Annotated in this window: 53 protein-coding genes and 1 pseudogene (1 of these 54 only partly in view); 25 read left to right on the forward strand and 29 right to left on the reverse strand. The window is 70.5% G+C overall.

The window, feature by feature from the left end:
* The 9 genes from CDN99_RS26215 to CDN99_RS26255 all read right to left on the reverse strand — a co-directional run.
* A partial coding sequence (locus CDN99_RS26215) for an FAD-dependent oxidoreductase (protein ID WP_158218974.1) occupies positions 1-389 on the reverse strand: 389 nt, incomplete at its 3' end.
* Positions 390-400: 11 nt separating this feature from the next.
* Positions 401-2,314: a protein-disulfide reductase DsbD gene (gene dsbD, locus CDN99_RS26220; protein ID WP_088388394.1), complete on the reverse strand. Its 1,914-nt coding sequence runs from the start codon at positions 2,312-2,314 to the stop codon at positions 401-403.
* Entirely contained in the window at positions 2,311-3,237 is a 927-nt protein-coding gene (locus CDN99_RS26225; protein ID WP_088388396.1) for an FAD:protein FMN transferase, read from the reverse strand. The genes dsbD and CDN99_RS26225 overlap by 4 nt, the downstream gene beginning before the upstream one ends.
* A gap of 13 nt (positions 3,238-3,250) precedes the next feature.
* Positions 3,251-4,384, reverse strand: a complete 1,134-nt coding sequence (locus CDN99_RS26230; protein ID WP_088388398.1) for a DUF3570 domain-containing protein — start codon at positions 4,382-4,384, stop codon at positions 3,251-3,253.
* A gap of 10 nt (positions 4,385-4,394) precedes the next feature.
* Positions 4,395-4,655 carry a DUF4266 domain-containing protein gene (locus CDN99_RS26235; RefSeq protein WP_238139714.1) on the reverse strand — a complete coding sequence of 87 codons (261 nt, stop codon included), beginning with the start codon at positions 4,653-4,655 and terminating at the stop codon, positions 4,395-4,397.
* A gap of 33 nt (positions 4,656-4,688) precedes the next feature.
* Positions 4,689-7,250 carry a choice-of-anchor D domain-containing protein gene (locus CDN99_RS26240; protein WP_141101006.1) on the reverse strand — a complete coding sequence of 854 codons (2,562 nt, stop codon included), beginning with the start codon at positions 7,248-7,250 and terminating at the stop codon, positions 4,689-4,691.
* A gap of 13 nt (positions 7,251-7,263) precedes the next feature.
* Positions 7,264-7,662 carry a CPBP family glutamic-type intramembrane protease gene (locus CDN99_RS26245; protein ID WP_158218975.1) on the reverse strand — a complete coding sequence of 133 codons (399 nt, stop codon included), beginning with the start codon at positions 7,660-7,662 and terminating at the stop codon, positions 7,264-7,266.
* Positions 7,663-8,160: 498 nt separating this feature from the next.
* The gene (locus CDN99_RS26250) at positions 8,161-9,651 is read right to left on the reverse strand and encodes an ATP-binding protein (protein ID WP_088388404.1); all 1,491 of its coding nucleotides are present in this window, start codon (positions 9,649-9,651) and stop codon (positions 8,161-8,163) included.
* Entirely contained in the window at positions 9,648-10,256 is a 609-nt protein-coding gene (locus CDN99_RS26255) for a 2-hydroxychromene-2-carboxylate isomerase (protein WP_088388406.1), read from the reverse strand. Before CDN99_RS26255 ends, CDN99_RS26250 begins: the two co-directional genes overlap by 4 nt.
* Before the next feature lie 248 nt (positions 10,257-10,504).
* Between CDN99_RS26255 and CDN99_RS26260 the strand changes: the two genes are divergently transcribed.
* Entirely contained in the window at positions 10,505-11,293 is a 789-nt protein-coding gene (locus CDN99_RS26260; RefSeq protein ID WP_088388408.1) for a response regulator, read from the forward strand.
* 101 nt (positions 11,294-11,394) lie between these two features.
* On the opposite strand, the gene CDN99_RS26265 is transcribed toward CDN99_RS26260, so the two are convergent.
* Both CDN99_RS26265 and CDN99_RS26270 read right to left on the reverse strand, forming a co-directional pair.
* The gene (locus tag CDN99_RS26265; protein WP_088388410.1) at positions 11,395-11,961 is read right to left on the reverse strand and encodes a thioredoxin family protein; all 567 of its coding nucleotides are present in this window, start codon (positions 11,959-11,961) and stop codon (positions 11,395-11,397) included.
* A gap of 142 nt (positions 11,962-12,103) precedes the next feature.
* Positions 12,104-12,754: a TetR/AcrR family transcriptional regulator gene (locus CDN99_RS26270; RefSeq protein WP_088388412.1), complete on the reverse strand. Its 651-nt coding sequence runs from the start codon at positions 12,752-12,754 to the stop codon at positions 12,104-12,106.
* A gap of 88 nt (positions 12,755-12,842) precedes the next feature.
* On the opposite strand from CDN99_RS26270, the gene CDN99_RS26275 reads away from it, so the two are divergent.
* Positions 12,843-13,238: a DUF3331 domain-containing protein gene (locus tag CDN99_RS26275; RefSeq protein ID WP_088388414.1), complete on the forward strand. Its 396-nt coding sequence runs from the start codon at positions 12,843-12,845 to the stop codon at positions 13,236-13,238.
* A gap of 437 nt (positions 13,239-13,675) precedes the next feature.
* Here CDN99_RS26275 and CDN99_RS26280 read toward each other — a convergent pair whose 3' ends face one another.
* The 4 genes and pseudogenes from CDN99_RS26280 to CDN99_RS26295 all read right to left on the reverse strand — a co-directional run.
* A complete protein-coding gene (locus tag CDN99_RS26280; protein ID WP_088388416.1) occupies positions 13,676-14,503 on the reverse strand; it encodes a HEAT repeat domain-containing protein in 828 nt (275 codons plus the stop codon).
* Positions 14,504-14,629: 126 nt separating this feature from the next.
* Positions 14,630-15,952 carry an ABC transporter ATP-binding protein gene (locus tag CDN99_RS26285; RefSeq protein ID WP_088388418.1) on the reverse strand — a complete coding sequence of 441 codons (1,323 nt, stop codon included), beginning with the start codon at positions 15,950-15,952 and terminating at the stop codon, positions 14,630-14,632.
* 82 nt (positions 15,953-16,034) lie between these two features.
* Positions 16,035-17,762, reverse strand: a complete 1,728-nt coding sequence (locus CDN99_RS26290; protein WP_375134490.1) for an ABC transporter permease — start codon at positions 17,760-17,762, stop codon at positions 16,035-16,037.
* A 455-nt stretch (positions 17,763-18,217) separates the two neighbouring features.
* Positions 18,218-19,066 (reverse strand): annotated as a pseudogene (locus tag CDN99_RS26295) (LysR substrate-binding domain-containing protein); the annotation flags it as partial.
* Positions 19,067-19,191: 125 nt separating this feature from the next.
* Between CDN99_RS26295 and CDN99_RS29565 the strand changes: the two are divergent.
* From CDN99_RS29565 to CDN99_RS26325, 7 genes are all read left to right on the forward strand, one after another.
* Positions 19,192-19,314: a hypothetical protein gene (locus CDN99_RS29565; protein WP_259374733.1), complete on the forward strand. Its 123-nt coding sequence runs from the start codon at positions 19,192-19,194 to the stop codon at positions 19,312-19,314.
* 128 nt (positions 19,315-19,442) lie between these two features.
* The gene (gene phnD / locus CDN99_RS26300) at positions 19,443-20,339 is read left to right on the forward strand and encodes a phosphonate ABC transporter substrate-binding protein (protein WP_088388424.1); all 897 of its coding nucleotides are present in this window, start codon (positions 19,443-19,445) and stop codon (positions 20,337-20,339) included.
* Complete coding sequence (gene phnC, locus CDN99_RS26305) at positions 20,336-21,205, forward strand: phosphonate ABC transporter ATP-binding protein (protein WP_088388426.1); 870 nt, start codon at positions 20,336-20,338, stop codon at positions 21,203-21,205. The genes phnD and phnC overlap by 4 nt, the downstream gene beginning before the upstream one ends.
* Before the next feature lie 10 nt (positions 21,206-21,215).
* On the forward strand, positions 21,216-22,061 hold the full coding sequence (phnE, locus tag CDN99_RS26310) for a phosphonate ABC transporter, permease protein PhnE (protein ID WP_375134493.1): 846 nt from the start codon (positions 21,216-21,218) through the stop codon (positions 22,059-22,061).
* A gap of 21 nt (positions 22,062-22,082) precedes the next feature.
* Positions 22,083-23,225 (forward strand): iron-containing alcohol dehydrogenase PsrA, encoded by a 1,143-nt coding sequence (psrA, locus tag CDN99_RS26315; protein ID WP_088388428.1) that lies wholly within the window; start codon positions 22,083-22,085, stop codon positions 23,223-23,225.
* Positions 23,222-24,058: a phosphonoacetaldehyde hydrolase gene (phnX, locus tag CDN99_RS26320; protein WP_088388430.1), complete on the forward strand. Its 837-nt coding sequence runs from the start codon at positions 23,222-23,224 to the stop codon at positions 24,056-24,058. The genes psrA and phnX overlap by 4 nt, the downstream gene beginning before the upstream one ends.
* Positions 24,059-24,290: 232 nt before the next feature.
* On the forward strand, positions 24,291-25,202 hold the full coding sequence (locus CDN99_RS26325; protein WP_088388432.1) for an NAD(P)-dependent oxidoreductase: 912 nt from the start codon (positions 24,291-24,293) through the stop codon (positions 25,200-25,202).
* 501 nt (positions 25,203-25,703) lie between these two features.
* Here the strand turns inward: CDN99_RS26325 and fur are convergent.
* The 5 genes from fur to CDN99_RS26350 form a co-directional block, all read right to left on the reverse strand.
* Positions 25,704-26,150, reverse strand: a complete 447-nt coding sequence (fur, locus tag CDN99_RS26330) for a ferric iron uptake transcriptional regulator (protein WP_088388434.1) — start codon at positions 26,148-26,150, stop codon at positions 25,704-25,706.
* Positions 26,151-26,208: 58 nt separating this feature from the next.
* A complete protein-coding gene (locus CDN99_RS26335; protein WP_088388436.1) occupies positions 26,209-27,405 on the reverse strand; it encodes a PepSY-associated TM helix domain-containing protein in 1,197 nt (398 codons plus the stop codon).
* A 43-nt stretch (positions 27,406-27,448) separates the two neighbouring features.
* Positions 27,449-29,665 (reverse strand): TonB-dependent receptor, encoded by a 2,217-nt coding sequence (locus tag CDN99_RS26340; RefSeq protein ID WP_088388438.1) that lies wholly within the window; start codon positions 29,663-29,665, stop codon positions 27,449-27,451.
* A 102-nt stretch (positions 29,666-29,767) separates the two neighbouring features.
* A complete protein-coding gene (locus tag CDN99_RS26345) occupies positions 29,768-29,950 on the reverse strand; it encodes a hypothetical protein (protein ID WP_238139715.1) in 183 nt (60 codons plus the stop codon).
* A gap of 239 nt (positions 29,951-30,189) precedes the next feature.
* Positions 30,190-31,917, reverse strand: coding sequence for an FAD-dependent oxidoreductase (locus CDN99_RS26350; RefSeq protein WP_088388440.1), 1,728 nt, complete (start codon positions 31,915-31,917; stop codon positions 30,190-30,192).
* A gap of 183 nt (positions 31,918-32,100) precedes the next feature.
* Between CDN99_RS26350 and CDN99_RS26355 the strand changes: the two genes are divergently transcribed.
* Positions 32,101-32,592, forward strand: a complete 492-nt coding sequence (locus CDN99_RS26355; RefSeq protein WP_088388442.1) for an acyl-CoA thioesterase — start codon at positions 32,101-32,103, stop codon at positions 32,590-32,592.
* 28 nt (positions 32,593-32,620) lie between these two features.
* On the opposite strand, the gene gshA is transcribed toward CDN99_RS26355, so the two are convergent.
* From gshA to CDN99_RS26385, 6 genes are all read right to left on the reverse strand, one after another.
* Positions 32,621-34,141: a glutamate--cysteine ligase gene (gene gshA, locus CDN99_RS26360; protein WP_088388444.1), complete on the reverse strand. Its 1,521-nt coding sequence runs from the start codon at positions 34,139-34,141 to the stop codon at positions 32,621-32,623.
* Positions 34,142-34,295: 154 nt separating this feature from the next.
* Positions 34,296-35,351 carry a GlxA family transcriptional regulator gene (locus CDN99_RS26365; RefSeq protein WP_238139716.1) on the reverse strand — a complete coding sequence of 352 codons (1,056 nt, stop codon included), beginning with the start codon at positions 35,349-35,351 and terminating at the stop codon, positions 34,296-34,298.
* Positions 35,352-35,366: 15 nt separating this feature from the next.
* A complete protein-coding gene (locus CDN99_RS26370; RefSeq protein ID WP_088388446.1) occupies positions 35,367-35,993 on the reverse strand; it encodes a cysteine hydrolase family protein in 627 nt (208 codons plus the stop codon).
* A 137-nt stretch (positions 35,994-36,130) separates the two neighbouring features.
* Positions 36,131-36,730: a DUF1415 domain-containing protein gene (locus CDN99_RS26375; protein ID WP_088388448.1), complete on the reverse strand. Its 600-nt coding sequence runs from the start codon at positions 36,728-36,730 to the stop codon at positions 36,131-36,133.
* A gap of 64 nt (positions 36,731-36,794) precedes the next feature.
* Complete coding sequence (locus CDN99_RS26380) at positions 36,795-38,000, reverse strand: M20 aminoacylase family protein (protein WP_088388450.1); 1,206 nt, start codon at positions 37,998-38,000, stop codon at positions 36,795-36,797.
* A 203-nt stretch (positions 38,001-38,203) separates the two neighbouring features.
* Complete coding sequence (locus tag CDN99_RS26385; protein WP_088388452.1) at positions 38,204-39,334, reverse strand: ABC transporter substrate-binding protein; 1,131 nt, start codon at positions 39,332-39,334, stop codon at positions 38,204-38,206.
* 182 nt (positions 39,335-39,516) lie between these two features.
* On the opposite strand from CDN99_RS26385, the gene CDN99_RS26390 reads away from it, so the two are divergent.
* A complete protein-coding gene (locus tag CDN99_RS26390; protein ID WP_088388454.1) occupies positions 39,517-41,619 on the forward strand; it encodes a molybdopterin-containing oxidoreductase family protein in 2,103 nt (700 codons plus the stop codon).
* Positions 41,620-41,627: 8 nt separating this feature from the next.
* Positions 41,628-42,683: an aminopeptidase gene (locus CDN99_RS26395; RefSeq protein WP_088388456.1), complete on the forward strand. Its 1,056-nt coding sequence runs from the start codon at positions 41,628-41,630 to the stop codon at positions 42,681-42,683.
* Positions 42,684-42,889: 206 nt separating this feature from the next.
* On the opposite strand, the gene CDN99_RS26400 is transcribed toward CDN99_RS26395, so the two are convergent.
* The gene (locus CDN99_RS26400; RefSeq protein ID WP_088388458.1) at positions 42,890-43,141 is read right to left on the reverse strand and encodes an acyl-CoA-binding protein; all 252 of its coding nucleotides are present in this window, start codon (positions 43,139-43,141) and stop codon (positions 42,890-42,892) included.
* 116 nt (positions 43,142-43,257) lie between these two features.
* Here CDN99_RS26400 and CDN99_RS26405 point away from each other — a divergent pair, with 116 nt between their 5' ends.
* Positions 43,258-45,054 carry a wax ester/triacylglycerol synthase family O-acyltransferase gene (locus tag CDN99_RS26405; protein ID WP_238139718.1) on the forward strand — a complete coding sequence of 599 codons (1,797 nt, stop codon included), beginning with the start codon at positions 43,258-43,260 and terminating at the stop codon, positions 45,052-45,054.
* Positions 45,055-45,236: 182 nt separating this feature from the next.
* Here the strand turns inward: CDN99_RS26405 and CDN99_RS26410 are convergent, their stop codons facing one another.
* Together CDN99_RS26410 and CDN99_RS26415 are read right to left on the reverse strand one after the other, a co-directional pair.
* Positions 45,237-45,569 (reverse strand): hypothetical protein, encoded by a 333-nt coding sequence (locus CDN99_RS26410; protein WP_088388460.1) that lies wholly within the window; start codon positions 45,567-45,569, stop codon positions 45,237-45,239.
* Positions 45,570-45,748: 179 nt separating this feature from the next.
* Complete coding sequence (locus CDN99_RS26415; protein ID WP_088388462.1) at positions 45,749-46,423, reverse strand: TetR/AcrR family transcriptional regulator; 675 nt, start codon at positions 46,421-46,423, stop codon at positions 45,749-45,751.
* Between the two features lie 81 nt (positions 46,424-46,504).
* Here CDN99_RS26415 and CDN99_RS26420 point away from each other — a divergent pair, with 81 nt between their 5' ends.
* From CDN99_RS26420 to hisA, 12 genes are all read left to right on the forward strand, one after another.
* Entirely contained in the window at positions 46,505-47,485 is a 981-nt protein-coding gene (locus tag CDN99_RS26420) for an ABC transporter ATP-binding protein (protein WP_088388464.1), read from the forward strand.
* Positions 47,482-48,264, forward strand: coding sequence for an ABC transporter permease (locus CDN99_RS26425; RefSeq protein WP_193531751.1), 783 nt, complete (start codon positions 47,482-47,484; stop codon positions 48,262-48,264). Before CDN99_RS26420 ends, CDN99_RS26425 begins: the two co-directional genes overlap by 4 nt.
* Before the next feature lie 99 nt (positions 48,265-48,363).
* On the forward strand, positions 48,364-48,630 hold the full coding sequence (locus CDN99_RS26430) for a BolA family protein (protein WP_088388466.1): 267 nt from the start codon (positions 48,364-48,366) through the stop codon (positions 48,628-48,630).
* A 116-nt stretch (positions 48,631-48,746) separates the two neighbouring features.
* Positions 48,747-49,406, forward strand: coding sequence for an ATP phosphoribosyltransferase (gene hisG, locus CDN99_RS26435; RefSeq protein WP_088388468.1), 660 nt, complete (start codon positions 48,747-48,749; stop codon positions 49,404-49,406).
* 13 nt (positions 49,407-49,419) lie between these two features.
* Positions 49,420-50,781 carry a histidinol dehydrogenase gene (gene hisD / locus CDN99_RS26440; protein WP_088388470.1) on the forward strand — a complete coding sequence of 454 codons (1,362 nt, stop codon included), beginning with the start codon at positions 49,420-49,422 and terminating at the stop codon, positions 50,779-50,781.
* Between the two features lie 165 nt (positions 50,782-50,946).
* A complete protein-coding gene (locus CDN99_RS29695) occupies positions 50,947-52,497 on the forward strand; it encodes a methyl-accepting chemotaxis protein (protein ID WP_088388472.1) in 1,551 nt (516 codons plus the stop codon).
* A gap of 81 nt (positions 52,498-52,578) precedes the next feature.
* On the forward strand, positions 52,579-52,797 hold the full coding sequence (locus CDN99_RS26450) for a CopG family transcriptional regulator (protein ID WP_088388474.1): 219 nt from the start codon (positions 52,579-52,581) through the stop codon (positions 52,795-52,797).
* On the forward strand, positions 52,794-53,345 hold the full coding sequence (locus CDN99_RS26455) for a PIN domain-containing protein (protein WP_238139719.1): 552 nt from the start codon (positions 52,794-52,796) through the stop codon (positions 53,343-53,345). The genes CDN99_RS26450 and CDN99_RS26455 overlap by 4 nt, the downstream gene beginning before the upstream one ends.
* Positions 53,342-54,442 carry a histidinol-phosphate transaminase gene (gene hisC / locus CDN99_RS26460; protein ID WP_088388476.1) on the forward strand — a complete coding sequence of 367 codons (1,101 nt, stop codon included), beginning with the start codon at positions 53,342-53,344 and terminating at the stop codon, positions 54,440-54,442. Before CDN99_RS26455 ends, hisC begins: the two co-directional genes overlap by 4 nt.
* 9 nt (positions 54,443-54,451) lie before the next feature.
* On the forward strand, positions 54,452-55,087 hold the full coding sequence (hisB, locus tag CDN99_RS26465; protein ID WP_375134505.1) for an imidazoleglycerol-phosphate dehydratase HisB: 636 nt from the start codon (positions 54,452-54,454) through the stop codon (positions 55,085-55,087).
* The gene (gene hisH, locus CDN99_RS26470; protein WP_088388480.1) at positions 55,084-55,752 is read left to right on the forward strand and encodes an imidazole glycerol phosphate synthase subunit HisH; all 669 of its coding nucleotides are present in this window, start codon (positions 55,084-55,086) and stop codon (positions 55,750-55,752) included. The genes hisB and hisH overlap by 4 nt, the downstream gene beginning before the upstream one ends.
* A gap of 69 nt (positions 55,753-55,821) precedes the next feature.
* Positions 55,822-55,959 carry the 5' portion of a 1-(5-phosphoribosyl)-5-[(5-phosphoribosylamino)methylideneamino]imidazole-4-carboxamide isomerase gene (gene hisA / locus CDN99_RS26475; RefSeq protein ID WP_088388482.1) on the forward strand. It continues 615 nt past the right edge of the window, so the window shows 138 of its 753 coding nt (coding positions 1-138); the start codon lies at positions 55,822-55,824; its stop codon lies off the right edge, out of view.

Consider the following 55,959-nt stretch of genomic DNA (forward strand, 5'->3'; position numbering starts at 1 on the left):
ATGAAGGCCTCTTCCGACGGCAGGCCCAGGTACTGGGCCGAGGCGCCGGTGGCCAGGACCACCGCGTCGGCGGTGTAGACGGCGCTGTCGCCGGTCAGCGTGAACGGACGCCTGGAGAAGTCGACCGAGTTGATGTGGTCGAAGACGATCTCGGTCTGGAAGCGCTCGGCATGTTCCTGGAAGCGCTGCATCAGCTCCGGGCCCTGCACGCCCATCACGTCGGCCGGCCAGTTGTCGACTTCGGTGGTGGTCATCAACTGACCCCCTTGCGCCATGCCGGTGACCAGCAGCGGCTTGAGGTTGGCGCGGGCCGCGTAAATCGCGGCGGTGTAGCCGGCGGGGCCGGAGCCCAGGATCAGCAGTGTGGTGTGTCGGGTGGGGCGGGTCATGTCGGTTCAGGTCAGAGCGTCGCGTGGCCCAGGCGCTGGGCGAATTCATCGGCCGGCAGGAAGCCGATCGTCCGGGCCGCGGGCAGCTCGCGCCCCTGGACGTCGAAGAAGAGGATGCCGGGGGGGCCGAACAACTGGAAGCGCTTGAGCAGCGCCTTGGCCTCGGCGCTGTTGGCGGTCACGTCGGCCTGCAGCAGGCGCGCCTTGCGCAGCCGCGTGGCGATCGGGGGATCGGCGAAGGTGAGGTGTTCCATCTCCTTGCAGGCGACGCACCAGTCCGCGTAGAAGTCCAGCACCACCGGCCGATCGGTAGAGGCGAGCACCGCGTCGAGTTGCGCGACGGTCGTGATGCGCTCGAAGGCTGGCGAAGCCGCGGAGCGGGAGGCGGCCTCGGCGCTGGCCACCGGCAACGCGCCGCCCGCCGCGCGCGCCAGGTGGCGCAGCGGCATCAGCACGCTGTCGCCGCCCGACAGCGCGCCGCCGATCATCGCGGCGGACCACAACGCCACCAGCGCGCCGCCCGCCTTGAGGGCGCGGGGCCGGCCGGCCTCGAAGGCGCCCAGGCAGATCGCGGTGACCAGCGCGACCGCGCCGATCAGGAACATCAGCGCGCCGGTGGGCAGGACCGGCGACACCAGCCACAGCGCCACCGCGATGAGGATCAGGCCGAAGAAGGTCTTGACGTGCTCCATCCAGCGGCCCGCGCGCGGCAGCAGGGTGCCGGCGGACAGGCCGAGCAGCAGCAGCGGCGCGCTCATGCCGCAGGCCAGCGCGAACAGCGCCGAGCCGCCCAGCACCACGTCGCGCGTCTGGCTGATGTAGACCAGCGCGCCGGCCAGCGGCGCCGCCACGCAGGGCCCCACCAGCAGCGCGGACAGCCCGCCCATCAGGAACACGCCGGCATGGCGGCCGCCCTTGATCCGGTTGGAGGCGTTGTTGACCCGGTCCTGGATGAAGCCCGGCATCTGGAACTCCCAGACGCCGAACATCGAGAGCGCCAGCACCGACAGCAACAGCGCGAAGGCGCCCAGCACCCAGGGGTTCTGCAGCGCCGCCGCGAAGCCCGAGCCCAGCAACCCGGCGACGATGCCGGCGGCCGTGTAGACCATGGCCATGCCCATCGAGTACGCGAGCGCCAGGGTGAAGCCCCGGGTCCGCGACACCGGCGCGCCCTGGCCCACGATGATCGAGGACAGGATGGGCAGCATGGGCAGGACGCAGGGCGTGAACGACAGCAGCAACCCGCCCAGCAGGAACATGCCCAGGACGCGCGGCAGGCTGCCCGATTGCAGGGCGGCGGCGCTGCTGTCGACGGGGGCCGGGGCGGCCGTGCCGGCGACGGCGGCCAAGGGCGCCTCGGCCGCCGGGGCCCGCGCCGGCGACGTGGACGCCGATGGCGCCGCGGCCGTCTCGATGGGCGCCGAGAGCGCATCCGGCCGAGCCTCCCAGCGCGCCGTCAACAGGCCGTCGCCGCCGCGCTCCAGGTGCACCAGCGCCTGCTGCGGCGGGTAGCAGAGGCCGCGGTCGGCGCAGCCCTGGTAGCGCACCGTCAGCAGCGCGGGGATGGCGCCGTCCGGCAGCGGCTGCACGACGCGCACGGCACCGGCCCACAGCGTCATCGTGCGGTTGAAGTTGGGATCGAACTCCGCCTTGCCGGCGGGCAGCGCGGGCGCCGGCAGGGGCGTGCCGTCCGCCTCGATCGCGAAGCGCTCGCGGTAGAGGTGATAGCCGGCGGCGACGTCGAAGGCGACGACCAGCGCGCCGGGCCCCGAGGCCGCGGGCTCGATGCGGGCCTGGCCCGGAAAGGCCTGCGCGGGATCGAGGAAGGCGGCCTCGGTGCCCGCGGCGCGGGCCGCGGGTGGCGCGGCGACGGCCAGCGCGAGCGCGACCGCCGCGCCGGCGAAGAAGGTGGCGAGAGTTCTCATGGCGTGGTGGGAGGTTGGATCAATCGTTCGGGATCGTGGGTGTGGCGGCGACCGTCGGCATCGATCAGCAGGAAGCCGACCCCCGGCGTGCTCAGCCGCGAGGCGGCCTGCGCGCCGATCAACATCGCCATCGTGGCCAGCGCGCCGGCGGCGACGCACAGCGGCGCCACGACGCTGACCGCCTGCCAGTGGCGGACCGGCTGGCCGGTGCGCGGATCGAGGATGTGGCAGCAGCGCCTGCCGTCCGCGGCGATGAAGAAGCGCTCGTAGTCGCCGCTGGTGGCCAGCGCGCCGTCGTCCAGCGCGATGCGCGCGCAGATCTCGTCCTCTCGGCGCGGGTGGCGGACGGCGAAGACCCAGGGCCGGCCGTCCGGACGCGGCCCCAGCACGCGCAGGTCGCCGCCCAGGTTGACGAAGCCGTGCCGCAGCCCGAGCGCGCGCAGTGTCGCGACGGCCCGGTCGACGGCGTACTCCTTGCCGATGCCGCCGAAATCGAGCTCCATGCCGTGGCGCGGCAGCGCGATCGCGCGGCCGTCCCACTGGACGCGGTCCCAGCCGATCAGGTCGAGCTGCAACGCCAGCGCATCGGGCGCGGGCTCACGCCCGGCCTTGAAGTCCCAGACGCGGCGCAGGCCGCCGCTGGTGATGTCGAACAGGCCGTCGCTCTGGCGATGCAGCTCGGCGGCGAAGTCCAGCAACTGCGCCGTCTCCGCGTCGACGACCAGGCCGCCGTGCCCCGCCTGGGCGTTGATCGCGGAGATCACGCTGTCCCCGAGGTAGCGCGAGTACTTGCGCTCGATGCGGCGCACCTCCGCCTCGGCGGCCGCGCAGGCCTGCGCGGCGAGCGCGGGCGAGACGCCCTCCAGGACGATCTCGCTCGGTGAAGCCATCGCGGTGAAGGCCTGGCGGTGCGGATGCCACATCGGGACCGTCGCGTCAGAAGCGGTGCGACAGGCCGATCTGCAGCCAGTCCGCCTGGAAGCGCGCGAGCCCCGGCGAGCCGCCGCCGCCCAGGCGCCAGGCGGCGCGCTGCTCGTAATGCTCGAGGCTGAGGTCGGCGGTCCAGCGGGGCGCAAAGTCATAGGCGGCCTTCAGCCCGACGGTGACCGCGCCCAAGGCGGACAGGCGCTGGTCGGGGGACAGGTATTGCGGCGACGTCGCCGTGTAGCCGGGCGGGAACGGCGCGCCCAGCGCCGCGTCGTAGACCGGGTCGTAGTAGAAGCGCGCGGCGCGCTGCGTCGTGTAGCGCAGCAGCGGCGTCAGCGTCCAGCCGCCCGCGAGCGGCTGCACCCAGGCCGTCTCGATCGTGTTCGCGCGCACGCCGAAGCTGTCCGCGTAGTACCGCCAGCTGCTACGCAGCGTCGCCTTCCAGTCGGTGAAGTGGTGGTTCCACCGGGCCATCAGGGTGTACTGCTCGCGCCGGTCGGGCCGTCGATCCGGGAACTTGTAGGGGTCGGAGTACATGCCGTGGCCCCAGCTCGCGCCGACGTTCAGCTGCACCAGGTCGACCGCGGTCCACGCCTGCGTCACGCCGGCGATCAGTTGCGTCGTGTCGCGACCGCGGCTGAGCGTGGGATCGTTGGAAGACCCGATCCAGTCGTCGCTGAAGGAGGCGCCGATGTTCCAGGTCGTGTTGTTGTCCTCGCTGGAGCGGCGGTAGTCGGCGGAGACGCTGCGTGATCGATAGTCGTGCTCGGTCGAGTAGGCCGCGCCGATGGACCAGGCGTCACGGTCGTCGTAGCGGGTCACGCGGACGTCGCCGGCCTTGCGCTCCTCCTTCAGCCGGGAGGCGCCGGAGACCGCGCTGTGATACCGCGGGGACGCGCCGGACACGCTGTCGGTCACCAGCGAGCCCTCGACCGACCAGCGTCCGGCCACCGGCACCATCAGGTAGAGCGAGGGCGCGGTGACCTTGATGCGGTCCAGGCCGGGCTGGCTGTCGCGGTAGGACAGCAGCTTGAAGGCCATTTCGGCCTGCTCGGGCACGGTCTCCGCGTGCGCGGGCGCTTGCAGGCCGGGCAGCAGCAAGGCGGCGGCGAGCACGCCGCCCCAGGCGCCGGTGCCTGCCATGGTGTCGCGTTCAGTTGCAGCCACAACCACCGCCTCCCACGCCGTTGCCGCCGGAGGCGTTTTCCTTGCTGGTGTAGATGTGCTGGGCGAAGCGGTCGCCCAGGACGTCGCCGCCCATGGTCATTTCGGGACGGGCGAGCGCGCCTTTCTCCCAGGCTTGCGGCGGCTTGATCGCGCAACCGGAGGTCGCGAGCGCGAGCAGCGCGGTGCCCGCGGTGATCGCGGCGGAGGCGGCCGTCGCGCGGCGACGGGGCATCGGTGGCAGGGACATCGGGGACTCCTGGAGAAGGAAGCGGACGGGGGATCAGGGCGTCTTGAGCGCCGCGACGATGCGGGCCTCGAGGGCGGCTTCGTCCTCGGCACGGAAGCCGGCGTGCTGCATCAGCACACGGCCGTCCGGTCCCAGCAGCACCGAGCTGGGCATGGCACGCACGCCGACGCGGCGCGCCGTGTCGCCCTTCGGATCGAAGGCGAGCGCGACGCTGGCCGGCACCTGTTGCAGGAAGGACTGGGCGTCCTCGCGGCTCGCGTCGAGGTTGACCGCGACGATGCGCAGACCCTGCGCGCCGTACCGGGCCTGCATGCGATTCATCCATGGGAAGGACTGGCGGCAGGGGCCGCACCACGAGGCCCAGAAGTCGACGTAGGTCAGCCGCGCCTTGCCGTCGTGCAGCGGCACCGGCGCGCCATCGGCGCCGGGCACGCTGGCCACGCCCAGCGGCTGGCCGACGTCGGCGGCCCTGGCCGCGGGCAGCGCCGCGCAGGTCAGGGCCGCGGCGATCGCCAGCGCCTGGCGGCCCCGGCGGACATCGCGGCCGCGACGGCGCCCCCAGAGGACGATCGCGGAGAGGCCCGCCATCAGCAGCAGCAGCGGGTCCGCCGCGCCGGTGCCGGCGCCGATCGTGCAGCCCCCGCCGCCGCTGTTGGACATCGCGGCGTTGCCCGCGGTGCCGCTCAGCGCGACGGTGGCCGTGGCGGGCGTCATGTCGCCGCGCAGCGTCAGCGTGTCGGTATCGGTGCCGGCCGGCGCGGAGGCCGCCGCGGCGCCGGCGCCCAGCCAGCGCAGCGTGATCTGGCAGCTCGCCGCGGGGGCGACGGTGAACGGAGCGGCGCCGCAGCCGTTCGTGCCGCCCGTGTCCACCGAGAAGCGCGTGCCGCCGAGCGCCAGCGACGCGATGTGGAGCGGGCCGTTGCCGCTGTTGGTCAGCGTCAGCGGGCGGCCGGCGCTGTCGGCGGGACCGAAGTCCAGCGCGGCGGCGGACAGCTGCAACTGCGGTTGTGGCGCGCCCTGGCCGGTGCCGCTCAGCGTCAGCGGCGTGGGCAGCGTGGCGTTGTCCGAGGCGACGTTGACCGTGGCCGGGCGCGGCCCCACGACGCGCGGGCTGAAGCCGACCGCGAGATCGCAGCTCGCGCCAACCGCCAGCGTGGCGCCGGCGGCGCAGGTGGAGGTGGCGTCGACGCGGTAGTCGGCGGCGGCGTCGCCCGCGAGCCGGAAGCTGCCCAGCGTCGCGGCGGCATTGCCGGTGTTGCTCAGCGTGAAGTGCTTGAGGCCGCCGTCGGCGCCGACGATGACGGTGCCGAAGTCCGCGCCGCCGCTCGGCGACCAGGCCAGCACCGCGGTGTTGGCGAGCGCGCCGCTGCCGGCGAGCGCCACCGTCTGCGGCGAGCCGGCGGCGTTGCTGGTCAGGCTCAGCGTGCCGGTGGCCGCGCCGGCGGCGGTCGGGGTGAAGGTGACGGCGACCGTGCAGGTGCCGGCCGCGGGGACGCCCGCGCCGCAGGTGTGGGTGGCGGAGAACGGGCCGGTGGCGGCGATCGCGCTGAAGCTCAGCGCGGCGTTGCCGGTGTTGGTCACGGTGAGCGTCTGCGCGGCGGTGGTCGTGCCGACGGTCGCGGTGCCGAAGCTCAGCGTGGTCGCCGACAGCCCGACGCCGGGCGCGGCGGCGGACTGGCCAGTGCCGCTCAACGTGATGCCGACGTTGACCGCGGCACCGCCGGCGGCCGGCGCGGTGGCGGCGACGGCGATCGAGGCCGAGCGGCTGCCCGCGGCGGCGGGCGTGAAGGTGGCGGTGACGGTGCAGGTCGCGCCGACGGCCAGCGGCGTGCCGACCGCGCAACTGCCGCCACGGGCGAAGTCCCCCGCGTTGGCGCCGGAGACGCCGATGCTGCCGAAGTCCAGGGACGCGCCGCCGGTGTTGGTCAGCGTCACGGTGCGCGCGGTGGACGGCGTGCCGACGGTCTGCGTGCCGAAGGCCAGCGTCGTGGCGTCGGCGGACAGGCCGGCCTGCAGGGCCGCGTTGGCGGTGCCGCTCAGGGCGATCGGGATCGGCGTCGAGATGCCGTTGTGGCTGATCGTCAGCGCGCCGTTGCGGCTGCCGGCGGCGGTGGGTTGGAACACGACGCCGACGGTGCAACTGGTGCCGGCCGGCACGGTCGAGCCGCAGTTGCCGCCCTGCACGACGAAGTCGCCGCTGGCGGTGGCGCTGAGGTTGCCCAGCGCCGCGATGCGGCTGGCGCTGATGGTGATCGTGGAGACAGCGCTCGACTGGCCGACCGCGGTCTGCGCGAAGCTCAACGAGGCCGGCGAGTTGCCCAGGTAGGCGGCGATGTCGGCCAGGTCGGATGCGTCGAAGCGGCCGGACACGCTGCCCATCTGCGGGATCGTGTTGATCGCGTTCTGGATCATGGCCGGGTTGTTGCGGCCCCGATCGACGACGGCGGTCGAGGCCACGGTGTGGCAACCGGCGCAGACCTGCGAGAACTTGGTCCTGCCCGCGATCGGGTCGGCGGCGAGGGCGGGTGCCGCCACGACCGCGGCGGCGATCGCGACGATCGCGCCAGGGAGGGCGGTGCGGAAGGAAAGGTTCATGGCGCGAGCCTCGTCAAGGGGATGAGAGAAGCGGAAGGACCGCGGGCGCCAGGAGCAGCAGCCAGCAGGCATTGAAAGCGGCATGCCAGGCGATGCAGCGCGGCAATGAGCGATGACGCCGGTAGCCGCGTCCGATCCACCACGCCGGCAGGGTCGTCGCGAGCGCCAGCGACAGCGCGGGCAACGGCGGCGGCGGTCCGGGCAGGGCGGCGGCCACCTGCGCGAGTACGTGCGCCGCGCCGAAGGCGATGGCGGTCAGCCCGGCCGCACGGCGTCGCACCGTGTCGGCGCGCGAGCCCGCGAGCAGGTCCTGCAGGCCGAGGCGGAAAAGGATCTCTTCCACGCAGGGCGCCAGCAGGAGCTGCCGGAACGCGGCATCCCAGGGAAGCGGGGCAAGGAGGAAGGGCGGCATGGGCGCGGAGCGAGCACACGGAAGTTGTGTGTGGGTTCCAGCGCGCGGGAAAAAGGTTGTGGGCTCAGGCGGACGGGCGCCCCTGTGCCTCATTCCGAGGCAGACCAATCATTTCCCTACCGTGACAAGCACTTGGCGCATCGCTGCCCGGGCAGCCAACAGACTTGTCCACAGCGGCCGTGGACAGACCGACGCCCCGGTGCACAGCCGGTGGGCAGTGTGGGCAACTGCATTCGGGCCGCGCGGTTTTCCTGCCCGTTCGGTGGGGTTCGGTCAAGCCCTCAAGGGCGGCGGCCGCCCGGCTCTCCCCAGTGCCACTTTGTGTGGCACGGCAAGGTTTCCCTTGTTGAAACAAGTACTTGCGGAATCCCTGCAAGGGCAGCCAACAGACTTGTCCACAGAACGCGGGGACAGTCCTGGCTGCTGTGAAAAACTCGCGCGACAGCCGAATTCAGGCATTGCCTGATTTTTGAGCAGTGCAAGGAATTCCGTGACGGATCAACGGCTTGCGGGATCCCTGCCCGGGGTGCCAACAGACTTGTCCACAGAAGGGGTGGACAGTATGTCGCCCAGGACCAGGCGCGCTTCGAGGCCGCCATCCGGGCGGTTGCGCAGGCTCAGCGCCCCCCCCATCGCGGTCGCGAGCTGCTGCGCGATGGCCAGACCCAGACCCGTCCCGCCGGTGTCCCGGTTGCGCGAGGTCTCCAGCCGATGGAAGGGCTTGAAGACGGCTTGCAGTTGATCCTCCGGAATGCCGGGGCCACGATCGAGGATCACGATCGTCAGACGGCCGGCACCCGGACCAGCGGCGCCACCGCCAGCGGCCGAGGTGGAGATTGATGCTGTGGCGTGGGCTTCTGGAGCCGGTGTCCGCGCGGCGCCCGTGACCCGGATCTCGGCCAGATCGCCGAAGGCCAGCGCGTTGTCGATCAGGTTCACCAGGATGCGTTTGAGCGCCTGCGGCTGCGCCACGATCGGCGCGCCGACCCGGCCGGCCAGCGTCACCGGCTCGCCAGCGTCCTCGTAGTCGCCGACGATGCTGGCGAGCAGCGCGTCCACGTCGAGCCGCGTCGGCGGTTCCGAGGTGCCGTGCAGCGTGCGCGCGTAGGTCACGCCCTCGCGGACCAACGCGTGCATCGCGTCCAGGTCCTGTCGCAGCTTGTCCCGCAGGGTCTCGTCGGGCATGAGGTCGGCGCGCAGCCGCATGCGGGTGATCGGGGTCTGCAGGTCGTGGGAGATGGCCGCGAGGATCTCCACCCGCTCGGCCGTATAGCCGGCGATGCGCGCCTGCATCTCGTTGAAGGCGCGCGCGGCGCGGGCGACCTCGGCGGGACCGTCCTCGGGCAGCAGGCGTGGGGTCAGGTCGGGACCGAGGTCGTCCGCCGCCGCGGCCAGCGCGCCCAGCGGTCGCGTCACCAGCCGGACCACCAGCCACGCGCACGGCGCCAGCACCGCGAGCTGCGCGGCCAACACCCACATCACCCAGTTCGACACCGGCATGTCGACGCGCCGCGCATGCACCGTGACCGGGGCGCCGTCGCTCAGCCGCACCAGCAATTCGTAGCGGTGCGTGTCGACCTGCGCGATGCGCTCGATCCGGAACGGCCGCATCGCCTGGGCCAGCGCGTCGACGATCTCGGCGCCGAGCGCGTCCGACGCCACCGGCCCCGCCGCCGGATCGATGTCGCTGGCGAGCGAGAAACGGTAGTTGGGGCGTTCCAGCCGGTCCAGCCAGGCGGCACGTTCGGCGACGGGCAGGCGGTCGAGCACCGCGACGCCGGTGGCGATGTCGCGCTCGATGCCGGACATCATCAGCGTGCGCAGCGCCATCATCCGTTCCTGCCGGATCGCCAGGAAAGTCAGCGTCTGCGCCACCGCGATGCCCAGCACCATCAGCAATGTCACGCGCGCGAAGAGCGTGCGCGGCAGCCAGCGGCCCCCCGGGCGGGCCGCGGCCGACGGCGACGCGATCGCGGGCGAGGCGCTCATGCCCGGTCGGCCACCAGCGCGCGCCGCACGAAGTCCAGGCGGTCCTGGCCCCAGAACAGCTCGCCGTCGATGACGTAGCTCGGCGCGCCGAACAGGCCGGCCGCGATGGCCTGCCGGGTGTTGGCGTCGTAGCGGGCGCCGATGTCCTCGTCTTGCGAGCGGGCGAGGCGCTCGGCGGGGAGCTCGCGCTCGGCCAGGATCGCGAGCAGCGTGCCGTCATCGGCGATGTCGCGCTGTTGCTCCCAGACCGCGCGCAGCAGCGCGCCGGTGAGACCCATCGCGGCGTCGGCGCCGTCGGCCTCGTCGACCGCGATCACCAGTCGCGCGGCCTTGTGCGGCGCGACCGGAAAGTGCCTGGGTTCGACATGCATGGGCATGCCCAGGTGTCTGGAGAACCGACCCAGCTCCAGCAGCCGGTAGGCCTGGCGCTGCGCGGGACGTTGCGCCAGCGGCAGGCCGCCGGAGACCTCGAACAGCTTGAGCAGGTCGATCGGGATCAGGCGCACGGTGGCGCCCGTCTCCCGGGCGATCGCGGCGAAGCGCTCGTGGCCGAGGTAGGTCCAGGGGCTGTGCGGGGCGAGGTAGTAATCGATGACGCGGCTCACGGGGGTCTCCATCGGTGGGGGCGGGGCGGGCAGGGACGGGGGCGACACGCGCGCTGCGCGTCGCCGGACGCAGGCTGGTTTATAGGCGCGCGCGGGCCGCTTGTGCGGGGCTTTGTATTCCCGTGTATCCGGGCGCCGCACCGGAGACACAAGCTTGCCTCGCGCGCGCCGCGCCGCCAGGGGGCCGCTACATTGCGGCTCATCGACGGGCCGACCGGCTCTGTCCGCCCTCCAGCCCTTCCGCCGCCATGCAGACCTCCACGCCCACCCCCGATCACGTCCTGATCGTCGACGACGATCGCGAGATCCGCGAGCTGCTCACCACCTACCTGACCCGCAACGGCCTGCGCGTGACCGCGGTGCCGACGGGCCGCCACATGCGCATCGCGATGGAGACGGCCGGTCCCTTCGACCTCGTCATCCTGGACCTGATGCTGCCGGGCGAGGACGGCCTGTCGCTGTGCCGCGACCTGCGCGCAGGCAAGCACAAGGCGACGCCGGTGATCATGCTGACCGCGCGCGGCGACGAGGCCGATCGCATCCTGGGTCTGGAGATGGGCGCCGACGATTACCTGGCCAAGCCCTTCGCGGCGCGCGAGCTGCTGGCCCGGATCAAGTCGGTGCTGCGGCGCGCGCGGATGCTGCCGCCCAACATGCGCGCCACCGACGAGTCGCCGAGGCTGGCCTTCGGCGACTGGATGCTGGACACGATCGAGCGCCATCTGGTCGACCGCGAGGGCACGGTGGTGCCGCTCAGCGGCGCGGAGTACCGGCTGCTGCGCGTCTTCCTCGACCATCCGCAGCGCGTGCTGAGCCGCGATCAGCTGCTGGGCTTGACGCAGGGCCGCGAGGCGGAGCTCTTCGAGCGCTCGATCGACCTGCTGGTGAGCCGCCTGCGGCAGCGGCTGCGCGACGACGCGCGTGAGCCCAAGTACCTCAAGACCGTGCGCAGCGAGGGCTACGTGCTGTCGATGAGCGTCGAGGGCCGCGACCAGGCGCCGTGCCCGGGCATCGCGCCGGGACGCCAGGCCCCGTGACCGCGACCCGATGTCGCGACCATCGACTGCCAACTGAGGCCGTGTCCGGAGGCCAGGGCCGGATGTCGCATCCACGGGACCGGTGAGCGGAGGGAACCCCTTCAACCCGGCTGCCTCAGCAGCGCCTGGATCGCCGCTTCAGTCTGCTCGTAGGCGCCTTCGCCGAAGTGGTAGTAGACGATGCGTCCCTGCTTGTCGACGAGGTAGATCGCCGGCCAGAAGCGGTTGTTGTAGGACTTCCAGGTCGCGAAGTCGTTGTCCTGGGCGACCGGATGCCGGATGCCCAGTCGCGCGATCGCGTCCTTGAGTCCGGCGGAGGAGCGCTCTTCCTCGTACTCCGGCGAGTGCACGCCGACGACGACCAGGCCCTGGTCCTTGTACCGCTCGTGCAGCGCCTTGATGTGCGGCAGTTGGTTGAGGCAGTTGATGCAGGTGTAGGTCCAGAAGTCCACCAGCACCACCTTGCCGCGCAAGCCGTCCATCGTCAGCGGCGCCGAGTTGAACCAGTCGCCGATGCCGGTGAAGGCCGGCGCGGGACGGGCATGGGCGCCGGAAAGCACGGCGGCGGCCGTGGCGTCGGCGGACATCGGCGGTAGCGAGAGCGCCGTGGTCGCGACGGCGGCGCAACCGGCCAGGGCGAGCAGGGAACGACGGGTGATCGATCGCATGGGAGTCCTTTCCAGGCAATGCAGCGGGAGGCTGCGACGGACCGGATTCTTCGATTCGGGGCCGCTTCGCGATAGGCGTTCCGTATGCCTGTGTATCCGACCTGGGAAGGAAAGACGATCTGTTGCTCGATCGCTGGCGGGATCAGCCCAGCAACTGCAGCGTCACCTCGGACAGCTCGCGCTTGAAGCGCTCGGGCTCGTCCGGCAGCGTTGATACGGCACGCATCACATGGCTGTAGGCGACTGTCTTGCTGATGCCCTGCGTGAGCAGGGAGAAGAGCAGCGCGGGGTCGCAGCGGCGCAGCTCGCCGGCATCCATCGCGTCCTGGAACAGCGGCAGGAAGACGTCGTGGAACGGCCGCACCAGCTTGTCGATCAGCACGTCGAGGCGATCGCCTTCCTCGGTGGCGGCGGTGGAGAAGAAGATGCCGATGTCCGGGTGCTCGAAGACGCGGTCGATGAAGTCGAGCAGCGCCAGCTCCAGGCGGCGGCGCGGGCGCAGCGCGGCGTCCGCGCGCAACGCGATGGCGAGGTCGCGCATCGGATCGGTCAGCGTCACGATCTGGTCGACGACCGCCAGCCACAGCGCCTCCTTCGATCCGAAATGGTGGGCGATCAGGGCCGCGTCGACACCCGCGGCGCGCGCGATCTCGCGCACGCTGGCGGCCTCGTAGCCGCGCAGCGCGAAGGTGCGCCGGGCGGTGCGCAGCAGGTTGTCCGCGCCTTGCGCACAGTCCGCGCTCGGGCGCCCGCGACGTCGCGGCGTCCCGCCGGACCTTGGGGTCTTGTTCATGCCGCGCCTGCCTTTGCTATATTCATCACTCGTTGAATTATTTCAGCAATGACGCCGAATTGTCGGCGCAGCGGAAAGGCGGCGCGATATGCACAGGGATCTTGCGAGCGATCCGACGAGGGAGGGGTGGTTGCGGACGGTGTCGTGGCTGGGGAACGGCGGGGTGCCGGACACGCCGCGGCCGGCGCGCGCGGGCCGCGGCGCCGGCGCGACCGACGATGCCGCCCTGGCGTTGCGCCTGCCGCCGACCATCCACGTGCTGGACCGCCCGACGCCGCGCACCGCGGCGATCTCGTGGTCCGACCCGGGCGCCTGCCACTACGGCTATCAGATCTGGGACATGGCCCCGGCCAAACGCGAGGGCGTGTGCGTGCTGAGCGGCTGCGCGATCCGCATCGGTGACATGGCCTACACGCCGCGCGCGGACGAGCCGGTGCCGATCAACGCGGGGGAGATGATCGCGGCGGCGTTCGTGGAGGGGTGAGGAGCCCAGGCTTCCTCGGCCATTTCATGTTCGACGGTTTGTTTGAGCACCTCGCTGAGATATCGGGCGTGGCTCGATAGGTCGAGGAATCGCCAGGCATGTGCTGCGTTCTCCGTCCGGATGAACTCGAAATCCGTCACGATGCCGTCTGGGCAAGTCCTCGATTGGCCGAATCGATAGGCGTCGGCGTAGCGCTTCGTGAACGGCTTCGAGACGACCTCGAGCACGCGGTCGTACTCCGCGCGCGGACGTTGCTTGTGATCGTGGCGGAGACGGGCACGACGATGCCGATCGGCACGACCTGGTCGGCCGCGAGCCAATGATTCACGAGAAAGCGATGGATGCGGGCCTCGTTGTCGATTCGATTCGATGCCGGCCTGGCGTCATCATCAGGATTGATCAGGTCTCCCCCGATCCGGCGGCCGGGAAAACGCGGATCAACCCGCTTCGCGACATGCCTGGAGCGCGTCGCCCACGCGGGACCGCCAATAGGGGTCGGCGGCACCCGTTCCGACAGCCATCATCTCCAGCGGCGTCACCAGCCGCGGATCCGCCAGTTCCTCCGCCGCATCCAGCTCATACACGTGGCAGTCCGGCGTGAGCCGCTCGATCAGCAGCTCGACGATGCCCTCGTCGCGTCGTCGGGCCAGCCCCACCAGCGCCTCGCCGCGCACGTCGATGTCCGGATCGTGCAGGTTGCGCCGCAGCGCGGCGCGGATCTCCGGCGTGTCGTCCAGGCGCAGCGATCCCAGACCAAAGGTGGCCCAGTCGCGGACCTCGTCGGACGCGTCCGCGGCCAGCCGGATCAGGCCGACGATCGCCTCCGGCTCCTCGTACGAGCCCAGCGCCACCGCCACCTGCCAGCGCATGCGTTCGTCCGGATGCGTCGAGAGCCGCAGCAGCGCTTCGACGCTCGCGCCGTGCGGTCGGTGTCCCAAGCCGGCCACCGCCGCGCGCACCACATCGTGATGCGGGTCGGACAGGCCGCGCAGCAGCAGCGCCTGCGTCGCCGATTCGGCGTAGGGCACATACTCGCCGCCTTCCCTGCGCATCAACTGGGCCGCGATCGACAGGCCGACCGCGCGGCGCCGGGCACCGGGACTGGACACCAGCGCCGTCACCCGCGCCAGCAGCGCCGGCGAGCCGCGCCGCTGCAGCGCCTCGACAGCCCGCCAGCCGTCATGCGAATGCCATTGCCTCAGCGCCTGGCGCAGCAGGCGGTCGACGCTGCGTGATCGGAATCGATGACGGACGAAGCGTTTCATGCGGGCGGACTCCGGCGATCGAAGTCCCGACTCTATCGAGTCCTCGCATCCCGGTCCCCCTCATCGCTCCCCGTCGCCGAGTCCCAGGACCGCGCGCCCATGGCCGGGGCGCCGCGTCGCCCGCGCTCAGCGCATCGGCTCGTCGTCGCCCGTGGGCAGGCGCAGCGCGCCGGTGTTGTAGTCGTACTCGAAGACCTCGCCGTGCCGCGCCCAGGTCACCGCGGTCTGCAGCACCGCGTCGGCCTCGGTGTCGTCCAGGTGCTCGCTGAGCAGCCGCAGCACCGGCTTGTCCGGCATCTGGCCGTTGGGCTCCTGCTCCAGGCTGTGGCGGATGTGCGCGATCAGCGGCACGTGCGCCATCAGCTGCTGGCCGAAGAGATCGCGTCGCAGCTCGTGCGCGCCTTCCACGTAGCGCCGGCCCAGCGGCGTGAGCTGCAGGTCCCCGCTGTCGAGCTGCGCCAGCCCCAGCAGCGCCAGCGCGTGCGCCACCGGCAGCAGCTCGGCGTCGGGCAGGCCGGCTTCCTCGCTGAGTTGCGGCAGGTCCGCGCGACCGTCGAAGGGCGGGTCGGCCAGCAGCTCCAGCAGGCCGTCCATGCTCGCCACGTCAGCCTCGGGCAGGCGCTCGGCCAGCGGCGCCGGCGTGGAGGCGGCGTCCGCCGCCCCGGCCACGCGGGCGTGGCGCGTGGCGCCGGCGGTCATCAGCGCGTAGACCTCGTCGATCAGCGCGCGCACCTCGGCGCTTTCGGGGTTGCGCGGCCGGGGCAGTTGCACCGACAGCTGGCAGCGGATCCGTCCCGGGTCGCTGGCGAAGATCAGCACGCGGTCGGCCATCATGACGGCCTCCTCGATGTTGTGGGACACCACCAGCATCGCCCGCGTCGGCATGTGCCCGCCGTCCCACAGCTCGAGGATGTCCTCGCGCAGCCGCTCGCCGGTCAGCACGTCCAGCGCGGAGAAGGCCTCGTCCATCAGCAGCACGTCCGGCTCCGTCACCAGCGCGCGCGCGATGCCCACGCGCTGGCGCATGCCGCCCGAGAGCTCGCGCGGCAGCGCGCCCTCGAAGCCGGACAGGCCGATCAGCGCGATCGCCGCCTCGGCCTTGGCCTCGCGCTCGGCCTTGGCGACGCCGCGCGCCTCCAGGCCCAGCTCGACGTTCTGCTGCACCGTCAGCCACGGGAACAGCGCGAAGGACTGGAACACCATGCTGATGCCGCGCGCCGGGCCCGACATGGGCTGGCCGCGGTAGCGCACCTGGCCGCGGTCGGCCGGCACCAGGCCCGCCATGATGCGCAGCAGCGTGCTCTTGCCCGAGCCCGACTGGCCCAGCAGCGCGACGATCTCGCCCTCGCGCAGGTTGAAGTCCAGCTCCTGCAGCACGGGGCGCGGATGGCCGTCGGCGGAGCGGAAGCTCTTGCCCACGCCGTGGAGTTCGATGATGGATGCGGTCATGTGCGCCTCCGTTCCGATCTGATGTGTTTCGTTCGATGCGACGTCGCGGCGCCGGGACCCGTGGGGCCGCGGCCTCGCGGCCTCACAGATGCATGCGGTCCTCGGCCAGGCGGTAGAGGCGGCGCCAGACGAAGTGGTTGAGGCTCATCACGAAGATGCACATCACGCCGATGCCCAGCGCGATGCGCGGGAAGTCGCCCTTGGCGGTCATCTCCGCGATGTAGCTGCCCAGCCCGTGGGCCTGCAGCGTGGTGTCGCCCCAGGACACGTACTCGGCCACGATGCTGGCGTTCCACGAGCCGCCGCTGGCGGTGATCGCGCCGGTCACGAAGCTGGGGAAGACCGCCGGCAGCAGGTAGCGCCGCCACTTCAGCCAGCCGCTCAGGCCCAGGTTGCGGGCCGCGTGGCGCAGCTCCGCCGGGATGTTGGACGCGCCGGCGATCACGTTGAACAGCAGGTACCACTGCGTGCCGAAGATCATCAGCGGCGACAGCCAGATGTCCGGGTTCAGCTTCCAGCGCACGATCAGCACCACCGCCACCGGGAACAGCAGGTTGGCCGGGAAGGCCGCCAGAAACTGCGCCACCGCCTGCAGCCGTCCCGACCAGCGCGGGTTCATGCCGATCCAGATGCCCACCGGCACCCACACCAGCGCCGCCAGCGCGATCAGCACCATCACCCGCACCAGCGTCAGGCAGCCCAGCAGCAGCACGTGGCCGGCCTCGTGCCAGCCGACCTCGCTGTGGACGAAGCGGATCAACTGGTACAGCGCCACCATCACCGCGGCCGCCACCACCGCGTCCCAGACGCGTGTCCACGCGGTGCCGGGGATGCGTGGACGGGCGCGGATCGAGGTGCCGTCGTGATGGCGGCGGAACCACACCAGGCTGTGCTCCAGCCGGTCCACCGTCCACGCGGCGATGCGGCGCGTCAGCGCGGTGCGGCGCAGCCAGGTCAGCATCCAGGAGTCGGGCGCGGTGTCGGTGCCGCTGTCCTCGAAGCGGAACTTGTCCGCCCAGGCCACCAGCGGGCGGAACAGCAACTGGTCATAGATCAGGATGCCGGCCAGCATGCCCAGGATCGCCCAGCCGATCGCGCCCAGGTCGCGGGCCTCGATCGCCATCGCGATGTAGGAACCGACACCCGGCAGCTTGATGTTCTGGTTGGAGACCGAGATCGCCTCCGACGCCACCACGAAGAACCAGCCGCCGGACATCGACATCATCATGTTCCACAGCAGCCCCGGCATCGCGAACGGCAGCTCCAGCCGCCAGAAGCGTTGCCAGTTGGAGAGCTGGAACACGCGGGCCGCCTCGTCCAGCTCCGACGGCACGGTGCGCAGCGACTGGTACAGGCTGAAGGCCATGTTCCAGGCCTGCGAGGTGAAGATCGCGAAGATCGCCGCGCACTCCACGCCCAGCAGGTTGCCGGGGAACAGCGCGATGAAGCCGGTCACCGTGATCGACAGGAAGCCCAGGATGGGGATGGACTGCAGGATGTCCAGCATCGGCACCAGCACCTTCTCGGCGGCGCGGACCTTGGCGGCCAGCACCGCGAAGACCGCGCTGAAGAGCAGCGCCAGCACCATCGCGGCGAGCATCCGCAGGTTGGTGCGCAGCAGGTAGTAGGGCAGGTGGGACGGGTCCAGCGACAGCGGCAGCGGGTCGCCGAGCTCGAACGGACGCGCCATCTGCGCGGCGCCGTAGGCCAGCAGCACGAGCAGGCCCAGCACCAGCGGCAGCAGGGCCCAGTCCCAGCGGTTGGCGCCGGCCTCGACGACCTGGCGTGGAAAGAATTGGCGGCGGTCCATGAGCGTTGTGGCTTTCTCGTTCTGCATGGATTCCAGGCAACAGACGGCCCCCGGGGCCCCCCGCACGAACGGTGCGCAGGATGCCGGGACTGCCCTTCAGAAACCTGTCCAGTGTCTGGCCGAAGACTGTCGATGCGCAACACCGCCCACTCCCCCGTTCCTCGCGTCTCCGGCCATGGCCCGCCACGACCTCTCACCGCGCGGCATGCCCTGGCGAACCATCGAGGCAGTGCAGGATCTGGAGACGACGAAAGCCGGGGGGCGGCTGACGATTTTGGGACTTATGAGGAAGCCGCCCCCCGGCTTTCGTCGTCGGGCGAAGTGCAGGGCATGGGCCTTCGGCTTTCGCCGGCGGGCGAGGTGCAGGGTACGGGCCCTCGGCTTTCGCCGTCGGGCGAGGTGCTGGAACTCGAAGACGGGGTCAGGCCTTGAGCATGCACCGACCTCAACCCCTGCGCAACGTCGAAGAAGGAACTCAACAACAGGCTCTCGCGCCGTTCCTTGAGGCAGTAGATGTAGGTCTCGGTGTAGGCCGGATCGCCGGCGATGCGGACCGGGCGGAACCTGGCGTCGGGGATGAACTCGGCTTCGGAGACGACGCCGATCCCGATGCCTCGCGCCGCGGCCTCGCGCAGGGCTTCGCGGCTGCCGATCTCCATGGCCACGCGTGGCGCGATGCCGGCGTGGCGCAGCGCGGATTCGAGCGCGCGGCGGGTGCTGGAGCCGTCCTCGCGCTGCAGCAAGGGCTGGTCGGCGAGCTCGTCGAGCGTGACGCTGCCGCGGTCCGCGAAGGGGTGGTCCAGGTGGACGAAAAGAATGATCGCGTGCCGCGCGTAGTGCAGTGTCTCGAAGCCCGGCGCGTCGTGGAAGCGTGCCAGCACGCCGACGTCGATGACGTAGTTTTCCAGGTCGCCGAAGACCTGCGCCGAGTTGCCGAGCCGGATCGAGACATCGACCTTCGGGTAGTGCTGGCGATAGGCGTCGACCATCTCGATCACGTGGAACGGGCCGACCGCGCCGAGCTTGAGTTGCCCGCGCGTCAGCTCGCCGCAGTCGTGCAGCAGGTTGTAGGCCTCGACCTCCAGGGATGCCAACTGGCGCGCGATCGGCAGCAACTGATGGCCGACGCTGGTGAGCTCGATGCGATGGCCGCGGCGGTGGAACAGCTCCACCTTGTGCTGCTGCTCCAGGGCCTGGACCTGCGTCGTCAGCGTCGGCTGCGACAGCCCCAGCGCCCGCGCGGCGGCGCTGAAGCTGCCGTGGCGCGCGACGGCGAGGAAGGCGCGGAGCTTGGCGGCCGACATGTATAGATCGTTTCAATGATTTGGTGCGGTTCGCGATATTGAATCGATCGAGTGACGGTCATGTGACCTTCCTACGCTGCATGGGCTTTCTCCCTCAACCCGCTCGCATCGAGCCAGGAGTGACCATGAGACATGTCTCCCTTTCCGCAGGACGCCTGACCCGGACTGCCCTGACGCCCCACGTGCTCGACTTCCTGGGCCTGCCCAACGCCTCGGTCGGGCGCAAGCATCCGCGCTGCGGGGTATAGATCGAGTCAATGGTTTGGCAACGAATTCAGCATGGCATCGATGGATTTCCTGTCATGTTGGATTCATAGAGTGGCGGCATCCGATCCCGTTCGACCTTCTCCCACCCGTTCCACCGATGGATGCCGCCATGACCCCGCCCTCGTTCTTCTCCCTGCGCCGCGCGGCGCTGTGCGTGCTGCCGCTCGCCGCGGTCGTGGCGGTCCTGACACCGGGCGTGTCCCGGGCGCAGCAGCCGCAGACGCTGACCATCGGCCTGATCCCGGCCGAGGACTCGCAGGCCATGATCGAGTCCAGCCGCCAGGTGCTGGACGCGTTGCAGCAGCAGCTCGGCATGCCGGTGAAACCCTTCGTCGCCACCGACTACAACGGCGTCATCGAGGCGCTGCGCTCGAAGAAGCTGGACGTGGCCTACCTGGGGCCGTTCTCGTACGTGCTGGCCAGCTCGGTCGCCAACGTCGAGGCCTTCGCCGTCGCCGAGACCAAGAAGACCGGCCAGAGCTCCTACAAGAGCGTGATCCTGGCCCGCAAGGACAGCGGCCTGCGCGCCGTCGCCGACCTGAAGGGCAGGAACTTCGCCTTCGTCGACCCGAGTTCCGCGTCCGGCCACCTGTTCCCCAAGGCGGGCCTGCAGCAGATCGGCATCGACCCGGATGCGCTGTTCGGCCGCGTCATCTTCTCGGGCTCGCACGATGCCAGCATCCTGGCCGTCGCCAACAAGAAGGTCGACGCCGCGGCCGTGGCCGACCGCATCTTCGCGTCCGCCGTCGCCAAGGGGCAGGTCAGGCAGGACGACTTCGTCGTGCTGTGGTCCTCCAAGCCCATTCCCGAGTCCCCCATGGTCTGGCGCAAGGACCTGGACCCGGCGCTGAAGGACAAGCTCGCCAAGGCGCTGGCCAACCTGAAGGACGTCAAGTGGGGCGACCAGGGCGTGCTCAACGGCTTCCAGCCGACCAGCGACGCGGCCTACGACGTGGTGCGCGACACCGCCAAGGTGCTCAAGCTCGACCTGCGGAGCATGAAGTGATCCGGCTGCGCGGCGTCACCAAACGCTTCGGTGACAACGCCGTGCTGCGCGGTGTCGACCTGGACGCGAAACCGGGCGAGTTCCTCGTCGTGCTCGGCCCGTCGGGCGCCGGCAAGTCCACGCTGCTGCGGTGCATGAATCGCCTCGCGCAGGCCGACGAGGGTGCGATGACGGTGGCCGGCCTGGACGTGGCGGCGGGCCGTCGCGCCGCCCAGGTGCGCGAGCTGCGACGTCGCGTCGCGATGGTGTTCCAGCATCACCATGTCGTGCCCCGGCTGAGCGTCGTCAAGAACGTGTTGACCGGGCGGCTCGGCGCGGTGTCGACCTGGAGCTCCGTGCTGCAGCTGTTCCGCGCGGCCGACCTCGAGCTGGCGATGGACTGCCTGGAGCGCGTGGGTCTCGCGCACAAGGCCAGGGATCGCACCGACTCGTTGTCCGGCGGGCAGATGCAGCGCGTCGGCATCGCCCGCGCGCTGGCCCAGCGGCCGCAGGTCATCCTGGCCGACGAGCCGGTCGCCAGCCTGGACCCGCACACCGCGCGCCGGGTGCTGGGCGACCTGCGCCAGGCCTGCCGGGCGCTCGGCATCACCGTGGTCTGCAATCTGCATCAGGTCGACTACGCGCGCGAATTCGGCGATCGCATCGTCGGTCTGTCGCAGGGGCGGGTGCTGTTCGACCGGCTGCCCGACGCGCTCTCCGAGGACGAGTTGAACGCGCTCTACGCCGGCCATGCCGGTCACGCCGGACTGCAGCTCATCACGCCGGTGGGCGGCGTCGAGGGCGGCGTCGATGTCCGCATCGAGGGCCGCGCCGAAGGGGATGCCACGACCGCGCGCGTCGACGCGCCGGCATTGAAAGAGGCTTGAGGAGCACGTGATGACGACGATGAACACCGTGGCGCGCGCCGGCGCCGATCGCTATCGCTGGATGGTCGGCCTGCCGACGACGCCGCGTGGCTGGACGCAATTGCTGGTGGCGCTGGTCGCGGGCCTGTGGGCGTTGCAGTGGAGCGCGCAGGGCGCGCAACTGAGCCCGACCGAACTGGCCAACGGCCTGCCGCAGATCGCCGACTTCATCGGCCGGACCTGGCCGCCGGACTGGCGCATCCTGGACCGCCTGTGGGCGCCCGCGATGGAGACGGTGCAGATCGCCGTGTGGGGCACGCTGCTGGGCGCGCTCGCCGCGGTGCCGGTGTCCTTCCTGGCCGCGCGCAACCTGCAGGGGCCGCGCTGGCTCTACCAGCTGACGCGCCAGGGCCTGAACGTGACGCGCAGCGTCAACGAGTTGATCCTCGCGCTGGTCTTCGTCTCCGCGGTCGGCCTCGGGCCGTTCCCCGGCGTGCTGGCCCTGGCGGTGCACGGCGCCGGCATGCTGGGCAAGTTCTTCGCCGAGGCCATCGAGGAGATCGACCAGGGGCCGCTCGAGGCGCTGCGCGCCACCGGCGCGCGGCCGCTGCAGGTGATCGTCTTCGGCGTGCTGCCGCAGGTGGTCACCGCGTGGATCGCCGTGGTGCTCTATCGCTTCGAGGTCAACCTGCGCTCGGCCACCGTGCTGGGCATGGTGGGGGCCGGTGGCCTGGGCTTCGAGCTGGTGGGCAGCCTGAAGCTCTTCAAGTATCAGGAGACGGCGACCTGCATCATCGTCATCACCGTGATGGTGGTGCTGGCGGACCTCGTCTCCAGCCAGCTGCGCCGCGCGATCCGCGACCAGGGTCGGCATTGAGCGGCAACGAAGGACCATGACGTGAGCCCCTGGAAGTTTCACAACCCCGTCGACGCGCGGGCCGGCATCGGCGCGCTGGAGCGGCTGCCGGCGCTGGTCGGCGACCGGCGCGCGCTGCTGATCGCCTTCCCGGAGGCGGAGCCGCTGGGCCTGGTCGGCCGCCTGCGCAACCTGCTCGGCGACCGGCTGTTGGCAGTGGAGACGGACATCCGTCCCAATCCCGACGTGTCGTGGCTGGCGCCGCTGTACGAGCGCCTGTGGCGCGATCACGCCGATGCGCGCTGCGTCGTCGCGCTGGGCGGCGGCAGCAGCATCGACTGCGCGAAGGCGATGCTGACCGCCACGCCGTCGGGCCGTTTCGACGAGCTGCTGGACCACCTGATCGACCCCCAGGCCGCGCCGTTGCCGGAGACCGGCCCGCATCGCGCGCTGATCGCGATCCCGACGACGGCCGGCACCGGCAGCGAGGTCACGCCATGGGCGACCGTGTGGGACGCCGCGCGCTCGCGCAAGCATTCGCTGCACCTGCCGTGGACCTGGCCGGAGGCCGCGCTGGTCGACCCGTCGTTGATGCTCAGCCTGCCCGAGGGCGCCACGCTGGCGAGCGGCCTGGACGCGCTGTCGCACGCGCTGGAGTCGCTCTGGAACGTGCACCGCAATCCGGTCTCGACCAGCCTGGCGGTGAGCGCCGCGCGCGCCATCGTCGCGACGCTGCCGGCGCTGCTGCGCGAGCCGCGCCGGCTCGACCTGCGCGAGGCACTGGCGGTCGCGGCGCTGCAGGCGGGCCTGGCGTTCTCCAACACCCGGACGGCGCTGGCGCATTCGCTGTCCTACGAGATCACGTTGACGCACGGCGTCGCGCACGGCATCGCCTGTTCCTTCAGCCTGCCGCGCGTGATGCGGCTGGCCCTGGGCCGCGACGCGGCGCTGGACGCGCAGTTGATGTCGGTCTTCGGCGCGTCCGACGCGGACGGCGCAGTGGCGGCGCTGGAGCGTTTCCTGGCGGCGCTCGGTGTCAGCACCGATCCGGTCGACTACGGCATCCCGCCGGCCGACTGGGACGCGCGCGTCGCCGAGGCGTTGCGCGGGCCGCGCGGCCGCAACTTCATCCCCGCGATCCCCGCGGTCTTACCTCCTCGCCCGATTTTCCGGAGTACCCCATGAACGGACACGACCCTGCCACCCCTTCCTATCCGCATCTGCAGGCCGTCGTCTTCGACTGGGCCGGCACGCTGGTCGACCACGGCTCGCTGGCACCGACGCAGATCTTCGTCGACGCGTTCGCGACCTTCGGCATCACGTTGACGCTCGACGAAGCGCGCGGCCCGATGGGCCTGTCCAAGCGCGACCACATCCGCACGCTGCTGGAAGACCCGCTGCTGCAGGCGCAGTGGCGGGTGCGCTTCGGCGCGCCGTCCACGGATGCCGACATCGACGCGATCTACCAGCGCTTCATGCCGATGCAGATCGAGAAGGTCGGCCGCTACTCGCAGCCGATCCCGGGCGCGGTGGCGGTGCTGGCCGCGCTGCGCCGGGCGGGGCTCAAGATCGGCTCGTGCTCCGGCTATCCGCGCCAGGTGCTGGACGTGCTGCTGCCGCAGGCGAAGGCGGACGGCATCGAGGCGGACCATGTCGTCGCGGGCGACGAGCTCCCCGCGGGCGGACGGCCCGGGCCGTTCATGGCGCTGGCCAACGTGCTGGCGCTGGGCATCGGCGACGTGCGCGCCTGCGTGAAGGTCGACGACACGACGCCGGGCATCGAGGAGGGACGCCGCGCCGGCATGTGGACGATCGGCCTGAGCCTGTCGGGCAACGAGACGGGGCTGACGCTGGAGCAACTGCAGGCGCTGCCCGATGCCGAGGTCGCGGCCCTGCGCGAGGCAGCCGTCAAGCGGCTCACCGCCGCCGGCGCGCATCTGGTGATCGACTCGGTGGCCAACCTGCCGACGGCGCTGGCCGAGATCGACACCCGCATGGCGAGCGGCGAGCGGCCCTGACACGGCTGACGGCCCTCGTGCCGGTCGGCCCCGTCCGCGCGCGGCCCCGAGCCCGCGTGCGCAGCGCGTCCGCCGCCGCGCGAACGGGCAGGGCGGCGCTCCTATCATTCCCGGCGAACTCCAGCCATCAACGAGGTCGCCCGTGTCGCCAACCGCTCCTGCTTCCGCTCCGTCCGCTTCTGGGGAATCCAACGGGTCCCACGACTCCCCGCGCCGCAAGCTCCTGCTGCTGATGCCGATGGCCGAGCAGCACCAGGCGCAGCTCCGCCAGCGGTATGACGTGATCCACGCGCCGACCGCCGAATCCCGCGCGAAGGCCGTCGCGGAGCAGGGCGCCGACATCGAGATCGTCCTGACCATCGGCGCCGTCGGCCTGCGCGGCGAGGAGATCGCCGCGATGCCCCGCCTGGCCGCGGCCGCCGCGCTGGGCGCGGGTTACGAGGCCATCGACGTCGCCGCCGCGAAGGCCCGCGGCCTGACGCTGTGGAACGGCGCCGGCACCAACGACGCCTGCGTGGCCGACCATGCGATGGCGCTGCTGCTGGCCTCCGTGCGCGCGCTGCCGCAACAGGAAAAGGCGCTGCGCGCCGGCATCTGGCGCGACGACCTGCCGCTGCGGCCCAGCGTCAACGGGCGCCGGCTGGGCATCGTCGGCATGGGCACGATCGGGCTGCGCATCGCGCGGCGCGCGCTGGCCTTCGACATGGCGGTCGGTTATCACAACCGCCGCGAGCGCGACGATGCGGCCGGCTGCCAATACTTCGGCTCGCTCATCGCGCTGGCGACCTGGGCGGACTTCCTCGTCGTCGCCGCGCCGGGCGGCCCCACGACCCGGCACATCGTCAACGCCGAGGTGCTGAGCGCCCTGGGCCCTCAAGGACACGTCGTCAACATCGCGCGCGGCAGCCTGGTCGACACGGAGGCCCTGGCGCGCGCGCTGGCTGCCGGCCAACTGGCCGGCGCGGCGCTGGACGTCTACGAGACCGAACCCAAGCCGCCCGAAGCGCTGCTCGGCTTCCCCAACGTCATCCTGACGCCGCACATCGCGGGCTGGTCGCCGGAGTCGGTGCAGGCGACGGTGGACCTGTTCCTGGCCAATGCCCGGCGCTGGGAAGCGGGCGAGCCCGTGCTGACGCCGCTATAAAAAAATCCGCCGCTTGAGCAGCACCCCGGGGGATGTTGCTCAAGACAAGCGGACGAAGAGGTTTGAGAACTGAAAAAGTGGATCCCCGCGAGGAGCGATCCCTGAGGCCTCGGCCGGCATGGCCGGTGTCGATCAGGTGTCGCTCCAAGAAGGGACCCGATGGCTCCGCGAACGGAACTCGGCAGGTGACCCGCGTGGGTAGGATCCAGAAGACCCGGATCAGCCCAGCACGCCGGTCACCAGTCCCAGGCAGGACAGGAGGCCGATGCCGAGGACCCAGGCGTCGGCGTTGTTCAGCGAAGACCAGATCTGTTGCTTGAGCACTTGCATCACCATCTCCTGCCGCCGCCGTGATTGGCTGCGATGGATGGAAATGTACTGTATGTTCGTACAGTATTCAACAGGGAAGCGCCGGATTGCGCGCGACTGCTGTCCGGGGCCGCGGCGGCGCCTTCGTCGCGCCGCGTCACCGCCCGCTCAACGGCGCCCTCGACGGCGTCCTCAACGACTCCGCTTGGCCCGGCACGCCGGGTTGGAGCACAGGCCGTACAGCGCCAGGGCGTGTTCGACCAGCTCGTAGCCCCGCTCCTCGGCGATCTCGCGCTGGCGCTGCTCGATGCCGGCGTCGAAGAACTCTTCCACGCGGCCGCAGTGCAGGCAGACCATGTGGTCATGGTGCTGGCCGGCGTTCAGCTCGAAGACCGCCTTGCCGGACTCGAAGTGCTGGCGCGTCAGCAGGCCCGCCTCGACGAACTGCATCAGCACGCGGTACACGGTCGCCAGGCCGATGTCGGCGTCTTCCTGCAGCAGCAGGCGATAGACGTCCTCGGCGCTGAGGTGGCGCTCCTTGGACTGCTCGAAGATCTGCAGCACGCGGATGCGCGGCAGCGTGGCCTTCAGGCCGCTGGATTGGAGGCTTTCGATCTGGTGCTTGGGGGAATCGGGCATGGTCTGGTCCGGCGGCGGGGCTCGCGGCCCGCGGTTCGTGGAGGGGGCGGGCTGGCGATCAGGCGGCCGCGGCTTCGGGGTCCTTGGTCTCGTCCCGGGCGTCCGTGTCGGCATCGGCGGCGCGGACACCCGGTCGGGTGCCCTTGCGCGCGCCTTGCGGCTTGCGGATCCACAGGTACAGGCCGCTGCCGAGCACCACGATCGTCGCGATGTCCAGCAGCGCCCAGAGGATCTTCATTGGCATGCCGCCGTAGTCGCCGAAGTGCAGCGGCTGCGACACCAGCAAGCCCGTCAGGTACCAGGGCAGCTCGGGCGCCGCCGTCAGTTGGGCGGTCCTGGCGTCGATCAGCAACGGTTGCAGCAGCCTGGACGTCAGCGGCGTCGCACCCTTCAGGAAGAAGGTGTTGTGGTGCGGGCTGGAGAACGACGTGCCCGGGAAGGCGATGAACGAGACCTTGCGGTTGGCGCCGTGATGCATGGCGGTGTCCATCGCGGCCTGCAACGGGCCGCGCTCGGCGGCGATCAGCAGGGGCTGGTCCTTGTAGGGCGCCAGCAGCGCGGAGACCTTGTCGTATTGCCAGTACTGCACCAGCAGCTCGGCCCAGGTGTTGATCATCCCGGTCGCGCCCACGACGAAGCACCACACCAGCGTCACGATGCCGATCAGGTTGTGCAGGTCCAGCCATTTCACGCGCGTCGAGCGGTCCTTGCGCACTTCGCCGAAGTCCAGCTTGCGCATGAACGGCGCGTACAGCATCACGCCGCTGACCAGCGCGATCAGCAGCAGCAGGCCCATCAGCCCGAGGAACAGCTTGCCCGGCAGGCCCGCGAACATGTCCACATGCAGGCGCAGCATCAGGTCCATGAAGCCCTCGCCGACGCGGTACTCCCGCACCACCTGGCCGGTGCGCGCGTCGACGGCGACGGACTTGAAGTTATCCGTCGGCGCCGGGGTCGGGGCGAGCGTGAACCACCACAGGCGGGGATCGACCTCGTTCTCGCCGGCGAACTGGATCACCATGTCCGGATGCTGCGCGTTGGCGGCCCGGGCCATGACGTCCAGGCTGACGCGCTGCCCGTCCATCGCGGCCGGCAGCATCGGCGCCTCGACCTCGTCGCCCAGCAGGTGGCCGATCTCGTGATGAAAGATCAGCGGCAGGCCGGTCAGGCACAGCAGCAGCATGAACAGCGTGCAGATCAGGCTGGTCCATTTGTGGAGCCAGGTCCAGATCCGGATGGCGCGCGAGCTGAGCATGGGATCGTCCTCGTGGCGGTTGGCGTCGGCGGTCCGTCGGCGATCAGAAGTCGGCGCTGACGCTCAGGTTGAACGAGCGCGGCATGCCCACGACCAGGTAACTCTGGTCCGGCGATCCTCCGGCCGAGGCCCAGTACTTGCGGTTGGTCAGGTTGTCCACGCGGGCCCGCAGCGTCAGCAGCGTGCCCTGCACCTCGACCAGGTAGCGGGCGCCGGCGTCCAGGCGGACCCAGGCGGGCACGCTCAGCGTGTTGGCGCTGTCTGCGAAGACCTTGCCCGTGTGCACGACGCGCGCGTCCAGCGCCAGGCCGGACACGCCCGCCACTTCCCACTCCAGGCCCACGTTGCCCTGCGCGCGCGGGATGCCCAGCGTGCGCTTGCCTTCGGTGGCGGCTACGCCGGTGTCGTGCTGCTTGGCGTCCAGGAAGGTCAGGCCGCCAAGCAGTTTCAATCCGCGCGCGGCTTCGCCGAAGGCGGTCAGCTCGACGCCGCGATGGCGGTCCTCGCCTTGCGCCTGTGCTTGCGACTGCAGCGCGCGCGGCTTGTCCGTGCTGAAGAACGCGGCGCCGAGACCCAGCCGGCCGCCGTCGTACTTGACGCCGACTTCCTTCTGCCTGGAGGCGTAGGGCGCCAGGTCGCGCGCCGGGAAGCCGTCCTGGGCCGGCAGGCTGTCGCCCTTGTTCAGGCCTTCGATGTAGTTGGCGTAGACCGACACTTGCTTCGTCGCCTTGAACACGGTGCCGACCACGGGGCTGGTCTTGCCCTGGTCATAGGTGGTGACGGTGCCGCCGGGCGAGCTGCCGAAGGTCCATTGCACCTTGGGCGCGACGTTGTCCTGCTTGAGCGTCTGGTGCCGCAGGCCCAGCGTCAGCAAGAACTGGTCGTCCAGGAAGGACAGCGTGTCGCCGATCGCCACGCTGCGGGTGCGCACCCGGGTGTTGAGCGCCGGGGCGTCGAAGCTGTTGCCGATGTAGACGTTGGGCGAGAACGCCGGCAGCGCCGACACCGTCGGCGTGTACAGGTTGGTCGCCTGCAGGTTGCCGAAGTCCATCGCGTAGCCGTTCTTGGTGTCCAGCGCGAACACCGCCGCCGAGACCACCCATTCATGCCCGACGGCGCCGGTCCGGAGCTTGCCGCGCAAGCCGAGCTCGCCGGTGTCGACGCTGTCCTTGCGGGCGTTGTCGAAGCGGTAGAAGGTGCCGGCGCCGGTCGACGCGTTGGTCACCGTCATGTTGGCGAGGCGGTTCTCCTCGTGCGTGCGGCGCATGCCGTAGGCGGCCCAGGCGGTGACGGCGTCGCCGAGGTCCCATTCGCCGCGGACGGTGCCGAAGACGTCGCGCTCGTTGGAGTAGGTCCAGGGCTGGGCGAAGTTGGCCTGGGTGTCGGGCAGCGCCGGCATGGCGGTCAGGCCGGCCACGGTGACGCTGGGGCGGGTGCGCTGGAGGCGGTTGTCCTGCCAGCCGATGTCGCCGGACAGACGGACGTCGCGGTTGCGCCAGTCCAGGCCGAGCGCGGCGACGCCGGTCCTGGCCTTCTCGTCGTCGACCGAGGTGCCGCCGTCGCGGTAGGCGGCGTTGAAGCGCACGCCGGTGGCCTTGTCCGGACCGAAGCGACGCGCCACGTCCAGCGCGGCGCCGCCCGCCGAGCCGCTGCCGGCATTGAGCGTGACGCGGGTCAGCGCCTCGACCGGGGCGCGCTTGGGCAACAGGTTGATGTTGCCGCCCAGGCCGCTGCCGTTGGGGCTGGCGCCCATCAGGAAGGCGGACGCGCCGCGCAGCATTTCGACGCGCTCGAACAGCTCCGACGCGATGTACTGGCGCGGCAGCAGCGCGTAGAGGCCGTTGTAGGCCACGTCGTCCGAATTCAGGATGAAGCCGCGGATGAAGTAGGTCTCCTGGAAGTTGCCGAAGCCGCGGGCCACGCGCACGCCCGGGTCGTTCTGCAGCACCTCGGCGACGCTCCTGGCCTGGCGGTCCTGGATCAGGTCGTTGGTGTAGGCGGTGATGCTGAAGGGCGTGTCGAGGTTGTCCTTCGTGCCCAGGATGCCGGCGCGGCCGCCGCGCGCGACCTGGCCGCCGGCGTAGGCGGGCGACAGGCCCTTGGCATCCGCCGTCGCGCTGACGGTGACCACCGGCAGCGTGCCGACGTCCGGGCTGTTGTTGCCCTTGGCGGGCGCGTCGGCCTGCTGGGCGGCGGCGGACAGGCTCAGCAGGCCCAGGGCGATGGAGAGCGCCAGCGGGCGCGGAACGGGGTAATGCATGGCGGGGACCTTGGGAGTTCTTCCTGGGGAGAAGGAAACGGAAGCGGGGAGCGCAGGGACAAGGCGGAAAAACGGACGTCGTCGAGCGGAACCGGCGGCGCGTCAGCGCGCGCGACGCGGACGCCAGCTGTGCCACGCGATCAGCAGTACCGGCACGCCCAGCGCGACCCACGACCAGACATCGCCCCAGTCGTCGGACACCAGCGCGGACAGCAGGCCGGAGGCGCTCAGCACCCCCAGCGCGAGGGGCCAGGTCCACAGGCGGCGAGATTCGTGAGACAGCATCGGCGGTGTCGCGGGTCTAAATAACAATGATTCGCATTTTATGATCAAGCGCCGCTCCGGGTTGGTAGCGCAACCGTAAACGAGGGGTTTGGGGCCGGACGGTCGGATCCACGCAACGGTCGCGCCGTGGCGGGACGCGCGGCGGTCCGTGGCGATGCGAGGTCAGGCGACGCGCGGGCGAGCGCTTGCCGGTGAGCCAGCGCTCACGGCGTGGGTCGCGTTCCGGCGCGAGGAAGGGATCAGGCGACGGCGCCCGCGGGCGCGTTCCGGGCGCTTTGTGCGAGGTGTTCGACGCGCGCCGCATCCTGGCGGGCCAGGTACTGGTGGATGCTGGCCACCACTTGCGCGCCTTCGCCGATCGCGCCGCCGACGCGCTTGACCGAGCCCGAACGCACGTCGCCGACCGCGAACACGCCCGGGATGCTGGATTCGAGCGGTTCCGGCTTGTGCTCCGCCAACGGGCAGGCGCAGGCGCGCCCGGTGATGATGAAACCGGCCGGGTCCAGCTCCAGTCCGCACTCGGCGATCACGCCGGTTTCCGGCTCGGCGCCGATGAACATGAACAGGTGCTGCACCGCCAGCCGGCGCTCCTGCCCGTTGCGGCGGTCGCGCCAGCAAACGGCCTCCAGCGCGCCGCCGCCCTCCAGCCGGCAGAGCTCTTGATGCGGCAGCAACTCGATGTTGGCGGTGCTTTGGATGCGGTCGATCAGGTAACGCGACATCGTCGCCGCCAGCCCCGGGCCGCGGATCAGCATGATCACCTTGGCCGCGTGGTTGGCGAGATAGACCGCCGCCTGCCCGGCCGAATTGCCGCCGCCCACCAGCACCACCGTCTGGCGGCTGCAGATGCGGGCCTCGATCGGGGAAGCCCAGTACCAGATGCCGCGACCCTCGAAGCGCGGCAGTTCCTCGATCTCCGGGCGCCGATAGCGCGCGCCGGTGGCGATCACCGCGGTGCGCGCGCGCACGCTGCGCCCGTCTTCCAGGGACAGGCGCAGCTCGTCCTGCTCGCCCTGACGCTCGCAGCTCATGCGGGTGACCTTGGCGGGAATGAGCATGTCCGCGCCGAACTTCTGGGCCTGGACGAAGGCCCGTCCCGCCAGCGCCTGGCCGGAAATGCCGGTCGGGAAGCCGAGGTAGTTCTCGATGCGCGAACTCGCGCCCGCCTGGCCGCCGTAGGCGCGGCAGTCCAGCACCAGCACCGACAGTCCCTCGGACGCGGCGTACACGGCCGCCGAGAGCCCCGCCGGCCCGGCGCCAACGATGGCGACGTCGTAGAGCTCGTGGCGCTCCCTGGAGTCGACGATGCCCATGCAGCGGGCGACTTCCTCGTCGCTGGGGTCGACCAGCACTTCGCCGCCCGGGCAGACGACGAGCAGCTCCACGCCCTCGGTCATGTACTGGGCGGCGATGGTGCGGGCGTCGTCGTTCTGGTCCGGCTCCAGCAACTGGTGCGGGAAGCCGTTGCGGCCCAGGAAGCTGCGCAGCCGCATCACCGCGCCGGACTTGCCGTGGCCGATCAGGGTCGCGCCGCTGGCGCCCGCTTCGATCAGGCCGACGCGGCGCAGGATGAAGGCGCGGGTCAGACGCTCGCCCAGGTCGGCCTCGGCGATCAGCAGCGCGCGCAGCTGCGGCGGCGTGACCTCGACGGCCTCGACCTCGCTCTCGGCCAGGCCGTCCACCAGCGAGGGCCGGCCGCTGAGCTGGCCGACCTCGCCCATGAAGCCGCCGGGGCCGTGGCGGTGGATCGGCGACACGTGGCCGAGGCTGTCGCGCTGCGTGATCGAGACCTCGCCGCTGAGGATCAGCATCATGCCGATGCCGGACTCGCCGGTGCGCACGACCCATTCGCCCTGGGAGAAGCGCCGGAAACGGCCGAAGCGGGCCACCCGCGCGATGTCGGCGACGCCGAGCGTGGGGAACATCTGGGCGCCGCGCGTGTCGGCGATGTTGGACTGCTGGACCATCGGACCCTCCTGACGCGGACCCTAACCGACCCGCGTGTCAGCGGCAAGCTCCGGAAGAGAGAGACGAGAGAGAGCACAGGCACGCCACGCCATGCCATCGCGGGATGCCGCGGCGCGCGGAGTCTGGCACCATCGCGACCGCTCCCTTCACTCCGCGATCCCGCCGCCGGATCCCCCCATCGCATGGACCTGCCTTCCCACCAGCTGACGATGACGGTGCTGATGACGCCCGACATGGCCAATTTCTCCGGCAACGTGCATGGCGGCACCGTCCTGAAACTGCTCGACCAGGTCGCCTACGCCTGTGCCAGTCGGTACGCCGGGCGCTACACGGTGACGCTGTCGGTCGACCAGGTGATGTTCCGCCAGCCCATCCACGTCGGCGAGCTGGTCAGCTTCCTGGCCTCGGTGAACCACACCGGCACGTCGTCGATGGAGATCGGCATCAAGGTCGTCACCGAGAACATCCGCGACCAGGTGGTGCGGCATGCCAACAGCTGCTTCTTCACGATGGTGGCGGTGGGCGAGGACGGCCGGCCCGTGCCGGTGCCGCCGCTGACGCCGGCCACGCCGGACGAAAAACGCCGCTTCGAGGCGGCGATCGAGCGCAAGAAGCTGCGCCAGGAACTGCAGAAGCGCCACGACGAGCTGCGCAGCTCGACGCTGCCGGGCTGAGCGGCGCGGTCCCGCGCTTGCGCGGGGCTCAGCCGCGCAGTTGAGTGGGCTCCAGGTAGCGCTGCCGGAAGGACTCGAAGTCCATCGTGTCGGCGGCCTCGATGGCCGCCTGCGCGTCCAGCGAGTTCTGCGCGGACTTGGCGAAGCGCTCCATCAACGCCTCGGACATCGGCTGCGCCAGCACTTCGCGGCGCGCGATGACGGACTGCGCGGCGACGAAGTCCAGGTGCGACGACGCGTGCCTGGCCTTCATCGCGGCGAGCACGCGGGCCGACGGCAACTGGTCCGGCGCGCTCCAGCGCTCGACCGCCAGCGCCAGCGCCTCGCGGTACGGCGTGCCGCCCAGCGCCGCGTCCAGCTTGTCGGCGATCGGCGCGAAGTCCGCCAGCAACTCGCTGCCCCAGTCGCGCAGCGCGATCTCGCCGCCGCGGCGTTCCAGCATCAGGCCAGGCTCGCGGCCCGCGGAGGCGGTGCGATGCTGGTTGCGGGCCAGCGCGCCCAGTTCCTCGGGCGTGTCGTCCGGGCTGTCGGTCAGCCAGCAGTGCAGCAGGAAGATGTCCAGGAAACGCATCGTGCCGGCGGCGATGCCGACCGGCTCGAACGGGTCCAGGTCCATGCAGCGGACCTCGATGTACTCGACACCGCGCTCGCGCAGCGCATGCAGCGGGCGTTCCCCCGAGCGGATCGTGCGCTTGGGGCGGATGGCGCCGTAGAACTCGTTCTCGATCTGCAGCAGCGTGGTCGAGAGCTGGTTGTACTCGCCGCCCGGATTGATGATGCCGACCTTCTCGTAGGCCGCATAAGGACGCGTCAGCGCGTCCTGCAGCGAGGCGGCATAGCCGTCCAGGCTGTTGTAGCTGACCGAGAGCGACGACTGCGCGTCGCTTTGATAACCGAGCCGGCCCATCCGCAGCGAGGTGCCGTGCGGCATGTGCAGCGTGCCGTCGCCCAGCGGCTGCAGGCCGTGGTCGCGGCCCGCGACGAAGCTGGCGCACAGCGCCGGCGACGCGCCGAACAGCGTCAGCAACAGGAAGGAATGGCGGCGGAAGTTGCGGATCAGCGCGAAGTGGTCCGTGTTGTCCAGCCCCGGCAGCGACCAGTTGTAGTGGATGCCGGAGATCGTCTGCATGCGCCGGCCGTAGCGGTGGCCCAGGCCCATGCGGTAGACGCTCTTGGCGCGGCCGATGTTGGACGCGCCGTAGCGGCCGATGGGGATGGTCTCGTCGGCCGGCAGCCGACAGGGCATGCTGGACGCCCACATCAGCTCGTCGCCGATGCTGCGGTGCACGGCCTGATGGATCTCGGTGAGCTGCCGCACGCAATCCTCGGCCGAGGCATGAACGCCGGTGATCAGCTCGAGTTGCGATTCGCTGAAGTCGGTGGTGACGGTCTCGTGCGTCAACGCGGAGCCCAGCGCCGTCGGATGCGGCGTCAGCGCCAGCGTGGCGCCGGTCGGCTGGGCGCGCAGGCTTTCCTTCTCGACACCGCGGCGCATGCCCGCCAGTCGTGCCGTGTCCAGAGCCTCCAGTCGCTGCAGCCAATCGCTCAAAACCCGCTCCTTATTCGTTGTGGGCGCGCAAGTTAACAGAACTCCGCGAAACCCGCTTGACTTGGATTTATGCGGATTGTGCTAAGGATGAGTGGTCGGGCCGATCACAGCCAGCCGCGGCGCAGGCGCCGCCACGGGGGACCCGCGGCGGGAATCACGCGGCGCTTGCCAGGCGCCGGCGGGTCCGGCGCAGTTGCTGGTCGGAACTGAATCCGGCCGCCAGCGCCGCCTGGACGGGGCGGGCGCCGCGTTCGATCTCGCGCCGGGCGAGTTCCAGCCGGATCGCGCGCAGGTAGTCCAGTGGCGTGGTGCCGCCGTGCTGGGTGAAGAGCCGGGTCAGGTGGCGGGGCGTGACGTGCCCGATACCGGCCATGCGCGCCAGGCTCCAGTCCGCGCGCGGGTCGGCGCAGATCGCGTCTTGCACGCGGTGCAGCGCCGGGTGCAGGTGATGGCGGTGGGCCAGCATCGGCGAGAGCTCCGGGTCCTGCGCGCCGCGGCGCAGGTAGACGACCATCACCTGCGCGACCGAGGCGGCGATCGCCTCGCCGCAATGCTCGGCGATCAGTGCCAGCACCAGGTCGATGCCGGCGGTGATGCCGGCGCTGCTGGCCAGTGGGCCGTCGAGCACGAACACGCGGTTGGCCTGGACGTCCGCGCGTGGCGCGGCCGCGCGCAAGGCGTCGAGCGCCTCGTGATGCGTCGTGCAGCGACGGCCGTCCAGCAGGCCCGCGCGGGCCGCCAGCAGCGCGCCGGCGCAGATGCTCAGCAGCCGGCCTTGTCCGCCGGCCAGCAACGCGCCGCCCTCGCGGTGCAGCCAGCGCTCGATGCGCAACGCCTCGGCGCGGTCCGCGCTGCTTGGTCCCGGATCGTCCGGATGCGCGTGGCGGCGTCCGCTCAGGACCAGCCAGTCGCGCGCGCCCAGCACTGGCAGCGGCTCCAGCGCGCCCAGGGTCAAGCCGATCGAGCTGAGCGCCTCGGTGCTCGCGCCGCAGTACCGCAGCCGGAAGGCCTCCGGCGCGTCGCGGCGGCGCAGCGCCTGGTTGGCCAGACGCAGCGCCTCGGCCGCGCCGGCGAGGTCGAGCAGCAGCGTGTGCCGCTCGACCAGCATCCAGACATCGACGGGCGCGCCATCGGCGCCTTCGGCATCAAGACCGGCAATCGAGGCGTCGGAAACAGGGGCCTCGGCCATGGCGGCGTCGGAAATGGACATCGCGCCAGTATGCGCTCAGGCCGACGCGACGGTCCGGGCGGCCCTGCCGGCGGCGGCGCGATCCAGCGCCTGCTCCACGGTGCAGATCTGCGCGAAGCGGTCCTGCAGCGCGACCTCGGTGCGCTGCTTCAGGGCCTCCACGCCGACGACGGCGCCGCTGGCGTGCGGGATGGGGAAAGTGTGCGTCGCCTCGGTCACATAGTCGACGGACCAGCCTTCGTCGCTGGCGTGGCGGGTGGTCGTCTCGCAGCACTGCTCAGTGCGCAGGCCGGCGACGATCAAGCGGCGGATGCCGTGCTCGACCAGCCACACCGACAGGCCGGTGCCGACCAGCGCGCTGTGGCGGCGCTTGAGGAATTCCGCCGCGATCGGTACCTGCGCCAGGCCGTCGATCGGGCGCACATGGCCGCTGACCCGCGAGAACGGGTTTTCCGCCGTCTCCGGGCCGTCGGTGTGGAGGATGCGCACGACCGGCAGCCCGCGCGCCGCGGCGCCGTCGAGCAGCGCGTTGGTGCGCTCCAGATAGGCGGGGAAGCTGGCCGCGTCCCAGTAGGGGCGATGGCGGAAGGACTCCTGCACGTCGATCAGCAGGACGGCGGTGTCCGGCGCAGGGGCGGTGGTGTCGAGAACGGCTGCGGTCATCACGAGGCTCCATCGGTGGTTGATGGGTGCCATCGTGCCGGCCGGGCGGCGATCCGTCGCGCCGCCGCCGGACCAGTCGCGGTCAAATCAGGACATCGGTCCGCCGCGCCTCGCGCGCTGGCGGGCGTGCGCGGCGATCAGTCCTCGCGCGTCACCCGGGACGCCAGCGGCAGCCGGGCGTCCAGGTCCAGCGCGTTCCAGCCCTTGCGGCCGATGCGGCGCAGCGTGTCGATGTTGGCCTCGTAGATCGCGTCGGTGTCGGGCATGGACTCGACGGCGCGTTCGATGCTTTCCTCGCGCAGCAAGTGCAGCGTCGGATAGGGCGAGCGGTTGCTGAGGTTGTCCACGTCATCCGGCTCGGTGCCCTCGAACTGGTAGTCCGGGTGGAAGCTCGCGACCTGCAGGATGCCGTCCAGTTCCAGGTCCTCGACCAGCGCGTCGGCGGCGCCGAGGAAATCGTTGAAGTCCAGGAAGTCGTTCAGCACCCAGGGGTGGACCACCAGCGTGGTCTCGATGTCCTCGGGATCGGTGCGGCGCAGCGCGAGCAGCTCGCGCGCCAGTTCCGCCAGCAGGTCTTCCGGCGTGCGCGCCGGGCTGACCACGATGCGCAGCCGCTGATTGACCTCGACGCTCTTGGCGAACGGGCACAGGTTCAGCCCGATCACCGCGCGCTGCACCCAGCGGTGCGTGTCCTGGAGGGCGATGTGTTGCGGGTCGTCGGTCGTGGGGGCGGTCATCGGGCGTGCGGGTGCTGGCGTCGGGGGAAGGGAAGCGGCGCGCGATCGCGCGCCGCGGGCGGGGTCAGGTCTTGACCGGGCGTGGCTGCTTGAACCAGGCGTCGACCAGGCGGACCCACATCGAGCCGCCCAGCGGGATCAGTTCGTCGTTGAAGTCGTAGCTCGGGTTGTGCAGCATGCAGGGCCCCAGGCCGTGGCCGCCGTCGCGGTGCGTGCCGTCGCCGTTGCCGATCAGGAAATAGCAGCCGGGGACGTCCTGCAGGTAGTAGCTGAAGTCCTCGGCGCCCATGGTGGGCTCGAACTCCTGCACGTTCCTGGCGCCCAGCATCTCGGTCAGCACGCCGCGGACGAACTCGGTCTCGGCGGGATGGTTGATCGTGGGCGGGTAGTTGCGGTGGAAGGAGAACTCGCACTGGACCTCGAAGGCCTCGCCGGTCGCCTCGGTGATGGTGCGCATGCGGCGCTCGATCAGGTCCAGCGTCTCCAGCGTGAAGGTGCGGACGGTGCCCTGCAGTTCGCAGCTGTCGGGGATGACGTTGGTGGCCTCGCCGGCATGGATCATCGTCACCGAGATCACGCCCGCGTCGATCGGCCGCTTGTTGCGCGTGATGACGGTCTGGAAGGCCTGCACCAGGTGCGCCGCGACGACGACCGGATCGGACCCCAGGTGCGGCATCGCGCCGTGCGCGCCCTTGCCCTTGATGACGATCTTGAACTCGTTGCTGGAGGCGAAGACGGGTCCGGACTTCAGCGCGAACTGCCCGGCGGCCATGCCCGGCCAGTTGTGAATGCCGAACATCGCCTCCATCGGGAACCGCTTGAACAGGCCGTCCTTGATCATCTCGCGGGCGCCGCCGCCGCCTTCCTCGGCCGGCTGGAAGACGACGTACACGGTGCCGTCGAAATCGCGATGGGCGGCCAGGTGCTTCGCGGCGGCCAGCAGCATCGCGGTGTGGCCGTCATGGCCACACGCGTGCATCTTGCCGGGGTGCTTGCTGGCGTGGGGGAAGGTGTTGTGCTCGGTCATCGGCAGCGCGTCGATGTCGGCGCGCAGACCCAGCGTGCGGTCGCTGTCGCGACCCTTGATGATGCCGACGACGCCGGTCTTGCCCAGGCCGCGGTGGATGGGGATGCCCCATTCGGTCAGCGTCCTGGCGATCAGGTCGGAGGTGCGGTCCTCGTGGAAGCACAGCTCCGGATGGGCGTGCAGGTCGCGTCGCAGCGCGGCGATGGCCGGGGCGTCGGCCAGGATGGGTTCGATCAGCTTCATGGTGCGGGCACTCCGAAGTCGTCGCGACAGCGCGTCGGGCTTGCCGCGAGGGCCGCGGCGCCGGCAAGGGCGCCGCCGAAAAAGCCGCGGCGCCGCTCACGGCGGCGCCGCTGATGTCGGACGAGTGTACCCGTGGCCCCGGATCGACGCAGCGCCGCGGCCATGCCCTCGATGGGGCCGGGCGGCGGGCGCCCGGCGGCCGTTCAGCGCCGGACGCGGCCATCGTTGGTCAGCATCGACAGCTCGACGAAGGACGAGCCGATGTGCTTGTTGGGCCGGAAGGCGACGTTGAAGCCGCCGACGTTGAAGTTCTGCAGGCTGTCCAGCGCGGCCACCAGGCCGTCGCGGCTGGGGCGGGCCATGCGGCGGATGCCCTCGCTGATCACCTTGGCGGCGATGAAGCCCTCGATGGCGGTGTAGTTGAACTTCTGGCCGGCCTTGGTGGCGGCGGCCTGGTATTCCTGGACCACGCCGATGCCGGCGCCGAACGGGTAGGGCATCACCTGGCTGACGACCACGCCCATCGCGTCCGGTCCCAATTCATCCAGCAGCGCCTGCGTGCCGACGAAGGACACGTTGTAGAACACGCCGCCGTACCCGGCCTTGCGGGCGGCTCGGATGAAGGCGGCGCAGCTCTTGTAGGCGCTGACCATCACGATGGCCTCGGGCGGCGAGCCGGTGGAGACCAGGTCCTTGACCGCCTTGGCGACGTCGACGCTGTTGCGCTCCACGGTGGAGATGGCCTGCGGCTGGATCGCCAGCGGCTTCATCGCGCGCACCACGCCGTCCAGGCCGGCCTTGCCGTAGGCGTCGTTCTGATGGAAGACGGAGATGCGCATCAGGCCGAGCTGGGTCAGCTGCTTCACGATCAGCGCGGTCTCGTCGTAATAGGACGCGCGGATGTGATAGACCCAGGGGCTGAACGGATCGCGCAGCGACTCGGCGCCGGTCAGCGGCGCGACGAACGGGATCTTGTTCTGGTTGATCAGCGGCAGCGCGGCCAGCGAGGTCGGCGTGCCGACGTAGCCGAACAGCGCGAACACCTCGTCGCCGATGAACTTCTCGGTGTTGGCCTTGCAGCGGTCGGGCTCGTAGCCGTCGTCCATCGTGCGCAGCTCGATGGTCGTGCCGTTGATGCCGCCGGCGGCGTTCTGGGCGTCGAAGAACAGCTTCGCGCCGGCCTGCATCTGGATGCCCAACTGCGCGGCGGCGCCGGTCAGCGGCACCGACTGGCCAAGCACCAGGCGGCGACGCTCCTGGGCGCGGACGGCGGCGGGCAGGGCGGCGATCGCGCCGAGGGCGCTGACGGAGGCGAGGAGTGTGCGGCGATGCAAGAGGGGCTCCCGGGAGTGCGATGGTTCTGGTGCGCGACGCCAGTGCAGTGCGGACGCGCCGGAGGCTCGACACGACACGATTTCGGCCTCCTGGCGCGCGAGCTTAGCGGTTGATGCGCATCCGCCTGTCGCCTCGTCGGGTAAGAAATCGCAAGGGTGTGGCGCCTGTGCAATAGTGCCGCATGTCGTCCGCCGTCTCAGAAGCTCCCGTGAACCTCGCACCACAGGCCGCCGGGTCCGGCATCCGGATCGTCAAGGGCGCGTGCCCGCACGACTGCCCCGACACCTGCGCGCTGCGCGTCACCGTCGAGGACGGGCGGGTCGTGAAGGTGCAAGGCCAGCCGGACCATCCCAGCACCCACGGCGCGCTGTGCACCAAGGTCTCGCGTTATCCGGAGCGCACGTACCACGCCGAGCGGGTGCTGCATCCGCTCAAGCGGGTCAGCGCCAAGCACGAGCCGCCCCGTTTCGAACGCATCACCTGGGCGCAGGCGCTGGGCGAGATCGCCGGCCGGCTGCGGGCCATCGCGGCGCGCGACCCGCGGGCCATCCTGCCCTACAGCTATGCCGGCACCATGGGCCTGCTGCAGGGCGAGGCCATGGCGGGGCGCTTCTTCAACCGGCTGGGCGCGTCCTTGCTGGACCGCACCATCTGCGCGTCGGCCGGCGGCGCGGGCCTGGCGGCGACCTACGGCCACAAGGTCGGCATGCACCTGGCGCATTTCGCGGAGTCCCGGCTGATCCTGATCTGGGGCAGCAACTCGATCGCGTCCAACCTGCATTTCTGGACCTTCGCCAACCAGGCCAGGCGCAATGGCGCGACGCTGATCTGCATCGACCCGCGCAAGACCGAGACGGCCGACAAGTGCCACCGGCACCTCGCGCTGCTGCCCGGCACCGACGGCGCGCTGGCGCTGGGCCTGATGCACGAGCTGATCGCCCACGGCTGGCTGGACCATGACTACATCGCCCGGCACGTCGACGGCTGGGAAGAACTGCGCGCCAAGGCCCTGGCCTGGACCCCCGAGCGGACCGCGGCCGAGTGCGGCCTGACGGCCGACGAGGTGCGCGACCTGGCGCGCGACTACGCGACAGCGGCGCCGGCGGCGATCCGGCTCAACTACGGCATGCAGCGGGTGCGCGGCGGCGGCAACGCGGTGCGCCTGATCGCGCTGCTGCCGTGCCTGACCGGCGCCTGGCGCCACCGCGCGGGCGGCCTGCTGCTGTCGAGCTCGGGCTGGTTCGCGCCGTTCAAGAACCCGGCGCTGGAGCGGCCCGATCTGCGCGGCGGCCGGCCGTCGCGCACGATCAACATGAGCACCATCGGCGACGACCTGCTGCGCGAGGCCTCGCCGACCTTCGGTCCGCGGATCGAGGCGCTGATCGTCTACAACAGCAACCCGGTCGCCGTGGCGCCGGAGTCGCCGAAGGTGGTGGCCGGCTTCGAGCGCGCGGACCTGCTGACGGTGGTGCTGGAGCACTTCATGACCGACACGGCCGACCTGGCCGACTACGTGCTGCCGGCGACGACGCAGCTGGAGCACCTGGACATCCACATCAGCTACGGCCACACCGACGTGCTGGTCAACGAGCCGGCGATCGCGCCGCTCGGCGAGGCGAAGCCGAACACGCAGATCTTTCGCGAACTGGCGGCGGCGATGGGCCTGGACGAGCCGGCCTTCCACGATGACGACGAGGCGCTGCTGCGGCAGGCCTTCCGCGCGGGCGGGCCCGACGCGGACGGCGCCGCCGGGACCATCGACCTGGCGCGACTGCGCGAGCAGGGCTGGTTCAAGCTGCCGCTGGCGGAGGCGCCGTTCGCCGATGGCGGGTTCCCTTCCGCGAGCGGCAAGGCCGACGCGCGCGGCGCGAACTACCTGCCCAACTACGAGAGCCGCCTCAGCACGCCCGAGCTGGCGGCGCGGTACCCGCTGGCGATGATTTCGCCGCCGGCCCGCAACCACCTGAACAGCACCTTCGTCAACGTGAAGAGCCTGCGCGACATCGAGGGCGAGCAGGTCCTGGAGATGAGCGCCGGCGACGCCGCCATGCGCGGCCTGGCGGACGGCCAGATGGTGCGCGTCTTCAACGATCGCGGCAGCTACCGGTGCAAGCTCGACGTGAGCGCGCGGGCACGCGACGGCGTCGTGCACGGCCTGGGCATCTGGTGGCGCAAGCTCGGCGCGGACGGGCGCAACGTCAACGAGGTCACTCACCAGCGGCTGACGGACATGGGCCGTGCGCCCTGCTTCTATGACTGCCTGGTCGAGGTCGCGGCGGCGTGAGCGGGGCCATGCATCGACGCGCGACACGATGGCTGCTGGCGCTGCTCGCGGTGCCGCTGCTGATGCTCGGCGGCTGCGCGCAGCTGGGGTACTACGGACAGTCGCTGTCCGGGCATCTGTCGCTGGTGCGGGCCGCGCGGCCGGTGGACGAGTGGCTCGACCAGAAGGACCTGGACCCGGCGCTGCGCCGGCAACTGGAGCTGGCGCGGTCGATCCGGAACTACGCGTCGTCGGAGCTGAAGCTGCCGGACAACGACAGCTACCGGCGCTACGCGGACCTCAAGCGCGGCTCGGCGGTGTGGAACGTCGTCGCGACGCCGGAACTGAGCCTGCAGCTGCGCACCTGGTGTTATCCGATCATGGGCTGCGCCGGCTATCGCGGCTACTTCAAGGCGGATCAGGCGCGCGAGCTCGCGCAGAAGCTGCGCGCCGAGGGCTTCGAGCCCTATGTCTACGGCGTGCCGGCGTACTCGTCGCTGGGCTGGAGCAACTGGCTGGGCGGGGACCCGCTGCTCAACACCTTCATCCGCTACCCCGAGGCGCAACTCGCGCGGATGATCTTCCACGAGCTGGCGCATCAGGTCGCCTATGCCAACGACGACACCGCGTTCAACGAGAGCTTCGCCACCGCGGTCGAGCAGATCGGTGTCGCCCGCTGGCTGGTCGACCGGCCCGGGGCGCTGCGCGAGGACGAGGTGTCGCGGCTGCGGCAGGACCAGGTGCAGGCATTGCTGAAGACCACCCGGGACCGACTGCGCGAAGTGTTCCAGAGCACCGCCAGCGACGACGAGAAACGCGCCGGCAAGATCGAGGCCTTCGCGAAGATGCGCGCCGACTACGAGGCGATGAAACGCGACCAATGGGGCGGCGACACGCGTTACGACCGATGGGTGCTGGGCCTGAACACCGCGGCGCTGGCGATCCAGGGCAGCTACACCGACCTCGTGCCCGACTTCGTGCGGCTCTTCGAGCGCGAGGGCTCCGACTGGGAGCGCTTCTACGCCGAGGTGAAGCGCCTGGCCAAGCTGCCCAAGGAGGAGCGGCGGGCGGCGCTGGCGCGGTAGGCGGGACGACGCGGACAGTGCTCCGCGTCAAGCGCTCATATGGCCCAAGGCCATGGATCGGTCGATGTTTCGACGCGGTTTGAGCTTGAACGCGAAAGGGCCACCCTGTGACCTGACCGCATCGGTTGGATCGATGTCCAACGCCGCGGGTTCAGTTCGAAGAGGGGGCCCTTCCACATCCGGCGTCGCGGCTCGCGACGCTGGCTTTACTTCAGCCCTTCCACCAGATCGATGTAGTTCTGCATCGCCTGGTCGCTGGTCTGGCCCTCGATGGCCTTCCAGGCGTCCCACTTGGCGCGGTTGACGAAGTCGGTCATGCCGGGGCGGTCGCCGTCGGCGTCGCCGCTGGTGGCCTGCTTGAAGAGCGCATACAGCTTCAGCAGCGTCTGGTTGTCGGGGCGCTCGGGCAGGTTCTTGGAATCGGCGACGGCGGCTTCGAATTGGTCCTTGAGGCTCATGGAGGTCTCCCAGTGCGGTGAGCAGGCATCCCTGGTGACAATCGGGATGGACGGGCGCGATATTACCCAGCCAGGGCCCGCCTTCCGTATGGGGTCGCCTCTCTAGAAGGCGCATCATGCCCACCCGACGTCATCCATCCGCCCAGGAGATCGCATTGCCCACCCCTGCCGCCGCCGTCGCGCCGAGCCAGTCGTCCAAGCGCAAGGACGCCAGGCTGCCCAAGGACGCCAAGGCGTCAAAGAGCGCCAAGGCGCCCAAGGATGCCGAGGCCCGGCAACGCGGCAAGGCGTCCAAGGCCATCCAGTCCCTCAAGGCCGACAAGGCAGCCGGGACCGCCAAGTCCGACAGGGAGGCCGCGAAGACGCCTTCGACCGGCAAAGGCGCCGTGTTGCCGTCGGGCGCGGAGCCGATGTCCAAGGTCGACACGGCGTGGCTGCGCCTGGACACCGAGGCCAACCGGATGGTCATCCACGGCATCCTGTTCCTGAAGCCGGCGATCCAGCTGGACGCCGTCCGCGCGCGCGTCGCCGAACGGCTGCTGCGTTTTCCTCGCTTCCGCCAGCGTGTCGTCGAGCACGGGGACAGCGCGCACTGGGTCGAGGATCAAGGCGTCGACATCGCGCATCACGTCGTGGCGGAGCGCCTGCCCCGGCGGCGTGGCCTGTCACGGGAACGGGCGCTGCAGGACCGCCTCGCCGACCTGGCGGCCCAGCCGCTGGCGGCTGACCGTCCCCTGTGGATGCTGCATCTGATCGAGGACTATGACGGCGGCAGCGCGCTCGTCGCACGCGTGCACCATTGCATCGCCGACGGCATCGCGCTGATCGCCGTGATGCTGTCGATCACCGATGGCGGGATCGAGCCGCCCATGCCGAAGGCGACGAAAAAGGGCGCCAGGGTGGCCGCGGCCACGGTCGACGCGGAGCCGGAATGGCTTGCCGATGCGATGGTCAAGCCGATCAACGCGTGGACCGTGCGCGAGATCCAGCGGATGCGCCCGATCGAGGGCGCGGACGACGGTGAAGCCACGGGACGTGCCAAGGGCGCCAAGGGAGCGAACGACGCCAGGGCCGCGAATGGCGCGACCGGTGGAAAACGCGCCAAGGCCGGCGCCGAGCCCGCGGACGTGTCGCCGGCCGATCGTCTCGGCAAGCAGGTGCTGAAGGACGCCGCCGCATTGATCGAGGCGCCCGATGACGCGAAGACCCGGCTCAAGGGCAAGGCGGGCCGCGCCAAGCGCGTCGCCTGGGGACCGGCGCTGGCGCTGGACGCGGTGAAGGCGGTGGGCAAGTCGCTGAACGTGTCGGTGAACGATGTGCTGCTGGGTTGCGTGGCCGGCGCGATCGGTGCCTACCTGCGCGCGCACGGCGACGACACGCGCGGGCAGGAGATCCGCGCGCTGGTGCCCGTCAATCTGCGTCCGCTGGAGAGCGCCTGGCAATTGGGCAACCGCTTCGGCATGGTGCCGCTGCCGCTGCCGGTGGGCATCGCCAATCCGGTCAAGCGGCTCTACGCGGTGCACGCGCAGACGCAGGCGCTCAAGCAAAGCCTGCGTCCCGCATTGGCGCTGGGGTTGCTGGCGGCGTCGGGCAGCGTCGAGAAGGCCGCGCAGCGCGCGATGCTCAAGACGCTGTCCCGCAAGGCGACCGCGATGATGACCAACGTGCCAGGGCCGACGCAGCCGCTGGGCTTCTGCGGCGCGACGGTGGACCGGGTGATGTTCTGGGCGCCGCAGGCCGGCGACATGAGCCTGGGCGTCAGCATCCTGACCTATGCCGGCCAGGTGCAGTTCGGCCTGATCGCCGACGCGGGCCTGTGCCCGGATCCTGAGCGCATCGTGGCCCACTTCGAGCCGCAGTTCCAGCAACTGCTGGACCTCGCGCTGATGCTGCCGTGGGAGGCCGAAGCCTGAAGCGGGCCAGCACGCCGGACCCGGCGTCGCGAAGGCCGCCGCGGGCGAAAATCTGCCAGTCCGGCCGGGCGCCCTCGCCGAGCCCGCGCGGGCATCGCGCGGCGCACCATGAAGCACGCCGCCCGAGGGCGGCGTGCTTCATCCCTTCATCGCGTCGATCCGGAGCGGACCGACGCGGGATCTCACTTGCTGGCGGACTTGGCGGCTGCCTTCGGACGGCCGGCGGCGGTCGGGTAGGCATGCATGACGCGGACCGGGTCGGCGCTGGCCAGGTACTCGACGTACTGGCTCTCGGCGCAGGCCAGCGACTTGCCGTCCTGCGCTTCGCCGCGGTACTCGCCCTTGCTGTAGACGAAGCGGTACTCGTCCGCGGCGGCCGGCGCGTCGAACTTGACGGTGTTCTTGGCGGCGCATTCGGCGCGCAGCGCCTTGGCGTCGGCGTTCTCTTGGGTCGCGGCTTGCGCCAGCGGGGCGATCAGGGCCAGGACGGCGGCGGCGGTCAGGATGCGCTTCATGGGGTCACTCCCTCGGGGCGTGTGTTGAATCGATATCCCTAGCTTATAGGGTTGCTTTTTTCGTCGCCAACCGCGAGTGCGGGGTCCGGCTTCGCACGACTTCAGGGTTTGTGCCGAGGAGCGGCGGCGGCCTTGGTGCTATCCGTGCGCGCTCCCTGTCAGGCCGGCGCGGCAGGGGGTCAGGCGGCGCCGGCGCCCGTGTCCGGCTGGTACTTGCCGGCCAACTGGAACAGGTGGTCGCGCGAGCTCGGCTCCAGGTAGGGCAGCAGCAGGCCCAGCACGTGAAAGGCGCCGCGCATCAGCGCCTCGCCGGCGCGCTCGGGCTCGAGCGCGTTGCGCGGATCGCGCACGTATTCGAAGCTGAGCCAGTAGCTCAGCAGCACCACCATCGCGTTGGCCGTCGGCACCGCCTCGCGCACCTGCATCGTCAGCGCGCCGCTTTGCTGCAGCCCGCTGAGCATGCCCACCATCGCCTGCGTCTTGTGCGCCAGCACGTTCTGGAAATGCGTTTCCAGCCGGCGGTTCTTGGACAGCAGGTCGTTCAGGTCGCGGTAGAGGAAACGGTGTTGCCAGATCAGCTCGAACAGCATGTGGAAGAACAGCCAGGCGTCCTCCACGTTGCGGACGTTGTCCACGGCCCCGAGCAGCTCGGACAACGCGCGCTCGTAGCGGTTGAACAGCGCGTTGATCAGCTCGTCCTTGGCCGGATAGTGGTAGTACAGATTGCCGGGCGAGATGCCGAGCTCCGCGGAAATCAGCGTGGTCGAGACGTTCGGCTCGCCGAAGCGATTGAAGAGGTCCAGCGTGACTTCGAGGATCCGTTCGGCGGTGCGGCGCGGCTTCTTGGTGGCCATGGCGAGGGAGGCGGGTGTGGCGGCATTCTGTCATGCCCCCAGGCGGGCGCGGGACGAGGCCGCTGCCTACAATCGCCGCCCATGCTCGCAAGCCCACAACAACAGCCGGTCGTGTCCCGCGCATCGACCGGCGCGCCGGTCGACGCCTCGGCCGGCGGTCCGCCCGCCCTGCGTTTCAGCCACGTCAGCAAGACTTACCGGGCCGGCCAGGTCAAGGCGCTCGACGACGTCAGCTTCGACATCCGGCCCGGCGAATTCTTCGGTCTGCTCGGCCCCAACGGCGCCGGCAAGACCAGCCTGATCAGCATCCTCGCCGGCCTGTCGCGCGCCAGCGGCGGGCAGGTCTCGGTGCTCGGCCACGACGTCGTCGACGACTACGCCAACGCCCGCAAGAAGCTCGGCATCGTGCCGCAGGAACTGGTCTTCGACCCGTTCTTCAGCGTGCGCGAAACGCTGCGCATCCAGAGCGGCTACTTCGGCGTGCGCAACAACGACGACTGGATCGACGAGCTGCTGCTCAACCTCGGTCTGGCCGACAAGGCCCACGCCAACATGCGCCAGCTGTCGGGCGGCATGAAGCGCCGCGTGCTGGTCGCGCAGGCGCTGGTGCATCGCCCGCCCGTCATCGTGCTGGACGAGCCCACCGCCGGCGTCGACGTCGAGCTGCGCCAGACGCTGTGGCAATTCATCGCGCGCCTGAACCGCGAGGGCCACACCGTCCTGCTCACGACCCACTACCTGGAAGAGGCGGAGGCGCTGTGCCACCGCATCGCGATGCTCAAGCAGGGCCGCGTCGTGGCGCTGGACCGCACCTCGGAACTGCTGGCGGGCACCGCTTCCACGATGCTGCAGTTCAAGACCGATGCGGCGCTGCCGCTGTCGCTGGTGGAGAACGCGCGCGTCACCGGCCGCGTGGTGCAGCTCACCGCGCACGACGCGCTGGAGGTCGAGCGCATCCTCGCCACGCTGCGCGAGGCCGCCGTGCCCATCGAGGATCTGGAGATCGGCCGCGCCAACCTGGAAGACGTGTTCATCGAAATCATGCAAGGGAGCCGTGCATGAGCGCGAGCCACTTCCCCATCCGCCTGGAGGGCGCGCGCCCGCTGTTCTACAAGGAAGTGCTGCGCTTCTGGAAGGTCGGCTTCCAGACCGTCGGCGCCCCGGTGCTGACCGCGGTGCTGTACCTGCTGGTCTTCGGTCACGTGCTGGAGGACCACGTCAAGGTCTACGGTACCGTGGGCTACACCAGCTTCCTGATCCCGGGCCTGGTGATGATGAGCGTGTTGCAGAACGCCTTCGCCAACAGCTCGTCCTCGCTGATCCAGAGCAAGATCACCGGCAACCTGGTGTTCCTGCTGGTCACGCCGCTGTCGCACTGGGCCTGGTTCCTGGCCTACGTGGGCGCGTCCGTCGTGCGCGGGCTGATGGTGGGCGCGGGCGTGTTCGCCGCGACCGTCTGGTTCTCGCCGCCAGGCATGGCCAATCCGCTGTGGGTACTGGCCTTCGCGGTGCTGGGCGCCGGCCTGATGGGCACGTTGGGCCTGATCGCCGGCCTGTGGGCGGAGAAATTCGACCAGATGGCCGCCTTCCAGAACTTCATCGTGATGCCGATGACCTTCCTGTCCGGCGTCTTCTATTCGGTGCATTCGCTGCCGTCGTTCTGGCAGGGCGTGAGCCACCTGAATCCGTTCTTCTACATGATCGACGGCTTCCGCCACGGCTTCTTCGGCGTCAGCGACGCGTCGCCGTGGATCAGCCTGGGCGTGGTGGCGATCGCCTTCGCGATCGTCGCGGCCATCGCGCTGGAGCTGCTGCGCCGCGGCTACAAGATTCGCCATTGACCCGCCATTGAGACGACCCCGCGGGCGCCGTCCCGCGCGGCGCTGAAAACGCCGCGCGGGGCGCCGCCCGAAATGCCCCGAGTAGAATCCCGACCCATCATGGCCGATCCGACCCCCGAAGAAGTTCAGAACTACATCGCCCAAGGGCTCGCCTGCAGCGAGCTGCAGGTCGAGGGCGACGGGCGTCATTTCTTCGCCACCATCGTGTCGGCCGAGTTCGACGGCCTGAGCCGGATCAAGCGCCACCAGCGCGTGTACCAGGCCCTGGGCGACCGCATGCGCGAGCAGATCCACGCGCTGTCCATGAAGACCCTGACCCCCGACGAATGGGCGCGGCAAGGCTCGGCCCTGCATCACCATTCCTGACAGCCACCCGGCTTCGCGGCGGGTGGCGGTGTGGCGCCGTCCGGTGAACCCGCTGCCGTCCCGCTGAACAGCCCGAGCGCTCCGCGTCCGGAGCGCGCGTTCAACGAGGACATCGCATGATCACCCTGGCACTTTCCAAGGGCCGCATCTTCGAAGAGACCCTGCCGCTGCTCGCGGCGGCCGGCATCCAGGTGCTGGAAGATCCGGACAGCTCGCGCAAGCTGATCCTCCCGACCAATCAGGATGCCGTCCGTGTCGTGCTCGTGCGCGCCACCGACGTGCCGACCTACGTCGAGTACGGCGGCGCCGACCTCGGCGTGGTCGGCCGCGACGTGCTGATCGAGCACGGCGGGGCCGGCCTCTACCAGCCGCTGGACCTGCGCATCGCCACGTGCCGCATGAGCGTCGCGGTGCGCGACGACTTCGACTACGAGAACGCCGTCCGCCAGGGATCGCGCATCCGCGTCGCCACCAAGTACACCGGCATCGCGCGCCAGCATTTCGCCGACAAGGGCGTGCACGTCGACCTGATCAAGCTCTACGGCTCCATGGAGCTGGCGCCGCTGACCGGCCTGGCCGACGCCATCGTCGACCTGGTCTCCACCGGCAGCACGCTCAAGGCCAACCGGCTGGTCGAGGTGGAGCGGATCATGGACATCTCGTCGCGGCTGGTGGTGAACCAGGCGGCGCTCAAGCTCAAGCGCGATGCGCTCAAGCCGCTGATCGACGCCATCGCGTCGGCGGTCCCGTCGTCCGACGTCGCCGTCACCGCCTGATCGGGAGCCCGCCATGCTGAACCTTCGCACCCTGCGCACGGCCGACGCCGACTTCGACGCCCAGTTCCAGCGCGTGCTGCACTGGTCCGCCGAGACCGACGCGGCGATCGAATCACGCGTCGCCGAGATCCTGGCCGACGTCCGCGCGCGCGGCGATGCCGCGGTCCTCGACTACACGGCGCGCTTCGACGGCCTGCGGGCTGAATCGTTGCAGGCGCTGGAACTGACCCGCGGCGAGCTGAAGGCTGCCTTCGACGGCCTGCCCGCCGAGCAGGCGAGGGCGCTGACCCAGGCCGCCGAGCGTGTGCGCCGCTATCACGAACGCCAGAAGCAGGCCAACGGCGAGAGCTGGAGCTACCGCGACGAGGACGGCACCTTGCTCGGCCAGAAGGTGACGCCGCTGGATCGCGTCGGCATCTACGTGCCGGGCGGCAAGGCGGCGTATCCGTCGAGCGTGCTGATGAACGCGATCCCGGCGCAGGTCGCCGGCGTGGGCGAGATCATCATGGTCGTGCCCACGCCGGTGCGCGGCAGCGTGGCCACCGGCGGCACGGGCGGTGGCGGCTCCTCCGACAAGGGCGAGCGCAACGAGCTGGTGCTGGCGGCGGCCTACGTCGCGGGCGTGCACCGCGCGTTCACCATCGGCGGCGCGCAGGCGGTCGCGGCGCTGGCGTACGGCACCGCGACGGTGCCGCGGGTCGACAAGATCACCGGCCCCGGCAACGCCTATGTCGCCAGCGCCAAGAAGCATGTCTTCGGGCAGGTGGGCATCGACATGATCGCGGGCCCGAGCGAGATCCTGGTCCTGGCCGACGGCACCACGCCGCCGGACTGGGTCGCGATGGACCTGTTCAGCCAGGCCGAGCACGACGAGATGGCGCAGAGCATCCTCCTGTGCCCGGACGCCGGCTACATCGCCCAGGTGCGCGAGGCCATCGAGCGGCTGTTGCCGGGCATGCCGCGCCGGGACGTGATCCGCGCCTCGCTGGAAGGGCGGGGTGCGCTGATCCAGACGAAGTCCATGGAAGAGGCTTGCGAGATCAGCAACCGCATCGCCCCCGAGCACCTGGAGGTGTCCAGCAGCGAGCCGCACCGCTGGGAGCCGCTGTTGCGCCATGCCGGCGCCATCTTCCTGGGCGCGTACACCAGCGAGTCGCTGGGCGACTACTGCGCCGGTCCCAACCATGTGCTGCCCACGTCGGGCACGGCGCGTTTCTCGTCCCCGCTGGGCGTGTACGACTTCCAGAAGCGATCGAGCCTGATCGAGGTCAGCGAGGCGGGCGCGCAGGTCCTGGGCCCGATCGCCGCGACCCTGGCCTATGGCGAGGGGTTGCAGGCCCACGCGCAGGCGGCCGAGTTCCGCCTCAAGCGTTGACCCGCGCAAGGCCCCGGGTCGCCCTGATCCTGCTCCGTCCCAACCGACCGGTCCCCCACCTCACCACCAAGACAAGCTCCACGAAATCCACGTTGTTCCGCTGTTCGCCCGGTTGTGCGCAACGCTAGCATCGCCCGGCTTTCTCAATAACAAGGACGGCGAAGCATGAAACTCTCTGATCTGCGCGTCGGCGTACGCATTTCGCTCGGGTTCGCGGCGGTGCTGCTGGCCACCGTCATCGTGGGCGTGGTGGCGATCACCCGCATGCAGGTGATCGAGGACAACGTGGAGGAGATGGGCTCCGACTGGATCCCGTCGATCAACGCGGTCAATGCCTACCGGGGCCAGCTCAACGAGCTGCGCCGTGCCGAGATGGCGATGTGCCTCAAGGAGGTGGTCGTCGAGGTCGAGCAGGAGCAGGACCGCATCAAGACCCTGCGCGACAAGACCCTGCCGGCGCTGGCCAAGGCCTACGAGCCGCTGATCTCCTCGCCCGAGGAGGCCGCGCAGTGGAAGGAGGCGCAGGCGAAGTACGCCGTCTTCATCGCCCTGCAGGACAAGCTGATCGCCGCCCGCAAGGCCGGCAATCGCGGCGAGTACCAGTCCACCGTCAACAACGAGTCCGGCAAGGCCTTCGTCGACCTGGTCGAGACGATGCAGAAGCTGGTGGACATCAACACCGAAGGCGCGCGCGTCAGCGTGGAGGACGCGCGCAAGACCTTCAAGGCGGTGCTCGTCACGATGGCCGTCGTGATCCTCGCGGCGCTCGCGGCCGGCACCGCGCTGGCGGTGTACCTGACCCGCAGCACGGTGCGGCCGCTGACGCAGATGGTCGACGTCGCGCGGCGCGTGGCCGAGGGCAATCTGGCCGTCGAGGTGGACACCTCGCGCAACGACGAGCTGGGCCAGCTCGCCCAGGCCTTGGCGGCGATGAAGACGGCGCTGAACCAGTCGCTGGTGGCGGTGCGCACCAGCGCCGAGAGCATCGCCATGTCCAGCGGCGAGGTCGCGGCCGGCAGCAGCGATCTCTCCGCCCGCACCGAGCAGATGGCCTCCAGCCTGGAGGAAACCTCCGCGACGATGCAGGCCCTGACCGACACCGTGCGCCAGAACGCCGACGCGACGCGCCAGGCCAGCCAGCTCGCCGTCAGCGCCAGCGAGGTGGCGGACCGCGGTGGCGTCGTCGTCGCCGAGGTCGTCAACACGATGGACCAGATCAATGTGGCGTCCCGCAAGATCGCCGACATCATCGGCACCATCGACGGGATCGCCTTCCAGACCAACATCCTGGCGCTGAACGCGGCGGTCGAGGCGGCCCGCGCCGGCGAGCAGGGCCGCGGCTTCGCGGTCGTGGCCGGCGAGGTGCGCTCGCTGGCGCAGCGCAGCGCCGAGGCCGCGCGCGAGATCAAGGCGCTGATCGGCTCCTCCGTCGAACGCGTCGACACCGGCGCCCGTCTGGTTGGCAACGCCGGCAACACGATGCGCGAGATCGTCAGCGCCGTGCAGCGCGTGACCGACATCATTCAGGAGATCTCCTCCTCGACCCAGGAGCAGAGCACCAGCCTGATCGAAGTCGGCCAGGCGGTGCAGCGCCTGGACGAGGTGACCCAGCAGAACGCCGCGCTGGTCGAGGAATCGTCGGCCGCCTCGGAGTCGCTGCGCGAGCAGGCGGGCAGCCTGCGGCAGGTGGTGGCGCAGTTCCGGCTGCAGGACTGACCCGCCGTTGCCCTTCGGCCATGAGGTGAATCAGGACACGAAGTTCGTGCAACACGAACTTCGTGTTAGTCTGCGCCCCTCATGAAGAACGTGACCGTCACCATGGAAGACAGCGTCGCCGAGTGGGCGAGGCTGGAAGCGGCGCGGCGCAACACCAGCGTCTCGCGGCTCGTCGGCGAACTGCTCGCCGAGAAGATGCGCCATGACGACGCGTACGAGCGGGCCCTGCAGGACTGGCTGCACCGCGAGCGGACCTGGGCCTCGGACGGTGCGTCCTATCCCGGGCGGGAGATCCTGTGAAGCGGGCCGCCACCGCGTCGTCGGTCTCGCCCGGCGAACCCGCGGCCTCGATCGCGTCGATCACGCTGACCGCGCCGGTCTTCGTCGACACCTCCGTGCTGATCCTCAGCGAGGACGGCGCCGACCCCATCCGCCGCGAGCAGGTGATGCGCTGGCTCCGGCTGCTCTGGCAGCAACGGCTGGGCCGGGTGTCCAGCCAGGTGCTCAACGATTTCTACCGCGGCATCACCGCCCGCATCGCCCCGCCCATGCCCAACGGCGACGCGCGCGCCGAGGTGCGCCGTTACCAGCGCTGGGCGCCGTGGGCGATCGACCATGCGACGGTCGAGTCCGCCTGGTCGCTGGAGAGCCGCTTCGCGCTGCCCTATGCCGACGCGCTGATCGTCGCCGCCGCCAAGGCGCAGGGCTGCGAGACGCTGCTCAGCCTGACGCTGCCGCACGGCCAGCTGTACGACAGCATCGCCATCGTCGATCCGCTGCGCGCCTTGCCCGCGGGCGTCGACGGCGCGTCGGTCCCCGTTTCCTCCTCCCAGGCAGTCGCCCCATGAAAGCCGCCCTCGACCGTGCCCTGAACGTGCTGCGCGACGACGTCCGCGCGATGTCGCCCTACCAGGTGCACAGCGCCGCCGGCCTGATCAAGCTGGACTCGATGGAGAACCCCTACCGGCTCTCCGACGACCTGCAGCGCGCGCTGGGCGAGCGCCTGGGCCGTGTCGCGATCAACCGGTATCCGGCCGAGCGCACGCAGGAACTCGCCTGGGCGCTGGCGGCTCACACGAAGATGCCGGCCGGCAAGGCGCTGATGCTGGGCAACGGCTCGGACGAGCTGATCTCGCTGCTCGCGATGGCCGTCTGCAAGCCGGGCGAGACGGTGACGGTGCTGTCGCCGGTGCCGGGGTTCGTCATGTACGAGCTGTCGGCGAAGTACCAGCACCTGGACTTCGTCGGCGTGCCGCTGACCGCCGACTTCGAGCTCGACGAGGCCGCGATGCTCGCCGCCATCGAGCGGCACCAGCCCGCGATCGTCTATCTGGCCTATCCGAACAACCCGACCGCGAACCTCTGGGACGACGCCGTCATCGAACGCATCGTGGCCGCCGCGCCGGGGCTGGTCGTGATGGACGAGGCCTACCAGCCCTTCGCCGAGCGCGACGCCATGGGCCTGATGGCACGCCATCCGCAGGTGCTGGTCATGCGCACGATGAGCAAGTTCGGCCTGGCCGGCGTGCGCATCGGCTACCTGATGGGCAATGCCGAGCTGATCCAGCACATCGACAAGCTGCGTCCGCCGTACAACGTCAGCGTGCTGAACGCCGAGGCCGGTCTCTTCGCGCTTGAGCACGCCGAGGTCTACGATCGCCAGGCCGCCGAGCTGCGCGCCGAGCGGGAACGCCTGCAGGCGGCATTGGCTTCGCTGCCGGACGTGCACGCTTATCCCAGCCAGGGCAACATGATCCTGGTGCGCGTGCCCGACGCCAATGCGCTGCACGCCGGCATGAAGGCGCGCGGCGTGCTGGTGAAGAATGTCTCCGGCATGCATCCGCTGCTGGCGCGCTGTCTGCGCCTGACGGTGGGCACGCCGCAGGAGAACGCGGCGATGGTCGCGGCGCTGCGCGCGTCGCTGGCCGAGGCCGGCGCCCGCTGAAGATTGACGATTGAAGAACCATCCACCGATCCCGTCCCTGGAATCCCCATGAGCTCCGAACGCATCGCCGAAGTCCGCCGCGACACCAAGGAAACGCAGATCCGCGTGCGCGTCAACCTGGACGGCACCGGCCAGTCGACGCTGAACACCGGCATCGGCTTCTTCGACCACATGCTCGACCAGATCGCCCGCCACGGCCTGATCGACCTGGACATCGAGGCCAAGGGCGACCTGCACATCGACGGCCACCACACCGTCGAGGACGTCGGGATCACGCTGGGCATGGCCGTCGCGCAGGCGATCGGCGACAAGAAGGGCATCACCCGCTACGGCCACAGCTATGTGCCGCTGGACGAGGCGCTGTCGCGCGTCGTCGTCGACTTCTCGGGGCGGCCGGGGCTGGCGATGGACGTGCGCTTCACCGCCGGATCGGTCGGCGCCTTCGACACGCAGCTGGCGTTCGAGTTCTTCCAGGGCTTCGTCAACCACGCCCTGGTGTCGCTGCACGTGGACAACCTGAAGGGCCACAACGCGCATCACCAGTGCGAGACGATCTTCAAGGCCTTCGGCCGCGCGCTGCGCATGGCGATGACGCCGGACCCGCGGTCGGCGGGGGTGATCCCGTCGACGAAGGGCACGCTGTGACGACCGCCGGCGTGGCCGGCGCGCGCACCGTCGCCGTCGTCGACTACGGCATGGGCAACCTGCGTTCGGTGTCGCAGGCAGTGTTGCACGCCGCGCGGGACCAGGGCGTGCAGGTGGTGATCACGTCGCGGCCCGAGGAGGTCCACGCCGCCGAGCGCATCGTGCTGCCCGGCCAGGGCGCGATGCGCGACTGCATGCGCGAGCTCGCCGACAGCGGGCTGAAGGAAGCGGTGCTCGACGCCGCCGCGCGCAAGCCGCTGATGGGCGTGTGCGTGGGCATGCAGATGCTGCTGGACCACAGCGAGGAGCAGGACACGCCAGGCCTGGGCCTGATCCCGGGTCAGGTGCGCCGCTTCCGGCTCGAAGGGCGGACGCAGCCGGACGGCAGCCGTTACAAGGTGCCGCAGATGGGCTGGAACCGCGTGCGCCAGATGCGCGCGCACCCAGTCTGGGGCGAGGTGCCGGACGAGAGCTGGTTCTACTTCGTCCACAGCTTCTACGCCGCCCCGTCGGACGCGCGCGACAGCGTCGGCGAAAGCGACTACGGAGCGCGCTTTACCTGCGCCGTGGCGCGGGATAACATTTTTGCCACCCAATTCCATCCTGAGAAAAGTGCCGCGTCCGGGCTCGCCCTGTACCGCAACTTCCTGCACTGGAAGCCGTGAAGCCCGCGTGATCCGGCTTCGCGCTTTCTCGTGGTCCGCCCCTTCCTCCACCCCTCAGCTTCCTCGGCCATGCTGCTGATTCCCGCGATCGACCTCAAAGACGGCAAGTGCGTCCGCCTCAAGCAAGGCGACATGAACGACTCCACCACCTTCGGCGAGGATCCCGCCGAGATGGCCCGAAGATGGGTCGACGCGGGCGCGCGCCGT

The sequence above is a fragment of the Roseateles aquatilis genome (assembly GCF_002205645.1).
Lineage (GTDB): Bacteria > Pseudomonadota > Gammaproteobacteria > Burkholderiales > Burkholderiaceae_C > Roseateles > Roseateles aquatilis.

What these genes read in the sequence shown, in the direction of transcription:
- dsbD (WP_088388394.1), bottom strand. Translation starts at nt 2,314, where the DNA reads ATGAGAACTCTCGCCACCTTCTTCGCCGGCGCGGCGGTCGCGCTCGCG.
- CDN99_RS26225 (WP_088388396.1), bottom strand. Translation starts at nt 3,237, where the DNA reads ATGTGGCATCCGCACCGCCAGGCCTTCACCGCGATGGCTTCACCGAGC.
- CDN99_RS26230 (WP_088388398.1), bottom strand. Translation starts at nt 4,384, where the DNA reads ATGGCAGGCACCGGCGCCTGGGGCGGCGTGCTCGCCGCCGCCTTGCTG.
- CDN99_RS26235 (WP_238139714.1), bottom strand. Translation starts at nt 4,655, where the DNA reads ATGTCCCTGCCACCGATGCCCCGTCGCCGCGCGACGGCCGCCTCCGCC.
- CDN99_RS26240 (WP_141101006.1), bottom strand. Translation starts at nt 7,250, where the DNA reads ATGAACCTTTCCTTCCGCACCGCCCTCCCTGGCGCGATCGTCGCGATC.
- CDN99_RS26245 (WP_158218975.1), bottom strand. Translation starts at nt 7,662, where the DNA reads ATGCCGCCCTTCCTCCTTGCCCCGCTTCCCTGGGATGCCGCGTTCCGG.
- CDN99_RS26250 (WP_088388404.1), bottom strand. Translation starts at nt 9,651, where the DNA reads ATGAGCGCCTCGCCCGCGATCGCGTCGCCGTCGGCCGCGGCCCGCCCG.
- CDN99_RS26260 (WP_088388408.1), top strand. Translation starts at nt 10,505, where the DNA reads ATGCAGACCTCCACGCCCACCCCCGATCACGTCCTGATCGTCGACGAC.
- CDN99_RS26265 (WP_088388410.1), bottom strand. Translation starts at nt 11,961, where the DNA reads ATGCGATCGATCACCCGTCGTTCCCTGCTCGCCCTGGCCGGTTGCGCC.
- CDN99_RS26270 (WP_088388412.1), bottom strand. Translation starts at nt 12,754, where the DNA reads ATGAACAAGACCCCAAGGTCCGGCGGGACGCCGCGACGTCGCGGGCGC.
- CDN99_RS26275 (WP_088388414.1), top strand. Translation starts at nt 12,843, where the DNA reads ATGCACAGGGATCTTGCGAGCGATCCGACGAGGGAGGGGTGGTTGCGG.
- CDN99_RS26280 (WP_088388416.1), bottom strand. Translation starts at nt 14,503, where the DNA reads ATGAAACGCTTCGTCCGTCATCGATTCCGATCACGCAGCGTCGACCGC.
- CDN99_RS26285 (WP_088388418.1), bottom strand. Translation starts at nt 15,952, where the DNA reads ATGACCGCATCCATCATCGAACTCCACGGCGTGGGCAAGAGCTTCCGC.
- CDN99_RS26290 (WP_375134490.1), bottom strand. Translation starts at nt 17,762, where the DNA reads ATGGACCGCCGCCAATTCTTTCCACGCCAGGTCGTCGAGGCCGGCGCC.
- CDN99_RS29565 (WP_259374733.1), top strand. Translation starts at nt 19,192, where the DNA reads ATGAGACATGTCTCCCTTTCCGCAGGACGCCTGACCCGGACTGCCCTG.
- phnD (WP_088388424.1), top strand. Translation starts at nt 19,443, where the DNA reads ATGACCCCGCCCTCGTTCTTCTCCCTGCGCCGCGCGGCGCTGTGCGTG.
- phnE (WP_375134493.1), top strand. Translation starts at nt 21,216, where the DNA reads ATGACGACGATGAACACCGTGGCGCGCGCCGGCGCCGATCGCTATCGC.
- phnX (WP_088388430.1), top strand. Translation starts at nt 23,222, where the DNA reads ATGAACGGACACGACCCTGCCACCCCTTCCTATCCGCATCTGCAGGCC.
- CDN99_RS26325 (WP_088388432.1), top strand. Translation starts at nt 24,291, where the DNA reads ATGCCGATGGCCGAGCAGCACCAGGCGCAGCTCCGCCAGCGGTATGAC.
- fur (WP_088388434.1), bottom strand. Translation starts at nt 26,150, where the DNA reads ATGCCCGATTCCCCCAAGCACCAGATCGAAAGCCTCCAATCCAGCGGC.
- CDN99_RS26335 (WP_088388436.1), bottom strand. Translation starts at nt 27,405, where the DNA reads ATGCTCAGCTCGCGCGCCATCCGGATCTGGACCTGGCTCCACAAATGG.
- CDN99_RS26340 (WP_088388438.1), bottom strand. Translation starts at nt 29,665, where the DNA reads ATGCATTACCCCGTTCCGCGCCCGCTGGCGCTCTCCATCGCCCTGGGC.
- CDN99_RS26345 (WP_238139715.1), bottom strand. Translation starts at nt 29,950, where the DNA reads ATGCTGTCTCACGAATCTCGCCGCCTGTGGACCTGGCCCCTCGCGCTG.
- CDN99_RS26350 (WP_088388440.1), bottom strand. Translation starts at nt 31,917, where the DNA reads ATGGTCCAGCAGTCCAACATCGCCGACACGCGCGGCGCCCAGATGTTC.
- CDN99_RS26355 (WP_088388442.1), top strand. Translation starts at nt 32,101, where the DNA reads ATGGACCTGCCTTCCCACCAGCTGACGATGACGGTGCTGATGACGCCC.
- CDN99_RS26365 (WP_238139716.1), bottom strand. Translation starts at nt 35,351, where the DNA reads ATGTCCATTTCCGACGCCGCCATGGCCGAGGCCCCTGTTTCCGACGCC.
- CDN99_RS26370 (WP_088388446.1), bottom strand. Translation starts at nt 35,993, where the DNA reads ATGACCGCAGCCGTTCTCGACACCACCGCCCCTGCGCCGGACACCGCC.
- CDN99_RS26375 (WP_088388448.1), bottom strand. Translation starts at nt 36,730, where the DNA reads ATGACCGCCCCCACGACCGACGACCCGCAACACATCGCCCTCCAGGAC.
- CDN99_RS26380 (WP_088388450.1), bottom strand. Translation starts at nt 38,000, where the DNA reads ATGAAGCTGATCGAACCCATCCTGGCCGACGCCCCGGCCATCGCCGCG.
- CDN99_RS26390 (WP_088388454.1), top strand. Translation starts at nt 39,517, where the DNA reads ATGTCGTCCGCCGTCTCAGAAGCTCCCGTGAACCTCGCACCACAGGCC.
- CDN99_RS26395 (WP_088388456.1), top strand. Translation starts at nt 41,628, where the DNA reads ATGCATCGACGCGCGACACGATGGCTGCTGGCGCTGCTCGCGGTGCCG.
- CDN99_RS26400 (WP_088388458.1), bottom strand. Translation starts at nt 43,141, where the DNA reads ATGAGCCTCAAGGACCAATTCGAAGCCGCCGTCGCCGATTCCAAGAAC.
- CDN99_RS26405 (WP_238139718.1), top strand. Translation starts at nt 43,258, where the DNA reads ATGCCCACCCGACGTCATCCATCCGCCCAGGAGATCGCATTGCCCACC.
- CDN99_RS26410 (WP_088388460.1), bottom strand. Translation starts at nt 45,569, where the DNA reads ATGAAGCGCATCCTGACCGCCGCCGCCGTCCTGGCCCTGATCGCCCCG.
- CDN99_RS26415 (WP_088388462.1), bottom strand. Translation starts at nt 46,423, where the DNA reads ATGGCCACCAAGAAGCCGCGCCGCACCGCCGAACGGATCCTCGAAGTC.
- CDN99_RS26420 (WP_088388464.1), top strand. Translation starts at nt 46,505, where the DNA reads ATGCTCGCAAGCCCACAACAACAGCCGGTCGTGTCCCGCGCATCGACC.
- CDN99_RS26425 (WP_193531751.1), top strand. Translation starts at nt 47,482, where the DNA reads ATGAGCGCGAGCCACTTCCCCATCCGCCTGGAGGGCGCGCGCCCGCTG.
- CDN99_RS26430 (WP_088388466.1), top strand. Translation starts at nt 48,364, where the DNA reads ATGGCCGATCCGACCCCCGAAGAAGTTCAGAACTACATCGCCCAAGGG.
- hisG (WP_088388468.1), top strand. Translation starts at nt 48,747, where the DNA reads ATGATCACCCTGGCACTTTCCAAGGGCCGCATCTTCGAAGAGACCCTG.
- hisD (WP_088388470.1), top strand. Translation starts at nt 49,420, where the DNA reads ATGCTGAACCTTCGCACCCTGCGCACGGCCGACGCCGACTTCGACGCC.
- CDN99_RS29695 (WP_088388472.1), top strand. Translation starts at nt 50,947, where the DNA reads ATGAAACTCTCTGATCTGCGCGTCGGCGTACGCATTTCGCTCGGGTTC.
- CDN99_RS26450 (WP_088388474.1), top strand. Translation starts at nt 52,579, where the DNA reads ATGAAGAACGTGACCGTCACCATGGAAGACAGCGTCGCCGAGTGGGCG.
- hisC (WP_088388476.1), top strand. Translation starts at nt 53,342, where the DNA reads ATGAAAGCCGCCCTCGACCGTGCCCTGAACGTGCTGCGCGACGACGTC.